Source organism: Rhodococcus sp. T2V (assembly GCF_029269925.1).
GTDB lineage: Bacteria > Actinomycetota > Actinomycetes > Mycobacteriales > Mycobacteriaceae > Rhodococcus_F > Rhodococcus_F koreensis.
Genome location: NZ_JARJBD010000072.1, coordinates 1 through 52,091 on the forward strand (window position 1 = coordinate 1; position 52,091 = coordinate 52,091).

Here is a 52,091-nt window from a genome sequence, read left to right on the forward strand (position 1 = left end):
CCGCTACCGGGCACTTTCGTGACCGCCCATGGGCAGCTTTTCATGTCCGCCGACAGAGATCTACCACTCTGAATTCGCGGGGATCCTGGGGCCGCTCGGATGGGAGCGCATCGAGCCATGCTTTCAGTTCCTCCGCGGGGATGAGGAGTGAGCGGCCGGCGTACCGGCATCCAAGCCGTCCCGCTCGGATCTCTTTGCGAAGGTACTCATCGGACATCCCTACCGCTTGTGCCGCCGTCGCTGTTGTGTACGCCAGGGGCTGAGGCGATTCAGACATCAGCCGGGCGGTCTTCGCGCTCCTCATGTCGCCGGAGCATAGTGGCCGGTCCCTGTGGATACTGTGGAATGCCTGTAACACTCGGGCTGTTGCCGACGAAGATGATTCCGGAAGTTGTCGGTGGCACCACCTATCGTTGGGCCAGCTCAAACAGTCCGATTTCGTAAGGTCCCAGGGGATCACATACATTTGTCGTACAGTCAAGCGAAACGGACACACGGCTGTGCACAAAGTCGTCGGAACTGTGGATCGCGCTGTTGACAACGAACTACTCGGAAGGAGAACAACGATGGCGAATGTGAAAGATGTAGCTGCGTTCATCCTTCGGGAGCACGGCGAGATGACGGCGATGAAACTCCAGAAGCTTGTCTACTACTCGAAGGCGTGGCACCTGGTCTGGGAGGACTCCTCGCTGTTCTCCGAGCGTGTCGAAGCGTGGGCAAACGGCCCAGTTGTACCGGTTCTGTACCAAAAGCACCGCACCAAGTTCATGGTTCGGGCAGAGGACATTCAGGGCGACCCCGATGCCCTTACAACGGAAGAGCGAGATTCCGTCCGTGCCGTGCTTCGACACTATGGCGATATGAAGGCCGCGCAGTTGAGTGACCTGACTCATCGTGAGACGCCGTGGCGTGCAGCTCGTGGCGACGCTCCCGCGGGCGCATTTTGCCAGACGGAGATCACGGAAGTGTCGATGTCGGAGTACTACGCGAGTCTCCTCGGGTAGGAGCCGTGGGTAAGGGCAAGGCTCGGCACAACAAAGAGGTTCCGCCTTCGGCAACGCCGCCCGTCGCGAAGATGCCAGTCGGTACACCCCGCGCATTTGAGAAGCTACCTACCTCTGCGCCGGCCGACGAGGATCAACAGCTTCGATTTCGGTTCGGACTCGTCGACGAGCGGAACTGGCCCTTGTCGAAGATTAGCCGCGAGCACTTCTCCCGGCTGTTGAAGCGGCTGGCGTATTTCGAGAACCTAACCGTCGCGCAGGCGAAGTCCAACAACCTGCTGGCGGACTACGACGTTTCTGTGTGCCCGAACAAATCGGTGCCGAAGATCTTGACGTTGAGCCATGCTGGCCGCGACGATCTTTGCCGGCTCACCGTCGCTCCGAGCGGCGACAACCGATTGTTCGGCTTCCGTGAGGGAAGCGAGTTCCACATCCTTTGGTGGGATCCAAACCACGACGTCTGGCCTGAGGGGAAGATCAAGCGGTAGCCGTGCCCACACTTTGCCCACACTTACCCGCAATTTCGGGTGATATTAGGTGATGCGGTGTGAAGCATTATCGCAGGTAGATGGAGGTTTTGCCCTTCTACCTGTATCTCGTCACGCATTTGCAAGGCAGATGTCAGGAGTTCGAATCTCCTAGGCTCCACAAGTACAGAGAAACAACGGTGTGCCCCGGATTCGGAAGAGTCTGGGGCGCACTGCTGTGTGGACCCCATTACGAGTGAGGTTACCCTTACTTCATGACCGCACTCGATCCCGGAGCCCGTGACCGTCTCGATCCGCGCAGCCGCGTGGCGTCCCACCACCGGACGGGGGAGGGAACCGCGCGCATCGGTTACCCGATCGGAGTCCGCACGGTCACGGTCCGAGCGCGCGAGTACCTCACGCCCCGCATGGTGCGCCTCACGATCGGTGGTCCCGGGCTGGACGGGTTCCACACCTATCAGGCCGACGATCACGTGAAGATCGTGTTCCCCGATGCGGACGGCACCCGCCGCATCCCGGTCGCGAACGACGCGATGATGCTCGACTGGCCGCGACCGCTCCCGACCAGCCGGAAGTACACCGTCCGGCGCTACGACGCCGACGCCCGCGAACTCGACCTGGACTTCGTGCTGCACGAGGGCGGGCTCGCGTCGTCCTGGGCGACGACGGTCGAGGTCGGCGACGACGTGACCATCGCCGGCCCGCCCGGCGCGAAGGCGTTCGCCCACAACTTCGACCACTACGTCTTCGCCGTCGATTCCACCGCGCTTCCCGCGGTCGCGCGGTGGCTCGACGAGTCCCCGGCCGACGTGTCGGCGCACGTCGTGATCGAGACCGACGACGCCGTCGAGCACGGCTACCCGCTGGCCGCGCGCGACGACGTGGACGTGAGGTGGCTCGTTCGCGACGGCAGCGAGTCCACCCTGGCGTCGACGGTGCAGTCGCTCGCGCTGCCCGACGGCCGCACGTTCCTGTTCGCGGCCGGCGAGGCGAACGACATCAAGCCGTTGCGCGCGTGGAGCAAGGACCGGATGGAGTCACTGTTCACGGGCTACTGGAAACGCGGAGTCGCCGGTCTGGACGACTGACCGGCCCTACACTCGCACCATGACGACGGCCCGGCCCGCACTCGCCCGCCGAGCGGTCGTGGCCGCGGCGATACTCGGAATGCTGACGGCGGCCGGTGCCGCGCCGGCGAATGCGCAGACCCGCCCGCTGCAACCGATCGCCCTGGCGGTGTCGCTGCGCCTCGCCACGGCGGACACGGTGGCGGCCGCCAAGTGGGGCACGCCGTCGCCGATCGACGATCCCGCGCGCGAGGCGCAGGTGTTGGGCGCGGTCGCCTCCCAGGCCGCCGACGAGGGCCTCAGCGCGCCGCGGGTGCAGCAGATCTTCCGGGATCAGATCGAGGCCAACAAGGTGGTGCAGCGCGCGCTGTTCTCCTGGTGGAGTGTCGCGCCGGGCGCGGCGCCGACGGTCCGGCCCGACCTGTCGCAGGTCCGCCCGGTCATCGACCGTCAGAATACGGACATCCTGCTGCAGTTGCGTGAGCAGGAGGATCTGCTCGCCGGTCCGGGCTGTGTGCCCGCTCTCGTCGACGCCGCGGTCGCGGTGGCGGCCGAACAGCGCCTCGACGCACTGCATCAGGCGACGCTGGCCCGCGCGCTCGTGTCGATCTGCGGCGCAATCCGCGAATGACTGACCGTTTCGACGTGGTCCGGCAAGATATCGCCAACTAGACTCGGGGCATGATCTCCAAGGTCGCGACACTCCTCCTCGACCGGGTGTCGATGTTCGAGTTCGGTGTGGTCTGCGAGGTCTTCGGAATCGACCGCACCGAACATGGGGTGCCGGCATTCGATTTCCGGATCTGCGGGATCCGCCCCGGCGAACCACTCGCATCGATCACCCCGGGACTGACGCTCTCCGCCGAATACGGGCTGGACTCGCTGCGCGACGCGGATCTTGTCGTGGTCCCGCCGCCGGGCGCGCAGTCCGGCTTCCCGGAGGAGGCGCTCGACGCCGTGCGCGCGGCCGCGGAGGCCGGTGCCACGGTCCTCAGCCTGTGCTCCGGTGCGTTCCTGCTCGGCGAGGCGGGACTGCTGGACGGGCGCAAGTGCACCACCCACTGGGGGTACGTCGAGGAACTGGCCACCCGGTTCCCGACCGCGGTGGTCGACCCCGACGTCCTGTTCGTCGACGAGGGCAACCTCGTCACCAGCGCGGGCACCGCGGCGGGCATCGACGCCTGCCTGCACGTGGTCCGCCGGGAGCTCGGTTCCACGGTGGCCAACACGATCGCCCGCCGGATGGTCGTGCCGCCGCAACGCGACGGCGGGCAGCGGCAGTTCATCGAGCAGCCGGTGGTCGCGTGCACGTCGGACAGCCTGAGCGAGACGATGGCGTGGATGAGCGAGAACCTCGAGGTGCCGCACACGATCGACGAGCTCGCGGCCCGCTCGTCCATGTCGACGCGGACGTTCGCGCGCAAGTTCGCGGCCGAGACGGGCACCACCCCGGTGAAGTGGCTGACGACGCAGCGCGTGCTCTATGCGCGGCAGCTACTCGAGGGCACCGACCTCGGTCTCGAGGCGATCTCGAGACGCACCGGATTCGGTTCCGGTGCGCTGCTGCGCCACCACTTCAACCGGGTGGTCGGCGTCGCGCCCGGCGACTATCGTCGCCGGTTCGGCTGCCACACAGCCGAACTCACGCAATGAACGTTCCGATGGCCGGGTTCGCCTGGCAGATCGGGCTGCTGCCGAAGTTGATCGACCCGAACGCCGTGGCCACCACGTTCCCGACGCCGGTGTTCACCGTCGCGGACAGGAACGGGTAGACGCCGCCGAGGTTCACGATCCCCGAACGCCCGCTGTCGGTGTTGACCCAGGCGACGGTGACCTGCGCGGCCGCCGGGATCGGTGGCGCGGCGGGGTGCGACTCGAACCGGATGTCGCCGTCGGCGATCGGCGGGACCGCCTCCGGCCCGGACTGCCCGGTGAGCGCCGTCAACGACATCAGACTGCCCTGGTTCGGACATCCGATGGTGAGGGCCGGTCCGCCGAAGGGGTGGGGTGGGTCGGCGCCGGCGGGCCCGGCCGTCAGCAGGGCCGCGGCGGCGAGCGGAAACGCGACAACGGCGGTGCGGTGGGCGATACGTGCGGCGGTCATGTCTGCTCCTCGGAACGGATCCTCGCGCTGGTGCGCATCTACCAGCGGGATACCCCTGGTACAAGCCGTGAAACGAAGACATGACCGCATGCCGGACGACACCGCACGAGCGCGCGCCCTGCCGGCCGGGAGTGGCGGATCAGTTGGCGGCGAGGGGCTTCGTCGCCGTCGGCGGCGTGGCCTCCTGCGTGTCCGCGCTGTCGATATCGCGCAGGTTCGGGGGAGCGGACGCCACCCGCGGCTGCTCCCGGCGGCGGCGCTTGAAGAACACCGCGCCCCCGGCGACAGCGGCACCGACCAGCACGACGATCGCGATGCGACGGCCCTTCCGCGACTTCTTCTCCTCGACCGGCGCGACAGCCGACGTGAGGGGACGAATGACGTCCTGGGCGACCTCTTTCACCGGTGCGGTCCGGGCGCGTTCGTAGCCCTTCTTCGCCAGCGACGCCCCCTGCCTGCCGAGGAACACACTGACCTGCCCGGCGCCGCGGGCCGCGGCGAGCGCAGCCGAGCGCGCGCAGCGCAGGGCCTGATCGACAGCCTCGGATTCCTTGACCCGAACAGCCGAATCCTCGACGTGGGCCAGCGCGGTCTCGACTCGTTCGGACACCTGCTCCTGCAGGTGCTCGGCGCGTTCGGTCGGAAGCAGGTTCGTGAGGGACTCCGTCGCTCGTGTCATGACCCCACTTTGTCACAAGAACCGGCAGCACGAACCGATCCGAAGTACTCGAGTCACGGCGGCGGAACCACGCGGAACCACGCAATGGCAACATGGTGGTGTGACTTCACCTCATCAGACCGCAACCGCAACGCTGCACACCAACCGCGGCGACATCAAGATCGCGCTGTTCGGCAACCACGCGCCCAAGACCGTCGAGAACTTCGTCGGCCTGGCCGACGGTTCGAAGGACTACAGCACCGCCAACGCGGGCGGCACCAACTCCGGACCGTTCTACGACGGCGCCATCTTCCACCGCGTCATCGACGGATTCATGATCCAGGGTGGCGACCCCACCGGTACCGGCGCCGGTGGCCCGGGCTACAAGTTCGGCGACGAGTTCCACCCGGAACTGCAGTTCGACCGCGCCTACATCCTGGCCATGGCCAACGCGGGCCCGGGAACCAACGGCTCGCAGTTCTTCATCACCACCGGCCCGACGCCGCACCTCAACCGTCGCCACACCATCTTCGGTGAGGTCGTCGACGAGGAGTCGAAGAAGGTCGTCGACGCCATCTCGACCACGGCCACCGATCGCGCGGACCGTCCGCTCGAGCCGGTCGTGATCAACAGCGTCACCATCGCGTAGGGAACCGCAGCACATGACCAACCCCGGCTGGGGCGGTGCCGCGAACGAGGGCACTCCGCCCCAGCCGCGGTGCGTCCGCCACCCCGATCGCCCCACTGCACTGTCGTGCAATCGGTGCGGTCGCCCCGCGTGTCCCGAATGCCTGCGTGAAGCCGCAGTCGGCTACCAGTGCGTCGACTGTGTCGCCGCCGGGCAGCGTGACGTCCGCGCGGTCCGCAACGTCGCAGGCGCCGTGACCACGCAGCGTGCGGTGCCGCTGGTGACGTACATCCTGATGGCCGCGAACGTCGGCATCTTCCTGATCACCGCGGCGCAGTCCCGCAGCATCATGCAGAACCAGGCGGGATCGGCGCTCTTCGCCGACTGGGCGCTGTTCCCACCCGCTGTCGTGGACGGTCAGTTCGTCCGCGTGATCGGTAGCGGATTCCTGCACTTCGGTCTCATCCACCTGGCCGTCAACATGTTCGCGCTGTGGATCATCGGCCGCGACACCGAACTGGTCCTCGGCCGCGCCCGCTACGCCTTCGTGTACTTCGCGTCGATTCTCGGCGGTTCCGCCGCGGTGATGCTGTTCCAGCTGCACGCGGTCACCGCGGGTGCGTCGGGCGCCGTCTTCGGGCTGATGGGCGCGCAGGCGGTCATCCTCCTGAGGCTGCGGCGCAGTCCGGCACCGGTGATCTCGGTGATCGCCATCAACGTGATCATCAGCATCACCATCCCCGGCATCTCACTGTGGGGGCATCTCGGAGGCCTGGTCGCGGGAGCCGCGTCCACCGCGGCGATCCTCTACGGGCCTCAGCTGCTGGGCGCCGGGAACAACCGGGAGAAGGCCGTCACCGTCGGCTGGGTCTGCCTCGGCGTCGTGGTGCTGGTGCCGCTGGCCGTCATCGCGGTGCGCACCCTGCAGCTCCGCGCGAGCTTCGGCTACTGACCCCGGCCCACCAGACGGTGCACCGCGAGGGCATCGAACACATCCTCCGGATTGGTGCCGAGATCCCAGCGGCCGAAGATCAGGAGGTGTTCGGTGCCGTCCTCGGTGCGGACGTCGATCTCGAGCATCGGCACCCGGCGGCCCAGCCGTGGGTACCGCACCAGACGCGCCCGGTCGATCTGCGAACGGTTGTACCCGTGGCGACCCGTCAGCCGGTGCACCACGATCCCGCCGCCCTCCCTGTCGACGGCGAGGCGCGGGCGCTGCCGGAGCGCCGACGCGGCGGTCAGCAGCAGCCCGAGGGCGGCGACGCACACGAGGGCACGGCCCGCCGGCTCGATCGACACCGAAAGTCCCGCGACCCCCAACGCGAGCCCGCCCGCGGCCAGAGCGATCACCGCACCGAGCGGCGTCGACCACTCCAGCGGTGCCTCGTCAGCAGACATCGGCACTCGACCTGCGGCTATCCACAGGGGTTGTCCACAATGGGGATGAATGACATGCGTGTAATTGTGATCGTCAACGCCAGCGCATCGTCATGATCAGCCCGACCACCATGAAGCCGAATCCGATGAGGAAGTTGTAGGCACCGAGGTTGTTCATCCACTCGAGCTGGTCGGCGGCCAGGTAGTAGACGAGCAGCCACACCAGGCCGACCAGCATGAACCCGAGCATCACCGAGACGTACAGGGTGCTCGAGGGGCCTGCCTTCACCTTCACCGGGGTGCGGCTCGCAGGGTTGATGGTGTAATCGGTCTTCTTTCGGACCTTCGACTTCGGCATGACGTCCTCGTTCGTGCGGCTCTGCGGGAATGTGGGCAGGTAGATTCGGAAATACCTGCGTGTGTACACGCTAACGTAGCCGCGATTCGCGCGGCGAGGACGAGGGGACGGAAACACCGGTGACCAGGTCGATCTTCTGGCGGATCGCGGTGCTGGTGGTGTGTCTCGTGGCCGGCCTGCTGGTGGCCACCACCCGCCAGGTGTCGCACGGCAACGAGATTCGTGCCGGTGATTCCACCCGGTTGTCCGACCTCGTGCGGAACGCGCAGTCCGAGACCGATCAGGTGGCCGAGACCCGCGACAACCTGGCGGCGCAGGTGGAGTCGCTGCAGCAGGACGCGGCGGCGTCCGACAGTGGCGTCGCGCAGGCGCTCGCCGACAGCAAAGCGCTCGCCACCGATGCCGGACTCACTCCGATGACCGGCCCCGGTGTCACCGTCACACTCACCGACGCCCCCCGCGACGCGGACGGCAAGTACCCCGTCGACGCGTCGCCGGACGATCTCGTCGTCCACCAGCAGGACGTCCAGAGTGTGCTGAACGCGCTGTGGGTGGGCGGCGCCGAGGCCGTCGGCATGCAGGACCAGCGGATCGTCAACACGTCCGCGCCGCGCTGCATCGGCAACACACTGCTGTTGCACGGCCGCACCTACAGCCCGCCGTACGTGATGTCGGCGATCGGGGATCCGGCGCGACTGGAGGCGGCACTCGCCAACGAACCCGGAATCCGGGTGTTCAAGCAGTACGCGACGCGATTCGGTCTCGGCTACTCGGAGGCCGCGTCCGGCCAATTGTCCGTGCCCGGGTACGCGGGCCACTGACGGGAACGGTCCCCGGCCGTGCGCGGCTCGGGGCGGGCAGAATACCCTGCTCCCATGAGGATTCTCGTCGTCGACAACTACGACAGCTTCGTGTTCAACCTGGTCCAGTACCTCGGACAGCTGGGAACCCGGGCCGTGGTCTGGCGCAACGACGATCCGAACCTCACCGGGCCCGACGCGATCGCGGCCGCGGCGGCCGAGTTCGACGGCATCCTCCTGAGCCCCGGCCCCGGCACACCGCAGCGCGCCGGAGCGACGATGGACCTGGTCACGGCATGCGCCGCGGCCGGCACGCCGCTACTCGGGGTGTGCCTCGGACACCAGGCGATCGGCGCCGCGTTCGGCGCGACCGTCGACAGGGCGCCCGAACTCCTGCACGGCAAGACCAGCATCGTCCACCACACCGGCGAGGGTGTTCTCGCGGGTCTGCCCGACCCGTTCACCGCCACGCGGTACCACTCGCTGACCGTCCTGGAAGACACCATCCCGGACGAACTCGAGGTCACCGCGCACACCGACAGCGGCATCGTCATGGCGATGCGGCACCGGGAACTACCGATCCACGGCGTCCAGTTCCACCCGGAGTCCGTGCTCACCGAGGGCGGGCACCGGATGCTCGCCAACTGGCTCACCGTCTGCGGCGATGCCCCCAAGGAATCCCTCGTCGCCACCCTCGAAGCCGAGGTCGCGCAGGCATTAGGGGCGTAGCCCCTGTGAGTGGTTGACGAGTCCAGAGACTCGTCAACCACTCACAGGCGGCGGAGCCGCCTACCGCGGGATGCCCAGCGCTCCGACGCCGACCGAGACGACAGCGTTCTTGGTGATTTCCGATCCCGGGGGCTGTTCCTGGCTGATGATCTTGCCGACCATCTCCGGGTCCAGCGTGGACGTCTGCGTCTGATTCAGCGAGGCCGACGACCCGCTCCAGCCGGCGCTCCGCAGCTCTGCGAGCGCCTGCGACACCGTCTTGCCCGTCAGGTCGGGCATCTCGATGTTGTTGCCGTTCGACACCCGGATCTGGATGGTGTCGCCCTTGGCGGCGGTGGAGCCGCCGACCGGATCGGTGGAGACGACCTGGCCCTTGGGGACACCGGAATCGATGTTCTGGATCTGCGCCTTGAAGCCGGCGCCCTCGATGTTCGCCTGCGCGACCTCGACCTTCTGGCCGGTGACGTCGGGGATGCGGATCTGCTCGGGCCCGGTGCCCAGCGTGACGGCGACCTCGGAGTCGAGGGAGATGCTCGCCCCGGAGGACGGGTTCTGCTGGATCACCTTGTCGACGTCGGAGGCGTCGGACGGTGCGCGGGCGACGGCGGTGTCGAGGCGCAGACCGACCGCGTTGAGTTCCTGCTGCGCTTCCTGCTGGGTCAGGCCCGCGAGCCGCGGGACCTTCACCTGTTCGGGGCCCGACGACACCTCGAGGGTGATCGTGCTGCCCTCGTCCACCTGCACGCCGCCGACGGGCCGCGTGGTGATGACGTTGCCCGTCGCCACGACAGCGTCGGGTTTCTGCTGCCGGGAGACGCGGAAGCCGAGGTTCTGCAGCGTGGTCTCGGCGTCGTCCGCAGCCTGGTTCGTGACGTCCGGCATGGTCACCTGATCGGCCTTCGAACCCGGGCCCACGGACCACAGGAACGCGCCGACGATGCCGACGACGATGAGGGCGCCCAGCGCCATCAGCGCCAACCGCATCGGGTTCTTCTTCTTGTCGGGCTCGCCGCCGCCCGTCTTCGACGCCGTCGCCTGGGTGGTGGTCTGCGGGCGCCGGTAGTTTCCGGCGCCGGAGTCGACGGCACCGAGGATCGTGGTGCGGTCCTCGTCGCTCATGACCATCGGCGCGCTGGGGCGCTGCCCACCGAGAACCCGGACCAGGTCGCTGCGCATGTCCGCGGCGGTCTGGTAGCGGTTGGCGGGGTTCTTGCTCATCGCCTTGAGGATCACCGAGTCGAGTTCACGCGGAATGTCCGGGTTGACCACGGATGGCGTCTGCGGGTCCTCCCGCACGTGCTGGTACGCGACCGCGACCGGGGAGTCACCCTTGAACGGGGGTTCGCCGGTGAGGATCTCGAACAGCACGCAACCGAGCGAGTACACGTCCGAGCGGGCGTCGACCTGCTCGCCGCGAGCCTGCTCGGGCGAGAGGTACTGGGCGGTGCCGATGACGGCGGCCGTCTGCGTCATGGGGCTGGACGCGTCGGAGATCGCCCGCGCGATGCCGAAGTCCATCACCTTCACCGCGCCCGCACGGTTGATCATCACGTTGGCGGGCTTCACGTCACGGTGCACGATGCCGTTGCGGTGGCTGAAGTCGAGCGCCGCGCACACGTCCGAGATGACTTCCATCGCCCGGCGCGGCGCCATCGGGCCCTCGCCGCGCACGATGTCCCGCAACGTGTCGCCGTCGACGTACTCCATCACGATGTACGGCAGCGGTCCCGCGTCGGTTTCCGCCTCGCCGGTGTCGTAGACGGCCACGATCGCCGGATGGTTCAGCGCCGCCGCGTTCTGCGCCTCGCGGCGGAACCGCAGGTAGAACGTGGGGTCGCGAGCCAGGTCGGCACGCAGGACCTTGATCGCGACATCGCGGCTGAGTCGGACGTCCCGGGCGAGGTGGACCTCGGACATGCCACCGAAGCCGAGAATCTCACCCAGCTCGTAGCGTGAGGAGAGGTTGCGCGGTGTCGTCATGGCTGTCCTTGTGGGGTCGGAGTAGTTGACTCCTCCGACGTCGTCGTCGTGGTCGTCGTCGTGGGTGCGGTGGTGGTGGTCGTGGTGGTAGTCGTCGTCGGCTCTGTCGTCGTCGTGGTCGTCGGCTGGGTGGTCGTCGTGGTCGGCGGCGGCGGGGTGGTCGTCGTCGTATACGTCGGCTCGGTGGTGTACGTCTCTTCCTCGGTCGTCGTCGTGGTCGTCGGCCGCGGTGTCGTCGTGATCGTCCGCAGCGAGGATGTGATCGCAGGCGACGTCGGTTCCTTCGTGTCACCACCGTCGAACAGGACGAGTGCGAGCGCGATGATCGCCGCCAGCAGGATCAAACCACCTGCACCCCAGGCCACGGCCTTCTGGCCGCTGGTCAACCCGCCTTTCTTGCCGTCACCGTTCGCGTCGTCCGGCGGTACCTGCCCGGTGACCGGTCCCGCGTACGCGGTCTGCGAAGGTGGCATCATCTGGGTCGCACCGGTCATCGGCGGGGGCAGCACCCGCGCCGCCCCCGTGCCCGACACACCCGGCGGCGGAGGCCGCCTGCCGGCCCGGACCGCCGCGACCGCGTCGGCGAACTCCCCGCCACTCGCGTAGCGGGTGCTCGGATCCTTCGCGATCGTGATGTCGATGAGCTCGCGGATGTTCGGCGGCAGGTCGTTCGGCAGCGGCGCCGGCGCCTCCTGCACGTGCTTCATCGCCACCGTGATGGCCCCGTCGCCGATGAACGGGCGCCGTCCCGACAGCGCTTCGTAGCCGACGATGCCGAGAGAGTACACGTCGCTGGCCGCGGTCGCGTCCTGGCCGAGCGCCTGCTCGGGGGCGATGTACTGGGCGGTGCCCATCACCATGCCGGTGCGCGTGACCGGCGAGTTCTCCACGGCCTTGGCGATGCCGAAGTCGGTGATCTTCACCTGACCGGTGGGGGTGATCAGGATGTTGCCCGGTTTCACGTCGCGGTGCACGACTCCGGCGTCGTGCGCCACTTGCAGCGCCCGCCCGGTCTGCTCGAGCATGTCCAGTGCGTGCGGCACCGCGAGACGGCCCACCCGCGCGAGGACGGCGTTCAGCGGCTCACCGTTGACGAGTTCCATCACCAGGTAGGCAGTGGAGTCGCCGGTGGCGTCGCGGACCTCGCCGTAGTCGTAGATCCCGGCGATGCCGGAATGGTTCAGCTGCGCGGTGGTGCGTGCCTCGAAGCGGAACCGTTCGACGAACTCCGGGTCGGACGAGAACTCGGACTTCAGCACCTTCACCGCGACCCGACGGTTGAGCCGGTTGTCGGTCGCTTCCCAGACCTGTCCCATTCCGCCCGTGGCGATGAGCCGGATCAGGCGGTATCGATTGGCGATCAGCGCGCCGTTGTTCAGTGCCACAATCAGCCCCCTTGTAGTCCGGCTGCGATGACGGCACGGCCGATAGGTGCAGCCACCGAGCCGCCGGTTGCGGCCAGTGCACGATCTCCGCCGTCCTCGACGATGACCGCGATGGCCACGGTCGGGTTCTGGGCGGGTGCGAATCCGATGTACCAGGCGTGGGGCGGGGTGTTCCGTGGGTCGGTTCCGTGCTCGGCGGTGCCCGTCTTGGACGCGATCTGGACGCCCGGGATCTTGCCCTCGCCGCTGGTGTTGTTCTCGGAACCGATCATCAGGTCGGTCAGGGTAGCCGCCACCTGCGACGACATCGCCTGGCCTTCGGACACCGGGTTGGTGGTCGCGAGGTTGGACAGGTCCGGGCCCTGCAGTTCCGACACCAGCTGTGGTTGCATGCGCACCCCACCGTTGGCGACGGTAGCCGCGATCATCGCGTTCTGCAGCGGGGTGAGCGCGACGTCACGCTGGCCGATGCTGCTCTGGCCGAGCGCGGCGTCGTCGGGGATCGACCCGATGGTGCTGTCGGCGACGGGGAACGGGACGCCGGCCATCTGCCCACCGATGCCGAGTGCACTGGCCTGATCGCCGACGGCGTCGGCTCCGGTCTTGATGCCGAGTTCGACGAACGCCGTGTTGCAGGACCGCGCGAACGCCTCCCGCAGCGACGCGGTGGGTGCGCCGCCACACGTGGAGCCGTTGTAGTTCTCGAGCGTCGTCGACGTGCCGGGAAGGGTGATCTGCGGGGCCGCGGTCAGCTGGGTGTCGGGGGTGGTTCCGGCGGCGAGCGCGGCGGCGGTGACCACCACCTTGAACGTGGAACCGGGCGGGTACGTCTGCGACACCGCACGGTTGATCAGCGGCTTCTCCGGGTCGGCGTTCAGGGCCTCCCACGCCTGCGTCGTCTCGGTGCCGTCGTGGCTGGCGAGCGAGTTGGGGTCGTAGCTCGGGGTGCTCACCATCGTGAGGATGCGTCCGGTGCTCGGCTCGATCGCCACGACCGAACCGGTGTAGCCCTTCGCCGTCAGTTGGTCGTACGCCACCTGCTGCATCACCGGGTTGATGGTGCTCACCACGTTGCCGCCGCGCGGGTCGCGTCCGGACACGAGGTCGAAGAAGCGACGCCCGAACAGCCGGTTGTCGGAGCCGTTGAGCACCGGGTCCTCGGACCGCTCGAGTCCGGTGCTGCCGTACTGCATGGAGTAGAAACCGGTGACCGGTGCGTTGGCCAGCGGGCTCGACGGCGCCGCCGGGTTCGGCGGGTAGGTGCGCAGGTACTTGTAGCGGTCGTCGGTCGGCACGGATGCCGCGAGCACCTGCCCGGCGGCCGAGATCTGGCCGCGCTGACGCGAGTACTCGTCGAGCAGCACGCGTGAGTTCCGCGGATCGGCCCGCAGGTTGTCCGCCTTGATGACCTGGACGTAGGTGGCGTTGGCGAGGAGGGCGACCACCATCACCATGACGGCGATCGCGACACGACGCAGCGGTGTGTTCATGAGCGCGGCACCATCTCGGTCGGGGCGTCGGCGATGGGTGCGGGGCCCTTCTTCTTCGGGACGGCCGGCTCACGGGCAGCGTCGGAGATCTTGATGAGGATCGCGAGGAGGAGGTAGTTGGCGAGCAGGGACGACCCACCGTACGACATGAACGGCGTGGTCAGACCGGTGAGGGGGATCAGTTTGGTGACGCCGCCGACCACCACGAACACCTGCACCGCGATCGTGAACGACAGACCGGCGGCGAGGAGCTTGCCGAAGCTGTCGCGGACGGCGAGTGCGGTGCGCAGGCCGCGGATGACGAGGATCAGGAACAACATCAGGACGGCGGCGAGACCGATGAGTCCGAGTTCTTCGCCGATCGTCGCGACGATGAAGTCGGTCTTCGCGAACGGCACCTGGGCGGGCCTGCCGCTGCCGAGCCCCGTCCCTGCGACGCCACCGGTCGCGAGCCCGAACAGCGACTGCGAGATCTGGTAGCCGGTGTTGTTGTAGTCGGCCAGCGGGTCGAGCCAGGTGCTGACCCGCACCCGGACGTGGCCGAACAACTGGTACGCGAAGAAGAACCCGATGCCGAGCAGTCCGACGCCGATCAGCAGCCATCCGACGCGTTCGGTGGCGATGTAGAGCATCACGAGCACGGTGCTGAACAGCAGCAGCGACGTGCCGAGGTCCTTCTCCAGCACCAGCACCCCCACCGACACCATCCACGCGACGAGGATGGGCCCGAGGTCGCGGGCGCGGGGAAGGTCGATGCCGAACACGTGCTTGCCCGCGGTGGTGAACAGGTCGCGCTTCGCGACGAGGACGGACGCGAAGAAGATGATCAGCAGGATCTTCGCGAACTCGCCGGGCTGAATGCTGAAGCCGGGGAGGCGGATCCAGATCTTCGCGCCGTTCACCTCGGAGAAGCTCGACGGCAGGATCGCCGGGATGGCGAGGAACACCAGTCCGGCGAGGCCCAGGGTGTAGCTGTAGCGGGCGAGGAGGCGGTAGTCCTTGAGCAGCACCAGCACGGCCACGAAACCGGCGATGGCCAGCGTCGTCCACAGCACCTGCTGGTTGGCGTCCGGCGACGGGACGGGCAGCCCGAAGTAGGCGGCGGACTGTGCGTCGGCGAGGTCGAGTCGGTGGATCAGCACCAGGCCGAGTCCGTTGAGCAGCGCGACGATCGGCAGGATCAGGGGATCGGCGTACGGCGCGAACCGGCGCACCGCGAGATGCGCGATCAGGAACAGCGCCGTGTAGGCGGCGGCGTACTTGGCGAGGTCCCAGGTGATGCTCTGTTCCTGGCTGGCCTCCACCAGCACCAGCGAGATCGTGGTGATCAGGATCGCGAAACCGATCAGGATCAGCTCGGTGCCCCGGCGCGTCGACTGCACGGGGGCTGGCGCGAACCCGCCGGGTGGACTGGGAAACTGCGCCCCCGGTGATGCACTTGCGACCGACATCAGCTAGCCGTCCTGCAGTTCTGACCGGGAACCTGGGTCACGGTCGGCGCCGGGGTGGCGGTCGGGGTCTGGGGCGCAGGCGTCTCCGGGGCAGGCAACGCTGCCGGGGGAGCGGGTGCGGGGGCGGGCGCGGGCGCCGTGGTCTCCGGGACGGGCGCGGGTGCCGGCGTCGGAACGGGACTCGGTGCCGGGGTGGTCGTCGTGGTGGCGGCGGACTCCGACTCGCACACCGGAAGCAGATCGTTCTGCGCGAGCCGCGTCATCTGGTTGCGGGCGTCGTCGAGCTTGCCCGAGGGCAACCCCGCACGCACCTGCTCACGGGCGGACGGCTGAAGGTCGTCGACCTCGAGGATGGTGCACCCGTTCGGCGATTCGGTCGGCGACATCAACGTCAGGTCGCCGGAGTCGCTGACACAGCCGACCAGGTTCGCCTCGTGCAGCGAGTACCCGAGCACCGAACCGGGAACTCCACGCAGCACGGTGACGCGTTCGCCGTCGGCGCCGACGTAGTAGTTGTTGCGGACCAGAGCCCGCCCCACGAAGGCAGCGACGGCGACCACGACGATCAGACCGAGCGCGAGCGCAGCCCACCACATGCGGTGACGCTTCTTCTTCGTCGGCGGTTCCTCGACCTGCGGGACCACCCGCTTCGGCGTGGCACGCGGCGGACGCATCGCCGCCGCACGTCCCGCGGCGGTGTTGGGCGGCGGCGTGTCCTCCTCGTCGTCGGCGGAGGCGGCACCGGCCACGATGGGATGACTCTGTCCGTAGTCGAGGTCGATGACGTCGGCGACGACGACCGTCACGTTGTCCGGGCCGCCGCTGCGCAGGGCGAGTTCGATGAGCCGGTCGGCGCACTCGTCCTGCGAGCCCTCCCGCATCGTGTTCTCGATGGTCTCGTCGCTGACCACGTCCGACAGTCCGTCGGAGCACAGCAGATAACGGTCGCCGGCGCGGGCCTCGCGGACCGTCAGCGTCGGTTCGATCTCGTTGCCGGTGAGGGCGCGCATGATGAGCGAGCGCTGCGGGTGGGTGTGTGCCTGCTCGGCGGTGATCCGGCCCTCGTCGACCAGCGACTGCACGAACGTGTCGTCCCGGGTGATCTGTGCGAGGGAGTCGTCGCGAAGCAGATACGCGCGGGAGTCGCCGATGTGGACCAGCCCGAGCTTGTTGCCGGAGAACAGGATTGCGGTGAGCGTGGTGCCCATGCCGTCGAGTTCGGGGTCTTCCTCGACGTGATCGGCGATGGTGTCGTTGCCCTCGCGGGTAGCGGCCTCCAGCTTGCCGAGCAGGTCCTCGCCCGGCTCGTCGTCGTCGAGATGCGCGAGGGCCGCGATCATCAACTGCGACGCGACCTCACCGGCCGCGTGACCGCCCATGCCGTCCGCGAGCGCCAGCAGGCGGGCCCCGGCGTACACCGAATCTTCGTTGTTGGAACGGACGAGGCCACGATCGCTGCGGGCGGCATAGCGGAGTACGAGGGTCACGGGCGCAACTCGATTACCGTTTTGCCGACCCGTACGGGGGTACCGAGCGGCACGCGGACAGATGTGGTGACCTTGGCGCGATCCAGGTACGTGCCGTTGGTCGAGCCGAGGTCTTCGACGTACCAGTCGGCGCCTCGCGGGGAGAGCCGAGCGTGGCGGGTGGACGCGTAGTCGTCGGTGAGGACGAGCGTGGAGTCGTCGGCCCGGCCGATGAGGACGGGCTGAGTGCCGAGAGTGATGCGCGTGCCGGCGAGGCCGCCCTGCGTCACCACCAGATACTTGGCCGTCTTCGTCTTCCCCAGCGACGGCAGAACATTGCCGCTGCGCGAATATCGGGGCGGCACACGGACGCCGGAGCCGGCGTAGATGTCGCCACGCAACGCCCGCAGGACGGTCCAGACGAACAGCCACAGCAGGAGCAGGAAACCTGCTCGTGTGAGTTGCAGAATCAAACCTTGCACGGCAGTCCACCTCCTTCTGTGGCCGGAACAGTCGAGATTCCGGCGTCTTTTTCTCGCAGCATCATAGGGGCAACCCGCACCCTGCGATCAGGATACGGACAGCCCACAACGATACGGAGTCCCCACCGTGTTACGTCCGACACGGGCTCCGACGCGATGTCGGTCCAGTATCGAAGCCGTCTCGGTTGTGTCTCGGCGAGGGAGTTCGGGTTCGGGTATCGGCGAAGTATCTTCGGGGTCCCAACTCGGTGGAGCCTCAGAGGATTCGGACCAGGATCTCCGAATGACCCGCCCGGATGATGTCTCCGTCGGCCAGCTGCCAGTCCTGCACCGGCGCACCGTTGACGGTGGTGCCGTTGGTCGAGCCCAGGTCGGACAGCATCGCCACCTGACCGTCCCAGCGAATGTCGATGTGGCGGCGCGACACACCGGTGTCGGGCAGGCGGAACTGTGCCTCCTGGCCGCGGCCGATGATGTTGTTGCCCTCCCGCAGCTGGAAGTGGCGTCCACTGCCGTCCTCGAGCTGCAGGGTCGCCGTGAACGTGTGCCCGTCCGGTGCGTACGCCTGCTGGCCGTAGCCGCCCTGGTCGTAGTCGGCGTACCCCTGCTGGTCGTACTGCTGCTGGTCGTAGCCGCCCTGCTGGTAGCCGCCGCGGTCGTAACCCTGGTCGTAGCCCTGCGGCTGCTGGTAGCCGGCGTCGGCGTAGGAGCCGTCCGGGTAGCGCGCGGGAGCCTGCTGGTCGTAGCCGCCCTGGTAGTCCTGCTGGTAGCCGCCCTGCTGGTAGTCGTAACCGGCGTCCGCGGGCTGCTCGTAACCGGGGGCCTGCGCGCCCTGGTCGTATGCCTGACCGTAGGCCTGATCCTGGGGGTACCCGCCGCGCTGGTCGTCGGGGTACTGCTGCTGGTCGTAGCCGCCCTGCTGGTAGCCGCCGCGGTCGTAACCGTTCTGGTAGCCCTGCGGGTACCGCTGGTCCTGACCCGCATGGGCATGACCGTTGCGCGCGTACTGCGGTTCGGGATTGCGGTTGCCCGCTGGTTCGCGGCTGGGGTCGTAGCCTGAGTTCTGCGTCATGGGGCCAGCTCCTGGATTCGACGTGACGGGTACAAACGGTGCCTGTGGTCGCGGTGCGGGACCGCGTGGCGGTTCGGGTCGCCCCGGCGTGGCCGCACCCTGGCGGCCGGCGTCCGGATCCACCGAACCCCGGGTGCGGAACTGCCCGGTGTGCAGTGACGGCGACGGTTCGAACGCGACATGAATGGGACCATACGTCTGCCAGCCCTGGTCGCGAATGAAGTCTTCGAGGTGTCGGGCAAAGGCCTTGACCGTCAACTCGCGGTCGGCGGCAAGCCCTTCGTGGTCCGAGTTGTTGATGGCGATGACATAGCTGTTCGGCGCGAGCAGGTGCCCACCGTCCAGTTGCTGGATCCGGTCGGAGGCTTCCTGCTGAAGCGCGGCCTCCACCTCCTGCGGCACCACACCACCGCCGAAGACCCGGGCGAACGCGTCACCCACGGCTCCCTGGAGCTTCCGCTCGAAACGTTGAACTATCCCCATCGGAACCTCCTCACGGTGCCTGTCGGTCGGGCCTTCTGTCCTCGGTGCGCGGCAGCCGTGACAAGACACGTCCGTGTCGCGCCACTGCCGTGCGTGGATCCCACGGTACTGTCATTGCCTCGAGCCATGACACGGGTCTACGCCCTTGCATGATATCGGTCTTTGCCTGAACGGGTGTTTTTGTCGCCGGTTCGGGTCCTGACCTGTACGAATCGTGATTTCTGGCGACCTCGTGTTAATGTTTCCGGGTCGCTCGGGCGAGTGGCGGAATGGCAGACGCGCTGGCTTCAGGTGCCAGTGTCCTTCGGGACGTGGGGGTTCAAGTCCCCCTTCGCCCACCACAGGCGATTCTTCGGAATCGCGACAACGAGGCCACGAACTCCACGGAGTGCGTGGCCTCGTTTCGTTGGTTGCACCGGTGCCTACTGGGGTCGGATCGGATTGCAGGCGACGCTGACGTACGTGACGATCCCCTCCTGCAGTCCGCAGGTCGTGTGGGCGCCCGTCGAGACGCCGACCTCCCACCACGGGGCGCCGTACCCGGCGACGCACGATCCGGTGGACGGTGTCCCGGCCGGCACCCACACGCCGTCGCGGCGGTAGCCCTGGATTCACGGAATGTGCGACACACCGCCGGGGCCGGGAATCGCCCGCGGCGTCAGGCCGAAGCACTCGACCGTCCCCAGGTGCACGGCGGTCCTGCCTGCGGGCACGTCCTGCGCTGTGTCGGTACGGCGCCGGAATCCGTTAGCCGACGGGCCCGCCGGGGTGGTGTCATCCCCACCCCAGGGTGCCTACCCGCGTGGTCGGCGCAGCCCGACGATGGAGTGGAAGCCACGTCGCGAACTTCCGGCCCTTCCGGCCGGAACCCGTCCCCTCGGCGGTTCGTGACGAATGACTCGAGTGTGAACCTGCCGTCCGGCTTCTTCCGCTCGGTTTCTGCGAACGTCGAGAGTGGGTTGTAGATGAGCATCAGCCAGGTCCGGGCCACCAGCTCGGCGAATGTCGGTGAGTACGTCGGTTCCGTCGCGACGATGGTGGAAGCCCTGTCGGTCGACTGGTGGTTCACGCCGGCGTTCGACGTGGTCGTGACCCTTTCCAGCGAGATCCCCTACTACCGCGGCCGGAAGGCCGTCCTGGCCTGGAACCGTCACTTCGGGTGGTCGCTCGGGGTCCACGGACTGTCCCAGGGCAACGTTCTGGTGGTCGAGGCACTCGGGTTGGGACCGGCCCCGGATCCCGCGCAGTGTTCCGATCGGGTCGCCGAGATGCTCACCGAACTCGCCGGCTGGGCCCCTCAGCGGGCGTCCGGAAAGCCCGCCCCGCGAATCGTGCACGGCCCCGGCGCTCCTCGCGGGTGACCCAGTTCGCGGGAACCCGTGCGGCCCCGGCGTCGACCGGCTTGGATAGCGAATATGGACGGCAGGAGAGCCCCCGATCCGCTGCGCCTCGCGGTCGGCGCCGCCGCGACCGCCGGCGGCGCGTTGCAGCGCGTGATCGGATTCGGCATCGACACGGCGCGACGCCTGCCGGGAGTCGACCCCGTTCTGGTCACCCTCGAGGAACGCGGCACCGAGACACTCCGCGGCGCCGACGAACTCGCGGACCGGGTGCTGCACGCGGTGCTGCGGAAGGTCGTGCGGGTCGCCCTTCAGGAGGTGGACCTCACCGCGATCGTGCGTGATCACGTCGACCTCGACGTCGTCGCCGAGGGCATCGACATCCAGCGGATCATCGACCGGGTGGACGTGGACGCGATCGCCGCCCGGGTCGACATTCCGCAGATACTCGACCGCGTCGACATCGACGCCGTCGCCGCGCGGGTCGACGTGGATGCGATCGTCGACCGCGTCGACGTGGATTCCGTCATCGGGCGCGTCGATCTGGTCGTGCTCGCCGACACCGTGATCGAGGGCGTCGACCTCCCGCGCATCATCCGTGAATCGACCGACTCGATGTCCAACGAGGCGGTCCGCGGGGTGCGCACCCAGGGCATGCAGGCCGACGACGCCGTCGCCGGGTTCGTGGGCAAGCTGTTCGGCCGCGGGCACGAACCGGACGATGCATGAGCGCCCCGGCGCACCGTGCCGCCGGGATCGTCACCCGCGGTCTGGCCTGCGGCATCGACCTGGCGATCGTCATGGCCGTGATGGGCGGAATCTACGTGGGTGCACTGTTCGTGCGGCTGCTGTTCTCCCCGCAGGCGTTCACGTTTCCCGATGCCAGTGCCCTCCTCTCCGTCAGCATGTTCATCGGCGTGGCCGTGCTGTACCTGACCGCGTGCTGGGCGGTGAGCGGCCGCACCGTCGGCGCCGTGATCATGGGGCTGCGGGTGGTCAGCCGCAACGGTGAACTGATCGGCTGGCTCCGCGCACTTCTCCGGGCGGTGCTGTGCGTGATGTTCGGGTTCGGGTTGCTGTGGGCGGCAGTCGACGGCAGGCGCCGGTCGCTGCAGGACATTCTGCTGCGGACCTCCGTCGTCTACGACTGGGAGCCGGATCTGCACGTCGGCGAGCCGGGCGCCTGACCGCGCACCCCGGCAGAGTGTCGTAGTGGCTGCCTAGCATGGGGTCATGTACACGGAGCGGCGGTCGGTGTTCCCCGGCGCCGTCGTGTGGCAGAAGACGGCGGCCGGCGGTGAGGCGGCGATCCTGCCGGACGGCTGCATGGACCTCATCTGGATGAACGGCGACGTCGTCGTGGCCGGCCCGGACTCCCGCCCGTATCTCACTCGCAGCCGAGCGGGTGACCGTTACGTCGGGTTGCGTTGTACCCCGGGCATTCTGCCGGACCTCCTCGGAACCCCGGCCGAGGAGTTGATCAATCAGCGGGTGCCGCTCGCCGACGTGCTGAGCAACCGCGTCACTGCAGAATTCCTCGGGAGGATCGCCGACGCCGCCGACCCCGGCCGGGCACTCGAGGAGTTCGCGCGGTCACGCCGGCTCCTCGGGCCGCCGCCGGACGGCCGAATCTCCGCGGTCGTGCGACTTCTGCAGCAGCAGGTGTCCGTCCGCGACGTCGCGGACGGAATCGGTGTCGGCGAGCGCCAACTGCACCGCCTGTGCCGACGGCAGTTCGGTTACGGGCCGAAAATGCTGGCCCGGATCCTTCGGTTGCAGTCGGCGGTCGGGCTGGCGGGGTCGGCCATTCCCGCTGCGCAGGCGGCCGGCATGGCCGGGTTCGCCGACCAGGCCCACCTGATCCGGGAGGCCCAGGAGTTGACGGGCCGCACGTTCGGTCAGCTCGTCACGGCGTGAGCGGGGCGAAGAGGTCGACGGAGTTGCCGTCGGGGTCGTCGACGGTGGCGTAGCGCTGCCCCCACGGTGCGTCCCACGGCTTCTTCTTGCCGGTGTACCCGGCGCCCGTGATCTCGTCGAAGAGTTTGTCGACGCCGGCAGCGGTCCCGCAGTCGAAGGCGAGCGCGATGCGATGCCCGCCGGCAGGTTCGGTCCAATCGGGGGTGAACGAGCGGATGGTCTCGATCGTGTCCCACAGCAGGCGGACCCCACCCGGAAGTTCGAATTCGACGTGCGGCGCCTGATCGGCGTCGGCCGGAATGTCGAGTCCGAGCCGCCGGTAGAACGCGAGCGACGTGGGCAGGTCGCGGACGACCAGTTCGATGGCACTGAATGTTGCGGTCATGCCCAGAACGCTAACGATCTCGGGCGGACCCGCATTGAAGGTTTCGGACATCGCGCACCCGGGGGTCCGATTTCTTCAATCATCCGGGTCGAGCAGCGGGGATGCTGGGTGTCATGACGACCGAATCAACGCATGTCAGTGTGTTCATCGCCCGGACCGCCGCCGACGTGTACGCGTACGCGAGCGACCCCGCCAACCTCCCCGCCTGGGCGGCCGGCCTCAGCAGCACCATCACCCGCGACGGGGACCGCTGGCTCGCCGACTCCCCGATGGGCCAGGTCGCGGTGACCTTCGCGCCCGCCAACGACTACGGCATCCTCGACCACGACGTCACCCTCCCCGGCGGCGACACCGTCTACAACCCCGTCCGCGTCATCCCCGACGGCGACCACAGCGAAGTCCTCTTCACCATCCGCCGGCGCGACGGCGTGAGCGCCGAAGAATTCGCGCAGGACGCCGCAACCGTCACCGCCGACCTCCAAAAGCTCAAGGAATTGCTGGAGGCGTGACGCGGTCGCGCTGTAGTCGCTTGTTGTCGCGTTTGCACACCGATTAGCCAGAATCTCACGCAATTGCGAGTGCAAATGGCAAATTCGTGTGCAAATGTCGAGCGGCTCCGGTCAGTTCAGTAATAGTCGAACGGCTGTTCCGGTGTGGAAGCGGCACGGTCCGCCCTGTTCGCCGCGGGCGAGCGCGTATCGGGCGTACTCCTGTTCGCTGGTGAACGCACACACCCAGTTGAGCCCGCCGAACGTGCTGGTCAGCAGCCGGTCGCTGTCGGTCAACGGGATGAGGAGCAGCGCCGAACGGAGGGCGTCGGTCAGCTTCGCGGGTTGACCGAAACCCTGACGGAACGCGTCCATTTCGGTGAGCAGCGCGCTGCAGTCGCCGATAGTTTCCCCAAGACAGCCCCCTGCTTGTCGAATGTCCTCCCGGCCCGGAAGGGTACTGGACGTACCGGCTCAGACCCGTTCCTCACGACCTTCGGCCACGGCCGTTGCCGCCGCGGCGACGCGTTGGTACGCCGCCCGGGTTTCGGGCGCGAGTTTGCCGTGTTCGATGACGATTCCCATGCCCAGGTGTTCGTCGTAGGGGATGGTCTCGACGCCCCACACCTGTCCGCCCAGGTATTCGCGGAGGAGGTCGAGATCCACCTGCCAGCCGGTGGCGTCCTGGTTGGACACGGTGACGACGGTGCGGGCGAGTCCGGGTTCGCCGAGCGTGTCACCGATCGACTGCAGTGCGGACCGGAGGCGGTTGAACGCGTCGGCCCGGCACGGGACGACGAGGACGATGGGGGTCGGCGTGGCCAGCAGCGGCGCGAGGTACGCGGCACGCAACCGGTGGCCGAGGTCGTGGACGGCACTGACGCCTCGGGTGCGCAGTGAGCCTGTGAGAGTGTGGAATTCGCGATCTGCCGCGGTCTGGTTGCCGATGCGGTTCAGGATGCGGGTGCCGGCACTGGTGCGGGAGCAGTATCCGTCGAACACGTCGTCCGCCACGGGGCCTGCGGCGGCGGACGCCACCAACTGTTCCAGGCCGCTCACCGACAGCACCGCGTCGGCGCCGCGTTCGGCGACATCGCCGCCCGCGGGAGTCGCGTCGACGGCGACGACCGCACCGCCGCGGGCCGCCTCGGTGTTGGCGAGCCCGAGCGTCGTCGTGGTGGCGCCTGCTCCTCCGCACGCCCCGAGGACCAGGGTCGACACCGGAAGTGCTTGCTGCAGTGGGTCGGTCACTTCGCGTCTCCAATGGATGTGATGTACGTGCGACCGTCGCGGTCCGCGGTGGTGACGACCTGCTCGTACCGTTTCGTCGACCCGTCCGGTCGCAGTTCCGCCAGCGTCACCGCGTAGCGGCCGGGTTCGGTTTCGGTGATGGCGAGGCAGTGCTCGGTGCCTTCGGGCAGCTGCGAATCGATGCCGCCCTGGATGGTCTCGGCGGACCCCAGCGGCGCGTCGGGAGCGACCACCTCGCGGGCCTTCGCGCCGCTTCGTGCGACGTAATAAGCGTGATCGAAGGCCAGGATCGCGGCGACGCCGTCGGAGGTCCCGCCGGGACCGTTGCCGACCACCGTCGCACCGTCGCGGGATGCGGTGCACCATCCTGCGGCGACCGGGTTTCCGCGCGCGTCACCGGAAGTCGAGGCGAACACGGCGACCCCACCGGCGACGACGGCGATCACCGCTGCGGCGGCTCCGGCGACCGCGAGTGTCCGCTTGCCGCGATCGTCCCGGACGGGCGGGGTGGGATCGGGTTCGTCGCCTGGCGTCAGCCATGTCGGCGCGGGGGGAGGGGGCAGCTGTTCGGGTTCGGGCTCCGCGACGGGAACCGTCGGTGCCGCGGCCGAGGGGAAGGGCGGGTACCAGTGCGAGAAGCGATCGAGGGCTGCCCTGTTCGGCGGTTCTGTCACAGTTGAATCCTCCACACCTCATTCCTCCGCGCGGAGCCCACCCCTGACGGCTCCGCGCGGGGGAATCGGATCACACGTGCAGCGTCGCCTGGCTGCGCACGTTCACGCCGCCGATCGTGGTGGTCGCCGGACCGCTGTCGGTCGACTGCAGCTGCGGGAGCTGCGGTGCGGGCAGGGACGCGATCGTCTGCACCAGCTGCCCGAACGCCGGGTACCGGTCGGCGGCGTCCGCGATCACGGCGGCGACTCGAGTGACGTCGACGGGTGCCGACCAGTTCGTCGGGTGCTCGGCGTTGGAGTCGGCCGAGAAGGCGGAGACGGTGGCGGCGGTCGGCGAGGACGGGTCGACGGCGACGCCCGCGGTGCCGGTGGCGTCACCGACGCGCCAGCCGATGGTCCCGACGTACCCCTCGGGGTTGCCGTACTGGCGGCCGTTGACGGCCACCGGCACCGCGCCGACCTGCGTGTCGGCGGCCGCGTTCACCTCGACCACCGGCTTCGGGACGGGAAGGGCGGGGGCGACGGGTGCCTGGTGCGACTTCGGCATGTCGTCGGGGTCGATCCACACGGTCGCGGGCTGGGCGGCCTGCTCGGCGGGCACGGACTGCGCCGCGGGTGCCGGTTCGGCCGGAGCCCCGCCCTGCACCAGGTCGGGTGCTGCGGGGGCGGCCGTCTCGGCGCCCGGGACCGCCAGCGGCGCCTGCGGGGGAGCGGGCGCCGTCGTGGTCGGCACGGCCGGGTCGGTGACGCCCGGCTGGGACGTGCTGGGCGGTGTGGACGGGACCGTCACGCCGGGTTGCGACGTGGTGGGCGGCGTCGCGGGATCGGTGACACCCGGCTGCGACGTCGACGGCGCGGTGGCCGGAGCGGCGTGTGCCGTCGCGGCCCCGAGCAGAGCGGCGGCGGACACCGAGATCGCGGCGGCCAGAGCGTGCATGCGGATTCTCAAGTCTTGACTCCTGAAGTCGAGCGGACATGGCTGATCGAACGGACGGGTGCTGACGAAGCACACGCAAGAGAGATGCAGATCAGAGGCACCGAAAGAGGGAAGCGAGCACAGCAGAATGCCTCCACCGACACGGTGGATGTGTTGTTTCCCCGATGAGATCCGTCCGTGCTGCCGGCGCACTGCCGCAGCCGTCGTTCACCGCCCCCATGACCGCCCCCGGTTCTTTCTCTTCCCCCTACCGCGGCAAAGTACCAGACGGGCAACCGTTCCCGCGCCCCCGGATTCCGGTCAGGCCAGGCCCGCGGCCAGCCTCACCGTCAGATCGCGCAGCGGACGGAGACGGCCGGTCATCGCGACGGCGGACATGGCGCGCGATCCACGCACCAGCCGCCGGGTCGCGGGCCGCCGCGTGCGGTCGTAGCGGCGCAGCGCGGTGTGAATGTCGGTGTCGGCGGTGAGGAATCGGCCGAGCGTGACGGCGTCGACGAGGGCCTCGCACGCACCGCGGCCGAGGTTCGGCGCCATCGCGTGGGCGGCGTCGCCGAGCAGCGCCGTGGTGCCCGATACGTACGACGGGAGGGCAGGCGACTCGTACAGGTCGTGGTGGAGCATCGCGTCGGGGGTGGCCGCATCCAGTACTGCCCGGACGTCGGCGTGCCAGCTCCCGAACCGGGACCGGAGGAAGTCGAGGCCGCCGGGGTGCCCGGCGTCGGTGCGGATGCACGCGAACCAGTTGACCAGTTCGCCGTCGCGCGGGGTGATGCCGAAAAGTGCGTCTGCGTCCCAGGTTTCGCTGACCGTGTCGCGGTGCCCGGGCACCCAGCCGCGCCAGGCGGTGGCTCCTACATATCGTGGCTCGAACTTCTCGCCGAACAGTTGCGTGCGGGTCGGGCTGCGCAGACCGTCCGCGCCGATCACGACGTCGCGGTCCGTCAGCGCGTCGAGGGCGGGAGCGGGAGCGGGGGTGCCGAACGAGATCATGCCGTCGGGCAGCGTCTCGGCGAGCGTGGCCAGCAGGGCGGGCCGCGACAGCAGGTAGGCGGTGCGGTCGCGGTTGTCGATGGTGCCGATCACGGATCCGTCGGGGCGCAGGAGCGACCCGCGGTGCTGCGGCGATCCCAGCGTGCGCACCCGATCGCCCGCGCCGATCGCGTCCAGCGCGTCGAGGGCCTGCGGCCACATGCCGAGCGCGGTGCCCGACGTGGGCAGGGTGTCGGCACGCTCGAACACGTCGACGTGCCAGCCGGCGCGGGACAGGTAGCGGGCGACGGCGAGCCCGCCGATGCCGCCGCCGAGGACTGCTGCGGAGTGCGTCATGACCACCACGCTACTACGGGTGTAGTGAATTTACTACCGTTGTAGTGTCGGTGTCATGGCAGACAAACGGGAGCAGGTGCTCGACGCCGCCATCGCGCTTCTCGGCACGAAGGGGGTCCGCGCCCTCACGCACCGCGGCGTCGACGAACTGGCCGGAATGCCGCAGGGGTCCACGTCCAACTACTTCCGCAGCCGGGGCGCACTGCTCGAAGGGATCGTCACCCGGCTCGTCGAACGGGACCGGGAGGACTGGGAGAAGTTCGCGCATCTCCGCCCCGACAGCACGCATGCGCTGGTCGACGCGCTGGTCGCGTTCGTGAGATTCTCCACCGGTCCGGACCGGGTCCGCACGGGCGCGCGATACGCGCTCTTCGTCGAGGCCTCCGTCACGCCGGGGCTCGACGCGAAGATCGGATCGGCACGGCGCGCCCTCGTGGAATGGGGCGCGGACATGCTGGAACTCGTGGGTTCGAAAAACCCCGCCTCGGACGCCGTCGTGATCACCGACTACCTGGACGGTCTCATCCTTCACCAGCTCACCGTCCCGGATCTCGATTTCGATCCGACTGCGGGAATTACAGCGGTCCTCGGCGCGCTCACTTAACATGTACTCAGTGCAGTCGGACGAGGTCCGCCCTCGACAATGCCCAGTTCAGAGGGTAAATAGGCCAACCTAAGTTGTGTTTCGTCAGGGGTTCTGAATTATCGTTTTCGTTACACGTTGGACCCACGAAAGTCCGACCCGACCGAAAAGCCACGTCGCCTGGTGCGAGGACCACACCCAGCGTGCTGCAAAAGGGCGATAGCCGATCGGTGGTGCCGAGCACGTCGTGACGGCACCTGCATTGCAAGTTGATGGCCATCAGCGCTGCTGGTCGTCGGTGCATCTTTTGGCATACGAAGGCTAGGTATGAAGCAACTTCCAGGCCCCCAGGGGCTGTATCACCCGTCGAACGAGCACGACTCCTGTGGTGTCGCGTTCGTCGTGGACATGAAGGGCCGCCGCAGCAGGGACATCGTCGAAAAGGCGATCACCGCGCTGGTGAACCTCGAGCACCGTGGTGCCGCGGGCTCCGAACCCAACACGGGTGACGGCGCCGGCATCCTCCTCCAGGTCCCGGACAAGTTCTTCCGCGCCGTGGTCGACTTTCCGCTGCCCGCGGAAGGTACGTATGCCACCGGCATCGCATTCCTGCCGCAGAGCAAGGCCGACGCGCAGCGCGCCGCCGAAGCCGTCGAGAAGATCGTCGAGAGCGAGGGCCTGAAGGTTCTCGGCTGGCGCGAGGTCGCGACCGACGACTCGTCGCTCGGCGCCCTGGCCCGCGACGCCATGCCGACGTTCCGGCAGATCTTCATCGGTAGCGAGAACGACGCCCTCACCGGCCTGGACCTCGAGCGCCGCGCCTACGTCGTCCGTAAGCGCACCGAACACGAACTGGGCAGCGAAGGCGCAGGCAAGGACGGCCCCGGTCGCGAGACCGTGTACTTCCCGAGCCTGTCGAGCCAGACGTTCGTCTACAAGGGCATGCTCACCACCCCGCAGCTCAAGGGTTTCTACCTGGACCTGCAGGACGAGCGCCTCGAGTCGGCCCTCGGCCTCGTGCACTCGCGCTTCTCCACCAACACGTTCCCGTCGTGGCCGCTGGCCCACCCGTTCCGGCGCGTGGCCCACAACGGTGAGATCAACACCGTCACCGGCAACGAGAACTGGATGCGTGCCCGTGAGGCGCTCATCGACAGCGACATCTTCGGCGGTCGCGATCAGTTGGAGAAGATTTTCCCGGTCTGCACGAAGGGCGCCAGCGACACCGCGCGGTTCGACGAGGTGCTCGAGATGCTGCACCTCGGTGGCCGCAGCCTGCCGCACGCCGTGCTGATGATGATCCCGGAAGCGTGGGAACGGCACGAGAGCATGGACCCCGCACGCCGGGCGTTCTACCAGTACCACTCGTCGCTCATGGAGCCGTGGGACGGACCGGCCTCGGTGTGCTTCACCGACGGCACCGTCATCGGCGCCGTCCTGGACCGCAACGGCCTGCGTCCGTCCCGCCTCTGGGTGACCGACGACGACCTCGTCGTCATGGCCTCCGAGGTCGGCGTCCTGCCGATCGACCCGGCCACCGTCGTGAAGAAGATCCGGCTGCAGCCCGGCCGCATGTTCCTCGTCGACACCGCCGAGGGTCGCATCATCAGCGACGACGAGATCAAGTCGGAACTGGCCGCCGAGCACCCCTACCAGGAGTGGCTCGACCAGGGTCTGACCCACATGAACGACCTGCCGGACCGCCCGTACACCTACATGTCGCACGAGCGCGTCGTTCTGCGTCAGCAGATGTTCGGGTACACCAACGAAGAGGTCAACCTCCTCGTCAAGCCGATGGCGATCTCCGGTGCCGAGGCTCTCGGTTCCATGGGTACCGACACCCCGATCGCCGTGCTGTCTTCGCGGTCGCGGATGCTGTTCGACTACTTCTCGCAGCTGTTCGCGCAGGTCACGAACCCGCCGCTCGACGCCATCCGCGAGGAGGTCGTCACCAGCCTCGGCGGCACCATCGGCCCCGAGCACGACCTGCTGCACCCCACCGCGGAGTCCTGCCGGCAGATCTTCCTGCCGCAGCCGATCCTGCACAACGACGACCTGTCGAAGCTCATTCACGTCAACGACGACGGCGACTTCCCGAACTTCCGCAGCGTCATCGTCCGCGGCCTGTACCCGGTGGCCGAGGGGGGAGCGGGTCTGCGCAAGGCCCTCGACGACGTCCGCTACCAGGTGTCGGAGGCCATCGCCGGCGGTGCGCGCCTCGTCGTCCTGTCCGACCGTGAGTCGAACGAGACGTACGCGCCCATCCCGTCGCTGCTGCTGACGTCGGCCGTGCACCACCACCTGGTGCGTGAGAAGACCCGCACCAAGGTCGGCCTCATCGTCGAGGCCGGCGACGCCCGCGAGGTGCACCACATGGCGCTCCTCATCGGCTTCGGTGCGGCAGCGGTCAACCCGTACATGGCGTTCGAGACCGTCGACGAGGCGGTGCAGAACAACGAACTGCAGGGTGTCAGCCTCGACAAGGCCATCCAGAACTACATCAAGGCCGCGGGCAAGGGTGTGCTCAAGGTGATGTCCAAGATGGGCATCTCCACCCTGGCGTCCTACACCGGCGCCCAGCTGTTCCAGGTCATCGGCCTGTCGCAGGACCTGGTCGACGAGTACTTCACCGGCTTGCAGTCCAGCCTCGGCGGCATCGGCCTCGACGAGATCGCCGCCGACGTCGCGGTCCGCCACGCCAACGCGTACCTGGATCGTCCCGAGGAGCGCGCGCACCGCGAGCTCGAGGTGGGCGGCGAGTACCAGTGGCGTCGTGAGGGCGAGTACCACCTGTTCAACCCGGACACGGTGTTCAAGCTGCAGCACTCCACGCGCACCGGGCAGTACGAGGTGTTCAAGGAGTACACGAAGCTGGTCGACGACCAGTCCGAGCGCCTCGCAGCGTTGCGCGGCCTCTTCGAGTTCAAGAAGGGCGTGCGCGAGCCCGTCCCGCTGGACGAGGTCGAGCCCGCCACCGAGATCGTCAAGCGCTTCTCGACCGGTGCGATGAGCTACGGCTCCATCTCCGCCGAGGCGCACGAGACGCTCGCGATCGCCATGAACCGCCTCGGCGGTCGTTCCAACTCCGGTGAGGGCGGCGAGAGCCCGGCCCGGTTCACCCCGGACGAGAACGGTGACTGGCGCCGGTCCGCGATCAAGCAGGTCGCGTCGGGACGCTTCGGTGTCACCTCGCACTATCTGACCAACTGCACCGACATCCAGATCAAGATGGCGCAGGGAGCGAAGCCCGGTGAGGGCGGCCAGCTGCCGGCGCACAAGGTGTACCCGTGGGTGGCCGAGGTCCGGCACTCCACGCCCGGCGTCGGACTGATCTCGCCGCCGCCGCACCACGACATCTACTCGATCGAGGATCTCGCGCAGCTGATCCACGACCTGAAGAACGCCAACCCGCAGGCCCGGATCCACGTGAAGCTGGTGTCCGAGGTCGGTGTCGGCACAGTCGCCGCGGGTGTGTCCAAGGCACACGCGGACGTCGTGCTGATCTCCGGTCACGACGGTGGCACCGGCGCCACCCCGCTGACGTCGATGAAGCACGCGGGCGCCCCGTGGGAACTCGGCCTCGCCGAGACCCAGCAGACGCTGCTGCTCAACGGTCTGCGCGACCGCATCGTCGTGCAGGTCGACGGCCAGCTCAAGACGGGCCGCGACGTCATGGTCGCCGCGCTGCTCGGTGGTGAGGAGTTCGGTTTCGCGACCGCCCCGCTGGTGGTGTCGGGTTGCATCATGATGCGGGTCTGCCACCTCGACACCTGCCCCGTGGGTGTCGCGACGCAGAACCCGGTGCTGCGCAAGCGGTTCAACGGCAAGCCGGAGTTCGTGGAGAACTTCTTCCTCTTCATCGCCGAAGAGGTGCGCGAACTGCTGGCGGAGCTCGGCTTCCGCACCCTCGACGAGGCCGTCGGGCAGGTGGACGTCCTCGACACCACGAAGGCGCTCGAGCACTGGAAGGGCAGCAAGGCCGGCAACCTCGACCTGTCGCCGATCCTGCACGAGACCGAGTCGGCGTTCATGGACCAGGACCTGTACTGCACGGGCACCCAGGACCACGGCCTGGACAAGGCGCTCGACCAGCAGCTGATCGTCCAGAGCCGCAACGCTCTCGACAAGGGCGAGAAGGTCACGTTCCAGTCACCGATCACCAACGTCAACCGCACGGTCGGCACCATGCTCGGTCACGAGGTGACGAAGGCGTACGGCGGCGACGGACTGCCGGACAATACGATCGACATCACGTTCACCGGTTCGGCCGGTAACAGCTTCGGTGCGTTCGTCCCCAAGGGCATGACCCTGCGCCTGCACGGCGATGCCAACGACTTCGTCGGCAAGGGACTGTCCGGTGGACGCCTCGTGGTGCGTCCGCCGCTGGAGACCGCGCCCGGGTTCGTCGCCGAGGACAACATCATCGGCGGCAACGTGATCCTGTTCGGTGCCACGAGCGGTGAGGCTCTGCTCCGCGGTGTCGTGGGCGAGCGCTTCGCGGTCCGCAACTCCGGTGCCACCGCCGTCGTCGAAGGTGTCGGCGACCACGGTTGCGAGTACATGACCGGCGGAAAGGTCGTCATCCTCGGTGCGACGGGACGCAACTTCGGTGCCGGCATGTCCGGTGGCGTCGCGTACGTCTACAACCCGGACAAGGCGTTCGAGGACAACCTCAACACCGAACTGGTGGATCTCGAGGACCTGACGGGTGACGACTTCACCTGGCTGAAGTCCGCCATCGAGCGTCACCGCGACGAGACGGGCTCCGAGGTTGCCGCGCGCATCCTCTCCGACTGGTCGCAGCAGGTCAATCATTTCGCGAAGGTCATGCCCCGCGATTACAAGAAGGTGCTCCTGGCCATCGAGGCCGCGAAGAAGGATGGAAAGAACGTGGACGAGGCAGTGATGGAGGCAGCTCGTGGGTGATCCAAGCGGCTTCCTGAAGCACACGTCGCGCGAACTTCCGGTTCGCAGGCCGGTGCCGTTGCGTCTGCTCGACTGGAACGAGGTCTACGAGGAGTTCTCGTCGGACACCCTGAAGACTCAGGCCAGCCGGTGCATGGACTGCGGTATCCCGTTCTGCCACAACGGCTGTCCGCTGGGGAACCTGATTCCCGAGTGGAACGACCTGGTGTACAAGGACCGGTGGCACGACGGCATCGAGCGTCTGCACGCGACCAACAACTTCCCGGAGTTCACCGGGCGGCTGTGCCCCGCACCCTGTGAGGCGTCGTGCGTCCTGGGCATCAACCAGGACCCCGTCACCATCAAGCAGGTCGAGGTCGAGCTCATCGACCGCGCCTTCGACGAGGGCTGGGTCAAGCCGGTGCACCCGACGCGTTCGACGGGCAAGAAGGTCGCCGTCGTCGGTTCCGGTCCCGCGGGTCTCGCTGCAGCGCAGCAGCTGACGCGCGCCGGGCACATGGTCACCGTGTTCGAGCGGGCCGACCGCATCGGCGGGCTCCTGCGGTACGGCATCCCCGAGTTCAAGATGGAGAAGCGGCACATCGACCGCCGTCTCGACCAGATGAACTCCGAGGGCACCGTCTTCAAGACGGGTGTCAACGTGGGTGTCGACATCACCGCGGACGCACTGCGCGCGCAGTTCGACGCCGTGGTCCTGGCCGGCGGTGCCACCGAGGCCCGCGACCTGCCGATCCCCGGCCGTGAGCTGGACGGCATCCACCAGGCGATGGAGTTCCTGCCGATCGCCAACCGCGTGCAGCTCGGCGATCTGGAGCAGCCGACCATCACCGCGGAGGGCAAGAAGGTCGTCATCATCGGCGGCGGCGACACCGGCGCGGACTGCCTGGGCACCTCGCACCGTCAGGGTGCCGAGAGCGTTTACCAGTTCGAGATCATGCCGAGACCGCCCGAGACCCGCGCCGAGCACACCCCGTGGCCGACGTACCCGTTGATGTACCGCGTCGCGTCCGCTCACGAGGAAGGCGGCGAACGCCTCTTCTCCGTGAACACCGAACGGTTCGTCGGTGCCGACGGCAAGGTGACCGCGCTGAAGGCCCACGAGGTCGAGATGAAGTCGGGTCGCTTCGAGAAGGTCGAGGGCTCGGACTTCGAGCTCGAAGCCGACCTCGTCCTGCTGGCGATGGGCTTCGTCGGACCCGAGAAGCCGGGCCTGCTCACCGATCTCGGCGTCGACCTCAACGAGCGCGGCAACGTCGCCCGCTCCGCGAAGTGGGCCACCAACGTCGACGGCGTCTTCGTGGCCGGCGACATGGGACGCGGACAGTCGCTGATCGTGTGGGCCATCGCCGAGGGTCGCTCCGCGGCCGCAGCGGTCGATGCGTACCTCGAAGGCAAGACGGCGCTGCCGTCTCCGATCGAGACCACCACCGCCCCGCAGCGGTAGCTGTAACCGCCAGTACAATCCGCACCCCGGTAGGTTTTCCTACCGGGGTGCCGGTTTATCGTGCGGGGGTCACGTTCGGTCGGTAACGTTCATTTACCGATCGTGCATCTTTAGGTCACGTCGTCCTGGCAGCATCCCGTCTGCTGGACGGCGAAGGGGAGAACAGGTTGATGCCATGGCTATGAGACGGGTTATCGCATTCTTGACCACAGTGGCCGCTGCCGCGGCCATCCCGGTGGCGTCGGGGGTGATGGGTACGAGCGCAGTAGCCAACGCAGACCCCTGCCCGAGCCTGTACGTGGTCGCCATTCCGGGGACGTGGGAAACGTCCACCAAGGCCAATGTCAGGCCGACTCCGGGTCTCCTGTCCGCGGTCACCAACGGCCTGCCGTCGTCGATCCGCACCGACTACGTCACGTACGCCGCCACGGCCTTCCCCTGGGAGTCGGACGTGTACGGGCGCTCGAAGGCGCAGGCGGTCACCAACGCCAAGGGCATGCTGTCGTCGATGGCGCAGCAGTGCCCCGACACCAAGTTGTCGATCATCGGCTACAGCCAGGGCGCCGACGCCGCAGGTGATCTCGCCGCGGAGATCGGCACCGGCCTCGGTGTCGTCCCGGCCGACAAGATCGCGGCCGTCGGACTCGTCTCCGATCCGCGGCGGTCGCCGACCGACGCCCTCGTCGGCCCCGCCGTCGCCGGCAGCGGCGCCGGTGGTCCCCGCATCGGCGGGTTCGGCTGGGTCAGCCAGAACACACGCACCTTCTGCGCGTACGGCGACCTGTACTGCTCGACGCCGAAGGACGACTTCGTGACGCGGCTCGCCGGGTTCCTCGCGCAGACGTCGGATCCGACGCCGAACCTGTTCGGCCGCTACCAGCAGGAAGCGCTCGCGATCTGGAACGACATCCTCGCGGTCGGCGGTGTGCCCGCGCTGATGGCTCAGCTGGACGAGCAGCACAACGAGAAGCGGATCGACGAGCTGGAGCAGTTCTACAAGTCGCAGGCCCACCAGGACTACACCAGCTACGCGGTCGACGGTTCGGGTACGCCGGCCACCACGTGGCTGAGGAACTGGTTGCGCGACATCGCGTGAGTTCCACCGAAGGCGGCAGGGGATGATGTCCATCGTGACCGACTCCCCTGCCGCCGTCGTCGGCTACGACGCCTTCGTGACCGTCCGCTGGTCCGACATGGACGCCTTCCAGCACATCAACCACGCACGGATGGTGACGCTGCTGGAAGAGGCCCGGATCGACTGGCTGCTCAGCGAGGGCAGCGAGAACTCGTCGCTCATAACGAGCGCGTTCATCGCCGACATCCACGTGAAGTACCGGGGACAGTTGCGGCATTCCGACAGTCCGCTGCGGGTCACGATGTGGATCGTGAAGCACCGGGCCGTCGACTTCACCATCGGCTACGAGGTCCGGGGTGCCCGTGCCGCGCTGACCGACCCGCCGGCCGTCACCGCGACCACGCAGATGGCCGTCGCGGATGTCGACGCCCAGCGGCTACGCCGCATCACTCCCACCGAGCGCGAGTACCTGGCCAGCTGGTCCCGCACGTGAGCGGCAAAGTGTGTTCCGGCACGCTTTCTCACTCACGTGCGGAGGGCGTCGGGGGCCGGCCGGGTGCAGGCGCCCACCCCCTGACGTCTCGGATCAGCTTGACGTCTCGGATCAGCCGAGGTCGAGGCGGGCGCCGAGCCGCATGCTGCCCGGGGTGAGGCGGCTCAGCACGCGCCCGAACTTGGCTTCGGGCGTGACGGGGACGACGGCCTTGTTGGACTTGACGGCCTTCACGATCTGGGTCGCCACCCGGTCGGGGGTGAAACCGCGTTTGCGATAGAGCTTGTCGGTCCGGTCGCGCATCTTCGCCTGTTCCTCCGGGGTGGCGCCGGCGAAGTCGGTGGCCTGGATGATGTTGGTGTGGACGAGTCCGGGGCAGATGGCGCTGACGCCGATGCCGTGATTCACCAATTCCGCTCGGAGACAGTCCGACAGCATGAACACCGCGGCCTTGCTCGTCGCGTACGCCGTGAGTCGCTTCTGCGGCGTGAACGCCGCGGCGGACGACAGGTTCACGATGTGCCCGCCCGTTCCGCGTTCGATCATCTGCTCGGCGAACGCGCGGGAACCGTAGACGACTCCCCAGAAGTTCACGTCCATCACCCGTTCGAAGTCCTTCTGCGGCGTCTGCGTGAACGTGCCCGAATATCCGATTCCGGCGTTGTTGATCACGACGTCGGGGGTGCCGTGCTCGGCCTGCACCGTCTCCGCGAAGCGCCGCACCTCGTCCTCCACCGTGACGTCCACCTGATACGCGTGGGAGCCGCCACCGAAGATGGCGACGGCGCCGCCGCCCTTCATCTGGGCGGAGTTGATGAGATCGGAGGTCTGCTGCGCGGATTCGAGATCGCGATCGGCGACCACCACCACGGCACCCTCGGACGCGAACGCCAGCGCGGTCTCGCGCCCGATCCCGCTGCCGCCGCCGGTGACGACGACGAGAGTGCCGTCGAGATCCCGCAGACGGTGATGCTTCCGTGCACCGCTGCGCCAGCCCCTGAATTCGCCGAGAAGACTCATGTGACCATCTTGTCCGAGTACGGTCGTTCGTGTGCTGATCTGGTACGTCAGCTATGGATCGAACATGGCTGCGACGCGTCTGACCTGCTACCTGCGTGGTGGTCGCCCGGCCGGGGGCAGCCTCGTGCACACGGGCGCCCGCGATGCGCGCGCCCCACGCGCGTCGATGCCGGTGGTGATACCCGGCACGGTGTTCTTCGCGGGAGAGTCGCGGATCTGGGGCGGCGGGCGCGCGTTCTACGACCCCGACGCACCCGGCACCGTCGCGGCCCGCGCCTTCCTGGTGACGCGGGAACAGTTCGAGGACATTCACGCGCAGGAACCCGCCTGCTACGACCGCCTGGTCACACTCGGATCCCGCAGCGGCGTTCCCATGTGCACGTTCACCACCCGCGCCCGCGGCGACGTCGTCGCCAGGAACGCGCCGGCGCCCGCCTACCTCGCGACCATCGCGGACGGCCTCCGCGAGGCGCACGGCTGGGACGAACCGAAGGTCGCCGATTATTTGACGCGACTTCGGGTTTCCTAGCCGACCCAACTGTGCTTACGTGAGACGGGCCACACGAGGTGGCGTTCACGAAAGGGAGTCGATGTCCGATCTGCATGTCGTAGCGACCATTCCTGCCAAGCCCGGCTCCGAGGAGATTGTCGGCGGCGGACTGTCCGCGCTGGCCGCGGAGAGCCGCAAGGAAGAGGGCTGCATCTCGTACGAGGTCTTCGAATCAGCCGCGGTGGCGGGAACCTTCGTCACCGTGGAGGTGTGGACCGGCCAGGAGGCGCTCGACGCGCACATGCAGTCGCCGCACTTCCAGGCCGCACTCGGGACGTTCGGTGAGCACCTCGCCGGGGCACCGGGGATCCACCCGCTGAAGCCGGTTTCCTAGAGTCGTATTTCGTGACCACACCACTCACCGTCATCGCCCCCGAAGGTCCGGCCCGCGGCGGCGTCGTCGTCATCCAGGAGGCGTTCGGCGTCACCGAGCACATCGTCGACGTCTGCCGTCGTTTCGCCTCGGCCGGGTATCACGCCGTCGCTCCGCACCTGTTTCACCGGAACGGTGATCCGGTGCTGGCCTACGACGACCTTCAGGCGGCGATGCCGCTGATGGGTGAGCTCACCGCGGCGAACATCGACGAGGACGTCGACGGGGCCGTCGCGGCTCTGTCGGCGGCCTCGATCGACCCGCGGAACACGGCGATCGTCGGGTTCTGCATGGGCGGGACGGTCGCGTTCCACACGGCGACGCGGCTCGAGCTCGGGGCGGCGGTGAGTTTCTACGGCGGTGGCATCGCGAAGGGGCGGTTCGGGTATCCGACGCAACTCGACGCCGCCGGCCTGCTGCGAACGCCGTGGCTGGGCCTGTTCGGTGACCGCGACAAGGGGATCCCGGCCGAGGAGGTCGAGGAGTTGCGCACCGCCGTCGCGCACGCCCCGGTGGACACGGAGATCGTCCGCTACCCCGAGGCCGAGCACGGCTTCCACTGCGACGACCGGCCCGCCGTGTACAACGAGGCGGCCGCCCGGGACGGATGGGCGCGCACGCTGCAGTGGTTCGGCACCCACGTGGACGGCACACGCGCAGCCGGAACCGACTGACCGCGGCCGAATCCCCTCGGGTGGACGGAAATGCGATATTCGTCCACCAACGAGACACGTCACGGCGTGTTGCGTTCACCGCGTTTCGGGCGTTGCATTTCCGCAGGTTTCGACGCCGACGGGTCGCCGGGAATACGATGTGCGTCACAGGAGTACGTCGAAAACCCGCCTGACGTGGCGTCCGGTCTCCTTCCTGCGCGAGACCCGTAACCGAACCGTTATAGTCGGCGGCATGACTTCAGTTCTCGGTGTATCCGTCGGCGCCAGCGCGGTGCGCTTCGCGTGCCACGACGCCGTGAGCCTCGAAACCCCGACCTTCCAATCGCGGTCGGTGACCGCAACACTCGAACGGCCGGCGGAGCTCGCCGCCGAATCCATCGGGACGGTGCTCGCCGAGCGGGACGAGACCGACGAGGTGGAGGCCATCGGCGTCGCGTACCAGGACGATGAGCAGGCCGGTGCCATGCAGGCTGCGATGGCCCGACTGCAGATCGGCAACTTCCAACTGGTCCCCGAAGTCACGGCCGCGCTGCAGATGCTGGAGATGTCCGGGGAACTCGGCGACCACTCGACGCTCGTGTTCTACGACCTCGGCAGTTCGGGTCTCACCGTCACCGTCCTCGACCGCGACACCGGCATGGTGCTCAGCAGAGCGCGCTCGGATCAGATCAGCGGCGACCTCGTCGACCGGCTGATCTGCGACAACCAACTCGAACTGCACCGCTTCGCGCATCCCGCCGACGCTGCGGCCGCCTTCGCGCTCGCCGCGCGGTGCCGCGACGCGAAAGAGCAGCTGTCCACGAACGGCGCGGTGTGCATGCCGGGCGAGGGCGGTCTGCTGCTCCTGTCGCAGGACAGCTTCGATTCGCTCATCGTGGGCCCCGTCGAGACCTCGGCGCGCCTCACCCGCGAGGTCATCCGCCGCTCGGGACGCGCCCCCGACGCCGCGGTGCTGATCGGCGGCGGCGCGCACATTCCGTTGGTCGCGTCGGTGATGGAGTCCTGGCTCGATCTTCCCGTGATCGTCCCCGCGCAGCCCGAATTGGTGGCGGCGGAAGGTGCGGCCCTGCTGGCGCTCCCGACGTTCGACGAGTTCGTGGCACCCCTGCCCCAGCCGGTGCCCGAGCACGAACCCGAGCTGGAGCACGAACCCGAACCGGAAGTGGAACCCGAGACGCAGGCCCTGTGGCACCCGTCTTCGCACTCGTACCCGGACGAGGCGATCGCACCGGCCCGGAGGCGTCGCGGCCTCGTCCTCGCAGGCGTTGCCGTGGTCGCCGCGGTCGGTCTCGGACTCGGCTTCGGCACCGACCTTCTGCAGGGTTCGGAGGAGGACGCTCAGCCGGCCGTCACACAGGCGACGACGGAGGCGCCCGCCGCGCAACAGGCCGCACCGCCGCAGCCCACGACGACCGCGGAAGTGCCCCCGCCGGTGGAGGCGGCTCCGTCGGCCGTCGACGAGCAGCCCGTGATCCCGCCACAGACCGAGGTGCGCACCACGTACCAGCCGCAGGCACGGACCCAGAGTCCGACGCAGGCGCCGGTCGCCCCCGAAACGCAGAGTGTCGCGCCGACCGACACGTCGGCTCCGCCGACGACGGAACCCGCTCCGCTGATCCCGGGTCTGCCGCAGTTCCAGATGCCGACGATTCCGCCGCCCGCTCCGCTGGAATTGCCGCGGATCCCCGGGCTCTGAGTGGAAACAACGACAGCGGACGCAGCGAGGCCCTGACACGCCTGTCGTGACCAAACCGTTATAGTCTTCCCATGGTTTCAGTTCTCGGTGTATCCGTCGGTGCCAGCGCGGTGCGCGTGGCGTACCCGGACGACGAGGGGGCCGTATTCCGGTCATTTCCCGTGGATTCGGCCCACACCCAACCGGAATTGCTGGTTGCCGACTCCATCGAAACGGTGATGGCCGAGCGCTCCGCCGCCGACGACGTGCAGGTCTTCGGTGTTGCGTATCGGGACGAGGCGCAGGCGGCTGCCGTGGAGGCCGCGATCGACTGCCATCTGGTCCCGGAAGTGACTGCGGCGCTCTGGATGCTCGAGGCGTCGGGACAGCTGGGCGACCATTCGACGCTCGTGTTCTACGACCTCGGCAGCTCCGGCCTCACCGTCACCGTGGTCGACCGGTTCACCGGCGCGGTGCTCTCGTCGGCGCGTACCGGCGAGATCAGCGGCGACGGCATCGACCGCTTGATCCGCGACCACCAGCTCGAGCAGGAACGCATTGCCCGCCCGGTCGACGAGGCCGCGGAGTGGGCGCTCACCGAACGCTGCCGGCGGGCGAAGGAGGAACTGTCGACCAACACCGCGGTCTGCGTGCCCGGCGACGGCGGTCTGCTGCTGCTCTCGCAGGACAATCTCGATTCGCTCATCGTCCGCCCGGTCGAGGCGTCGGCGCGCCTGGCCCGCGAGGTGATCGAATCGTCCGGGCGTGGTGCCGACGCGGTGGTTCTGATCGGGGGCGGCGCGCATATCCCGCTGGTCGCGTCCCTGATGGAATCGTGGCTCGCGCTCCCGGTGATCGTGCCGGTGCAGCCCGAACTGGTGGCCGCGGAAGGCGCTGCGCTGCTGGCACAGGACCGCGCGGACTCTTCGGGCCGCGGCGGCGCCGAGAGGTTCGCCAAACCGGTGATCCGCGGTGGTGCGCTGGCCGGCGGTGCGCTGGCCGTCGTCGCCGTGATCGGTCTGGGTCTCGGCTTCGGTAGCCAGAGCTCCGACGGTGACGCACGTCCGGTCGCCACGCAGCCGAGCGCCGAGGAGACCTCACCGTCGCCCGCGCCGTCACCGGCGGCGCCACCGCCGGCCGCGGTGTCGATTCCGGAGCCGGCCCAGCAGGAGGCGAGCGTGCCGGAACCCGCGCCCGCACCGGCCCCCGCGCCGCGGCCCCTCATTCCCGGTCTGCCGCAGATTCAGCTGCCGACCCTCCCGCCGCCCCCGCCGCTTCCTCCGCTGCCCCGGATTCCCGGCCTCTAGCGGATCGGAGCGGGTTCTACCGGCGCAGCATGTCCCGGACGTGGCCGGTCTCGTTGACCGACGCCACCCGTCGCTCACCGCTGCGGGAGACGAGCACCCGTGTCACGGACACGTATTCGATCGGGAACACGAGGGGCCGGTCGAGGCCGAGAAGCTCCTGCAGGAACACGTTGATGACGCCGCCGTGGGCGAACACCGCGACGGTGTCTTCGTGACCGGACTCCTCGACGATGCGGCCGAGGGATTCGAACACCCTGGTGCGGAACGCGTCGGCGTCGACGGACTTCGGGAACTCGCCTGCCCGGATGCGGGCGTAGGCCTCCGGCGCGCGTGCCTCCGCCTCGTGGAACGGGATGTAGTGGTCGAGGTCGTAGTCGTATTCCGCGAGCCCGACGTACTCGGTGACGGGAAGGTTGAGCGCCTCGGCGACCGGCGCCGCCGTCTCGAGTGCGCGGCGTTGCGGGCTGCTCACGATCCGGGCGATGCGGTACGGGGCCAGCGCGGCGGGCAGCCGCTTGGCCTGCGCGTGACCTTCCTCGGTCAGCGCGGGGTCCGCGCGCCCGCCGGACGTGGTGACGAGCTCGGGCAGCGCGTGGCGGATCAATAGCAGTTGCACGCCGCTCAGCTTGCCAGCTCCCGTACCATCGCCGCGATCTGGCCGGGCTGATCGATCATCGCGTGGTGGTGCGCGGGCCGCACGACGCGGAACGCGGCGCCCAGGAATTGCGCGAACTGCCTCTGCGTGCGGATCCACGCCGACCCCCAGGGCGTCCGGCGGCCGGTGTGGGCGGCGGCCACGACGACGGGCGCCGTGATCGTCGTGGTCTCGCGCAGTGCGGCCAGTTCCTGGGCCAGCGCCGGGTACGACGCGTTCTCGACGATCGAGGATTCGAGGTAGGCGGGCTCGCGGTAGATCCGCTCGACCCACTGGCGGGTGTCCGGGGCGAACCCGTCGGGCGGTGTCGAATGGTTCAGGATCCGGCGAACTGTGGGGCCGAGGAGTTTCTGCAGTCCCACCGCGCTGGCCGCCCGAGCCACCCGCCTGCCTGCCGTGACGCGCCACCGCGTCGGGATCACGCGGTGCGGACGGGTGGTGACGGTGGCGTCCAGCAGGATCACGCCGCCGGTTCGCTCGGGATACAGCCGCGCGAACGCCTCGACGTAGATGCCGCCGAGCGAGTGGCCGACGAGCACGGCCGGGGTGGTCACCCGAAGCGCGTCGAGGACGCCGGCGATTCTGTCGGCCTCGCCACGAGCGGACGGCCGATCACCGGAGGGGGGACTGAGTCCGTATCCGGGTCGATCGATCCGTACGACGAGGCAGGTCCCGGACAGCAGTGTCACTACCTCGTCCCAGTCGAACCAGTTCCCGCCGAGGCCGCCGTAGAGGACGACGGGTGGGCCGTCGCCGTCGACGACCACATGCACTCCCACCACCATTTCCCCAGGACGTTTCACGTGGAACCATCCCTTTCCGGGGTGACGTGAATCACGCTGAGCGCCACGAAGATCAGCCAGCCGCAGAACGCGAGCAACTGGACGCGCTGGCCGAGTCCGAGCCAGGCGTCCTGTTGGCCGCGCAACCCGGCGGCCGTCAGCGTCCACACCGTGCCCCCGACGAACACCGTCGCCACGGCCACGCCGGTAATTTTCAACCACGTCGGCCAGCGGTAGCGGAACGCGGCCAACAGGAACGCGAGGCACGACACCACGGCTCCCGTCGACGCGGACGCGCTGGTCATGGCGTGCAGATCGTGGGTGAGCGGCAGGTGTCCACCGGCCTCACGCGCGGCGCAGACGGGGTCGTTGGTGGCCGCGCAACTCATCGGCAGGCGCGAATCGGCGACGGTCGCGAATGCGAACACGATCAGCGCGATCCACCCGACCGCCGTCACCCAGCCCTGCGAGTACCGCGACAGTCCGAGGACCCCGGCCACGGCGACGATGCATCCGGTCAGCAGGTCGCCGGTGCGGAACCAGAATCCGTACGGCTGGTCCGCGGCCGCGAGTTCGCTCGCGAACCCCCGCAGCGGATCGATGCCGGTGTCGAGGACGAATTCGAGCAGCCACGACGCGTAGCCGACAGCGCCGAGGATCAGCAGAGCCGCGACGGCAACCCGGCCACGGGCGGTCATTGCCTCGGCTTGGCCAGGGGGAACGCGAGGGTTTCGCGGATGCTTCCGCCGGTGATGAGCATGACCACCCGGTCGACGCCCATGCCGAGCCCACCGGTCGGCGGCATGGCGTGCTCGAGGGCCTGCAGGAAGTCCTCGTCGAGTTCCATCGCCTCCTCGTCGCCGCCGGCCGCGAGCATCGACTGCTCGGTGAGCCGGTTCCGCTGATCCACCGGGTCGGTGAGTTCGCTGTACGCGGTGCCGAGTTCGATGCCCCATGCGACGAGGTCCCATTTGGCCGCGACTCCCGGGATCGTGGGATGCGGCCGCGTCAGTGGCGACATCGACGTGGGGAAGTTGGTGTAGAACGTGGGGAACTCGGTGTAGTCCTCCACCAGGTGCTCGTACATTTCCTGCGCCACGGCGCCGGCGTCCCACGCCGACTGGTACGGGATCTCGTGTTCGTCGCACAGTCGCTGCAGTTCCGCGAGCGGCGTCTCGGGGGAGACGTCGACGCCGAGTTTCTCGGCGACGGCCTGGTGCATCGTCTTGACGGGCCATTCGCCGGAGATGTCGACCTCCACCAGCGCGCCGTCGGGTCCCGGCCGCATGATGATCTCGCGCCCGTACGCCGCGACCGCCGCCGTCTGGATGAGCTCCCGGCACAGGACCATCATCTTCTCGTAGTCGCTGTGCGCCTCGTACGCCTCGAGGATCGTGAATTCCGGGTTGTGCTTGAAATCGACGCCCTCGTTGCGGAAGACGCGGCCGATCTCGAACACCTTCTCCATGCCCGCGACGCACAGCCGTTTGAGATACAGCTCCGGCGCGATCCGCAGATACAGGTCCAGGTTGTAGGCGTTGATGTGGGTGAGGAACGGGGCCGCGTTGGCTCCGCCGTGCACCTGCTGCAGGATCGGGGTCTCCACCTCGAGGAAGCCGCGGCCGCCGAGCGAATCGCGCAGCGACTTCACGACGGCGCTGCGGGCCTCGAGCAGGCGGCGGGCGTCGGAGTTGATGGCGAGGTCGACGTACCGCTGCCGCACCCGGGTCTCCGGGTCGGACAGGCCCTTCCACTTGTCGGGCAGGGGGTGCAGGCACTTGCCGGTCATGCGCCACTCGTTCGCGAGCAGCGACAGCGCTCCGCGGCGGCTGTATCCGATGACGCCGGCGACCTCGACGAGGTCACCGAGGTCGAATTCGGCGGCGAACGCCCGGATGCGGTCGGTACCCACCCGGGCCTCGTCGACGAGGATCTGGATGTCGCCGGACCAGTCCCGGACCACGGCGAACACGACGCCGCCGTAGTCGCGGATCCGGAGCAGGCGGCCCGCGATGCGGACCGTCGTTCCCTCCGGCGACTCCACGGCCTCGGTCACCGTGTGGGAGGGCGGATACGCGACCGGGTACGGGTCGATGCCCTGTTCCGCGAGGCCGGCCAACTTGTCGAGCCGGACGCGGACCTGCTCGGGACGTTTCGGTCCGGTCGCCGTCGGCGCGAGGCCCTCGCCGGGTGCGCTGCCGTCGGAGTGGAGTCCCTCGGCGGCGACGAGTGCGGCGGGAACCGCGGCGTGGTGGCCGGTGTGCGCGATGGCGTCGTGGGTTCCGGACCGGCCGAACCGGGGCAGCGTCACGAATCCTTCCGCGACGGCCGAGGCGAATCCGACCCGCAGCAATTGCCGGTTGTCCTCGAAGCAGAGGAACCGCGGCACCCACTCCGGCTGGTACTTCACGTTGGACCGGTAGAGCGCCTCGAGCTGCCACCAGCGGGAGAAGAACACGAGGATCGAGCGCCAGATCCGCAGAATGGGTCCGGCCCCGATGCGGGAACCTTCCTCGAAGACCGAGCGGAACACCGCGAAGTTCAGCGACACCCTGGTGATGCCGAATTGGTCGGAGGTGGTGGCCAGTTCGGACACCATCAGCTCGACCACGCCGTTGGGGGAGGTCGGCTTGCGGCGCATCAGGTCGAGGGAGACGCCCGTGGGCCCCCACGGAACCAGCGACAGGATGCCGTCGATTTCGCCGTCCTCGGCGATGGCCTCCACGAGCAGGCAGTCGCCGTCGAGGCGGTCACCGAGCCGGCCGAGAGCCATCGAGAAGCCGCGCTCGGTCTCGGTGTCGCGCCACGCGTCCGCGAGCCGGATGGCCTCGGCCATCTCCTCGGGGGGAACGTCGCGGTGCCTGCGGATCCGGACGGTGACGCCCTGGCGGCGGACCCGGGTGACGGCCTGGCGGACCTGCCGCATGTCGCGTCCGCTGAGGTTGAACTCGCGGGTGCGGAGGATCGCTTCGTCGCCGAGTTGGAGGACGGTGAGACCGGCCTTGTTGTAGGCGGTGGCCCCGGTTTCGCTGGCGCCCATCACGGCGGTGGCCCAACCGTATTGGGACGCGAGCGCCTGCCACGCCTCGATCGCGTGCGGCCACGCCTCCGGGTCGCCGATCGGATCGCCACTGGCCAGGCACACGCCCAGTTCGACACGGTACGTGATGGCCGCTTTCCCGCTGGGGGCGAACACGACGGCCTTGTCGCGGCGGGTGGCGAAGTAGCCGAGGGAGTCGTCGGCGCCGTACTGCAACAGCAGTCCGCGCAGCGCCGATTCGTCGTTGCCGGTGAGCGCGTTGTGGGAGCGCTGGGCCCGGAACAGGGTGATGACGGCGGCCAGCAGGGCGATCGCGCCGAACAGGCCGAGGAGGGTGTTGACGAATCCGTGTGGTCGACCGCTGAACTGTTCGTTGTCGGCGGCGGCGAGCGCGGTCACGCGGTTGAGCGCCCACAGGAAACGCTCGCCCTGCGGCAGCGTGCCGGGGAACAATTCGACGAGTCCCCACCCGACGAGGGTGCCGATGGCGAGACCGACGATGAGCACACCCAGCGCTTTCCAGCCTGCGCCGCGCCGGACCCGGGTGTAGAACTCGGGCCGGGCCGCGATCAGGATTCCGATCAGCACCACCTGGACCACGGCGGCGACCATCGCGTTCACGTTCCGGTCGGTGATGCTCACGATCACGTTGGTGATCAGGATCAGAGTCAGATAGATCGTCAGCAGCCACCAGGCGATGCGCTTGCGGCTCGCCAGCGCCGCAGCGAGCAGCGCGACCACCAGCGCCCACGACAGGCTGGTGTCGGGAGCGTCGAAGTAGTAGGTGTCGATGTACTCCCGCGGCACGTGCACGTAGTAGCGCAGTACCGGCGAGATGCTCCACAGGAATACGAGCACCGAGAAGACGCCCAGGATCAGTCCCGCGATGTGGGGAACCTGGTGCAGGCGCCCGTTCTTCGAGCCGAGTGCGGGTCGGGGCCGTGGTGCGGTGAGGTCGGCCTCGGACGCGTGGTGTGTCTCGGTGCTAGCTGACATCGAGCGTTTCCTTCCCGGCAAGAGATACGTACCGATCACGGGAGACAGATGTTCCAGTGTTCAGTGTGAGCCGTTGGGCCGCGATTTGGGTGAAGAGGGAAGATAGAGGCATGTCCGACATTCACGACGCCGTGCAGATCCGCGACGAATCCATCCGTCTCGGCCAATTCCTGAAGCTCGCCAACCTCATCGAGTCGGGGGCCGAGGCGAAGGAAGTGATCGCCGACGGACTCGTGTCGGTGAACGGTGAGGTCGAGGTGCGGCGGGGTCGGCAGTTGCGGGACGGGGACGTCGTGGAGATCGGTGGGATGGCGGCTCGGGTGAGTTCTCAGTCCTGACGGCCCGCGTCGCGAACCGCTGCAGGAACCGTGCCTCGGCGACGGAACCCGACGCGAGACAGGCACATTCGAGCGCGTCGGGGCCGGTCCGGCACGCCTCGCGGAGGGTCGGTCCCGATGGAGACCGACTCCGCCGCTCGGGTCCCGGCGGGATCAGCGGACGACGACGCCGTCCTGATCGCTGTACACGGTCTCGCCGGGGTTGAACGTCACGCCGCCGATCTCGATCGGGACGTTCTTCTCACCGGAGCCGGTCTGGGTGCTCTTGCGGGGGTTGGTGCCGAGTGCCTTGACGCCGATGTCCAGGGTCTTCAGGATCGCCGAGTCGCGGACCGCGCCGTTGACGATCACGCCGGCCCAGCCGTTGTCGACGCCGCGGCCGGCGATGATGTCGCCGACCAGGGCGGTGTGGATGCTGGCGTCGCCGTCGACCACGAGGACGCCGCCGTTGCCGGGCTCGCTGAGGGTCTGCTTGACCAGCAGGTTGTCCTGGAAGCATTTGATGGTGGTGATGGGGCCGGAGAACACTTCACGGCCGCCGAACTGGATGAACTGCGTGTCGCAGCTCCGGATGTCGGGTCCGATCTCGTCTGCCAGGTCAGCGGTTGCCACGGGTTCAGTCATACGCGCCAGGATAGAGGGCCGGCGCTGGGAGAATTCGGGCCATGACCATCGCAGTGACAGGAGCCACCGGGTCCATCGGCGGCAAGGTGCTCGAGCGGCTCGGCGGCGGCGCCGGTGTGCGGCTGATCGGGCGGAGCGCGCAGCGGCTGGGGCCACTGGCCGAGCATTTCGACTCCGGGTTCGCCGTGGCCACATACGCGGACGGTCCGGCGATGACGGCCGCGCTGGACGGCGTCCGGTTGCTGTTCCTCGTCTCGGGTCACGAGAGCGCGACCCGGCGCGAAGAGCACCGCACCGCCGTGGACGCGGCCCGTGCCGCCGGGGTGGAGCGGATCGTCTACCTGTCGTTTCTGGGTGCGGCGCCCGAGTGCACGTTCACGTTCGGCCGCGACCACTACTTCACGGAGCAGCACATCCGGGAGAGCGGCCTGAAGTTCACGTTCATGCAGGACGGCTGGTATCAGTCGATGATTCCGCTGATGGCCGACGATCAGGGAGTCATCCGGGGACCGGCCGGGGACGGCCGGGTGAGCGCGGTGGCGCCCGACGACGTCGCCGACGCCGTGACGGCCGTCCTCACCACCGGGAACGGCGACCACGACGGCGTCACCTACCGACTGACGGGACCGGACGCGTTCACCCTCACCGAGGCCGCGGAGACGATCACGAGGGTGACCGGACGTTCGGTGCGTTTCGAGAACGAGACCCTGGACGAGGCGTACGCGTCGCGGGCCCACTACGGGGCGCCGGAATTCGAGGTCGCAGGGTGGGTGACCTCGTACGCAGCGATCGCGGCCGGCGAGTTGGCGGTGGTGACGGGCGACGTCGAGGCGCTCACCGGGCGCCCGCCGCAGAGCTTCGCCGACTACCTTTACAGCTACACTTGACCCGTCCTGGCATAGCGAGCGGTAGATAGGTCTTTGATGGTCAGCTCATCCAAGGGTGCGACGCCGCCCGTCGAGGTCGGCAACGCGGCAGACTGGCGCCGCCTCGAACCCACGAAGTTGACGCCGATCCTCAGCGCCTCCCTCGACGCGTTCTACGAACACGGCTTCCACGGCACGTCGGTGCGCGACATCGCCCGCCGAGTCGGTGTCACGGTACCCGCTCTCTATTACCACCACGAGAACAAGGAGGCTGTTCTCCTCGCGCTTCTCGAGCTGTCCACCAGCGACGTCCTCGAGCGGGCCCACGCCGCGAGCGCCGACGGCGGCGACGATCCGGTGCAGCGGCTCGCCAATGTGATCGAGGCGATCGTGCTGCGGATGACCATGCGGTCCCGGCTGGCGGCGCTCGAGAGCGAGGTCCGGTACCTGAGCCCGGAGAATCGGCAGCGGTACCGCACGGTCCGCAAGGGTGTGGAGGAACTGGTCCTCGAGATCGTCAAGGAAGGCAAGAAGCGGGAGCTGTTCGACGTTGCGGATGCCGCGGAGACGACGCGGGCGCTTCTCGGTATGTGCCAGTCGATTCCGCGCTGGTATCACGCCGAGGGCAAGCTGACCCCGGACGCCGTGGCCCGCAAGTATGTCGAGATCGCCATGAAGACGGTCGGCTCCACCGAGCTTCCCGTCAAGCCGAAGAAGAGGCGCACCGCCGACGTCTGACCGGCGATGCGCCCCGGGGCCGTCAGCTCCCCAGTCCCAGCCCGGATCCGACGGCGTCGAACTGCGCCGTCGTCTCGGTCGGCTCGCCGTTCGGTGGGGCGAACGTGAAGACGGCGGTGTAGCGGCCGGCCTCGTGGGTCCGGATCGCGGCGGTCCCGGCGCCCAGGGTCAGGGGGATCGACCGCGCGGTCACGTCGCCGGAGGGGTCGGTGAGTTCCAGCTCGACCGGGGTGGTGCCGTCCGTGCCGGTCGGGGTGGGGGTGACCAGCGCGCCGAGCGTCACCAGATTGTTGGCGCGGACGGTGCCGATCGGCGGAATGACGGTGATCTGGTAGGTGGTGGCGGCGGTTGCCGTGGGGGCCAGAGCGAGTGAGGCCGCTCCTGCCAGTGCGGCAATGGTCAGGGTCCCTCGCGAGAAGTTCACAAAATCCCTTCCTGTCGACGGTCGCTACGCGCAGCCACGTTACGGCAGAACCGGGAGTTACCCATCCCCATTCGCCGTGTGTCCGAGAATAGTTCGAACACACGGCTTTACGTCGATCAGGCGTCCAAAGCGGTTCGGGATGAGGTGTTTTCCGGCGCGACCGTACCGTTGGTGTGCTGCACGGGGCAGGTTCGGGGGAAGGTGCCCAGTTTCTCCACTTCGTACCCGTTCGGGTAGCTGCGAATGTTGGGCAGGTCGCGGGCGAACTTGGGCACGGTGCGCACGGGATAGAACCGGACGAGCCGGGCGCGGGCCTTCAGCGCACCCCGGGACAGCGTCCGCGCGAGGCGGGACGGCCGACGGTAGGCGAACGCGTCGAGAAGCGGATCGTCCATCAGGGCCCAGGAGAACCGTTTGATCAGGGCGGCGGGTGCGAGATTGTTCGGCGGGAACGTGCAGAGGAGGTCGAGTGTGGAGTCGGCGACGGCGCGGCCGCCCGAGTCGAAGAGGAAGTGTTCCCGCTCGTAGTCGTCCAGGAACTTCTCGAACGCCTCGAAGGTCTCGGGAATCTCCTTGATGCCCATGTACTTGCCGAGGGCACGGTAGTAATTGGTGGTACCGACGATCTCGTTGCGGGTGAGCTTCCGCCAGCCGAAGTCCTCGATCCAGCGCTCCGGGATCACCACGAACGTCGACAGGACGTACCGCATGTCGTCGTTGGAGATGTCGTAGGAGCCGTGCATCTGGTTCATCCGTCGGATGCCGGCGCGGCCGGGGTCGCTGGTGAGGCCGTTTTCGAGGACCGCGTCGAGGATCAGGCCGGTGTCGTCGTAGCGTTTCTGCACGCGTTCGGTGAATTCGCCGGTCTCGAACAGCAGCCTGCCGATGGTGGGTACCGCGTATGTCCGGAACAGCGCGAAGCTGAGGGCTTGGTTGATGTCCCAGGGAAATTCCTGCGTTGCGAGAATCCGGGCGATCTCTTCGTACTGCGTCTCGGGGTCGAGGCGGTCGGTCCGGCGACGTAGGTCGAAGCGTTTCATGAGTTTCACTTCCTGCAGCGGCTGTGACAGATGGCCAGGCAATTTAGCGATCGTTCAGATGGCTCGACTGTATCCCCTGTCACAGTGCGACGCCAGAGTGGCATTATGCAAACACATGGCACGAAATTCGCCCCAGACCGACCGCATCGTGATGCTGACGGAACTCCTCGCCGACGAGCCGGAGACGCCCCGGAGCCTCGCCGACATCGCCCGGCACCTCGGCGTCGCGAAGGCCACCTGCTATCCGATGGTCGTCGCCTTGACGGAGGCCGGCTGGCTGATCCGGCACCCCACCCGCAAGACCTACCGTCTCGGTCCCGCGCTGATCCCGGTCGGGCGGGCCGCGGAGACGGCGACGGACGTCGTCGACCTCGCGCGGTCGGTGATGCACGAACTGGCCGACGCGTCCGACATGGCGTCCATCGCGTTCGTGCAATCGGGAAGCGACGTGGTGGTGGCGGAGGTGGTGCAACCGGTCGGCGGGCGCCGGGGAACCCTCGGGTTGCGCCTCGGCGACAAGGTGCTGCTGGTGCCGCCGATCGGTTCGGGGATCGCGGCCTGGTATCCGCAGGAGCAGTGCGACGAGTGGTATGCCCTCGGCGGGCAGAGCCTGGGTGTCGACGTGGACGTGCTGCGCGCGACGTACGAGCCGGCTCTCGCGCTCGTTCGAGAGCGCGGATACGCGATGGAATGCATGCAGCAGCAACAGCATTCGCTGGCAGATGCAGTGTCGGAACTCCGCGGTCGCGGAGTGGGAGGGCACCGCTCGACCGTCGCGCTGCGGGAGGCGCGCAAACTGCTGTCGGCGGATGCGGTGGTCGGTGACATCGACCCGGAGGGCAGCTACCAGCCGCTGTCGATCAACGCGGCGGCGTTCGACCGCGACGGTGAACCTGCGGTCGTGCTGTGCGTCGCCGATGCGTCCCGGCCGATGTCGGGGGTACGCACGGCGGAAATCGGTGAACTGGTCCGCGACGCCGCGGCCCGGGTGACGACCGCCATGCACGGCCGCCACCCGTGAGTACTTGTTAACCGCGGGCGGTTAACAAGTACTCACAAGCTACTTGAGCTCGGCGAGGACGGTGCCCTGGGTGATGGCGGAGCCGGGTTCGACGGCGAGGCCGG

Annotated in this window: 55 protein-coding genes and 1 tRNA gene; 30 read left to right on the forward strand and 26 right to left on the reverse strand. The window is 68.3% G+C overall.

Going from position 1 to position 52,091, the window contains the following annotated elements:
- Positions 1-40: 40 nt before the first annotated feature.
- Complete coding sequence (locus P3H15_RS55565; RefSeq protein WP_346348826.1) at positions 41-598, reverse strand: excisionase family DNA-binding protein; 558 nt, start codon at positions 596-598, stop codon at positions 41-43.
- On the opposite strand from P3H15_RS55565, the gene P3H15_RS38880 reads away from it, so the two are divergent.
- From P3H15_RS38880 to P3H15_RS38900, 5 genes are all read left to right on the forward strand, one after another.
- Positions 567-1,004, forward strand: a complete 438-nt coding sequence (locus P3H15_RS38880) for a Panacea domain-containing protein (protein ID WP_276142124.1) — start codon at positions 567-569, stop codon at positions 1,002-1,004. The two genes, P3H15_RS55565 and P3H15_RS38880, sit on opposite strands and share 32 nt — an antisense overlap.
- Before the next feature lie 5 nt (positions 1,005-1,009).
- Positions 1,010-1,492, forward strand: coding sequence for a hypothetical protein (locus tag P3H15_RS38885; protein WP_276142125.1), 483 nt, complete (start codon positions 1,010-1,012; stop codon positions 1,490-1,492).
- A gap of 254 nt (positions 1,493-1,746) precedes the next feature.
- Positions 1,747-2,580, forward strand: a complete 834-nt coding sequence (locus P3H15_RS38890; protein ID WP_276142126.1) for a siderophore-interacting protein — start codon at positions 1,747-1,749, stop codon at positions 2,578-2,580.
- Positions 2,581-2,599: 19 nt separating this feature from the next.
- Positions 2,600-3,190, forward strand: a complete 591-nt coding sequence (locus tag P3H15_RS38895; protein WP_276142127.1) for a chorismate mutase — start codon at positions 2,600-2,602, stop codon at positions 3,188-3,190.
- Positions 3,191-3,240: 50 nt separating this feature from the next.
- Entirely contained in the window at positions 3,241-4,212 is a 972-nt protein-coding gene (locus P3H15_RS38900) for a helix-turn-helix domain-containing protein (RefSeq protein WP_276142128.1), read from the forward strand.
- Here P3H15_RS38900 and P3H15_RS38905 read toward each other — a convergent pair.
- Together P3H15_RS38905 and P3H15_RS38910 are read right to left on the reverse strand one after the other, a co-directional pair.
- The gene (locus P3H15_RS38905) at positions 4,202-4,663 is read right to left on the reverse strand and encodes a hypothetical protein (protein ID WP_276142129.1); all 462 of its coding nucleotides are present in this window, start codon (positions 4,661-4,663) and stop codon (positions 4,202-4,204) included. The genes P3H15_RS38900 and P3H15_RS38905 overlap by 11 nt on opposite strands.
- 139 nt (positions 4,664-4,802) lie before the next feature.
- Complete coding sequence (locus P3H15_RS38910) at positions 4,803-5,342, reverse strand: hypothetical protein (RefSeq protein ID WP_276142130.1); 540 nt, start codon at positions 5,340-5,342, stop codon at positions 4,803-4,805.
- A 100-nt stretch (positions 5,343-5,442) separates the two neighbouring features.
- Here P3H15_RS38910 and P3H15_RS38915 point away from each other — a divergent pair, with 100 nt between their 5' ends.
- Positions 5,443-5,970, forward strand: a complete 528-nt coding sequence (locus P3H15_RS38915; RefSeq protein WP_276142131.1) for a peptidylprolyl isomerase — start codon at positions 5,443-5,445, stop codon at positions 5,968-5,970.
- 13 nt (positions 5,971-5,983) lie between these two features.
- A complete protein-coding gene (locus P3H15_RS38920) occupies positions 5,984-6,901 on the forward strand; it encodes a rhomboid family intramembrane serine protease (RefSeq protein ID WP_276142132.1) in 918 nt (305 codons plus the stop codon).
- Here the strand turns inward: P3H15_RS38920 and P3H15_RS38925 are convergent.
- Together P3H15_RS38925 and crgA are read right to left on the reverse strand one after the other, a co-directional pair.
- Positions 6,895-7,353, reverse strand: coding sequence for a PH domain-containing protein (locus P3H15_RS38925; protein WP_276142133.1), 459 nt, complete (start codon positions 7,351-7,353; stop codon positions 6,895-6,897). The genes P3H15_RS38920 and P3H15_RS38925 overlap by 7 nt on opposite strands.
- Positions 7,354-7,420: 67 nt before the next feature.
- Positions 7,421-7,684, reverse strand: coding sequence for a cell division protein CrgA (gene crgA / locus P3H15_RS38930; protein WP_005249082.1), 264 nt, complete (start codon positions 7,682-7,684; stop codon positions 7,421-7,423).
- A 119-nt stretch (positions 7,685-7,803) separates the two neighbouring features.
- Here crgA and P3H15_RS38935 point away from each other — a divergent pair, with 119 nt between their 5' ends.
- Positions 7,804-8,505 (forward strand): DUF881 domain-containing protein, encoded by a 702-nt coding sequence (locus P3H15_RS38935; protein ID WP_072942777.1) that lies wholly within the window; start codon positions 7,804-7,806, stop codon positions 8,503-8,505.
- A 54-nt stretch (positions 8,506-8,559) separates the two neighbouring features.
- Positions 8,560-9,213, forward strand: coding sequence for an aminodeoxychorismate/anthranilate synthase component II (locus P3H15_RS38940; protein WP_072942778.1), 654 nt, complete (start codon positions 8,560-8,562; stop codon positions 9,211-9,213).
- Positions 9,214-9,273: 60 nt separating this feature from the next.
- Here the strand turns inward: P3H15_RS38940 and pknB are convergent, their stop codons facing one another.
- The 7 genes from pknB to P3H15_RS38975 form a co-directional block, all read right to left on the reverse strand.
- Positions 9,274-11,193, reverse strand: coding sequence for a Stk1 family PASTA domain-containing Ser/Thr kinase (pknB, locus tag P3H15_RS38945; protein ID WP_276142134.1), 1,920 nt, complete (start codon positions 11,191-11,193; stop codon positions 9,274-9,276).
- Positions 11,190-12,578 carry a serine/threonine-protein kinase gene (locus tag P3H15_RS38950; RefSeq protein WP_276142135.1) on the reverse strand — a complete coding sequence of 463 codons (1,389 nt, stop codon included), beginning with the start codon at positions 12,576-12,578 and terminating at the stop codon, positions 11,190-11,192. The genes pknB and P3H15_RS38950 overlap by 4 nt, the downstream gene beginning before the upstream one ends.
- A 2-nt stretch (positions 12,579-12,580) precedes the next feature.
- Positions 12,581-14,068 (reverse strand): penicillin-binding transpeptidase domain-containing protein, encoded by a 1,488-nt coding sequence (locus P3H15_RS38955; protein ID WP_276142136.1) that lies wholly within the window; start codon positions 14,066-14,068, stop codon positions 12,581-12,583.
- The gene (locus P3H15_RS38960; protein WP_276142137.1) at positions 14,065-15,519 is read right to left on the reverse strand and encodes an FtsW/RodA/SpoVE family cell cycle protein; all 1,455 of its coding nucleotides are present in this window, start codon (positions 15,517-15,519) and stop codon (positions 14,065-14,067) included. The genes P3H15_RS38955 and P3H15_RS38960 overlap by 4 nt, the downstream gene beginning before the upstream one ends.
- On the reverse strand, positions 15,519-17,006 hold the full coding sequence (locus tag P3H15_RS38965; RefSeq protein WP_276142138.1) for a PP2C family serine/threonine-protein phosphatase: 1,488 nt from the start codon (positions 17,004-17,006) through the stop codon (positions 15,519-15,521). The genes P3H15_RS38960 and P3H15_RS38965 overlap by 1 nt, the downstream gene beginning before the upstream one ends.
- Complete coding sequence (locus P3H15_RS38970) at positions 17,003-17,467, reverse strand: FHA domain-containing protein (protein WP_005249074.1); 465 nt, start codon at positions 17,465-17,467, stop codon at positions 17,003-17,005. Before P3H15_RS38970 ends, P3H15_RS38965 begins: the two co-directional genes overlap by 4 nt.
- 256 nt (positions 17,468-17,723) lie before the next feature.
- The gene (locus P3H15_RS38975) at positions 17,724-19,022 is read right to left on the reverse strand and encodes a DUF3662 and FHA domain-containing protein (RefSeq protein WP_276142139.1); all 1,299 of its coding nucleotides are present in this window, start codon (positions 19,020-19,022) and stop codon (positions 17,724-17,726) included.
- 255 nt (positions 19,023-19,277) lie between these two features.
- Between P3H15_RS38975 and P3H15_RS38980 the strand changes: the two genes are divergently transcribed.
- From P3H15_RS38980 to P3H15_RS39005, 6 genes are all read left to right on the forward strand, one after another.
- Positions 19,278-19,363 (forward strand) — tRNA-Leu (locus P3H15_RS38980).
- Positions 19,364-19,484: 121 nt separating this feature from the next.
- Positions 19,485-19,625: a hypothetical protein gene (locus tag P3H15_RS38985; protein ID WP_276142140.1), complete on the forward strand. Its 141-nt coding sequence runs from the start codon at positions 19,485-19,487 to the stop codon at positions 19,623-19,625.
- 362 nt (positions 19,626-19,987) lie between these two features.
- Complete coding sequence (locus tag P3H15_RS38990; protein ID WP_276142141.1) at positions 19,988-20,383, forward strand: DUF6292 family protein; 396 nt, start codon at positions 19,988-19,990, stop codon at positions 20,381-20,383.
- A gap of 54 nt (positions 20,384-20,437) precedes the next feature.
- Positions 20,438-21,091, forward strand: a complete 654-nt coding sequence (locus P3H15_RS38995) for a hypothetical protein (RefSeq protein ID WP_276142142.1) — start codon at positions 20,438-20,440, stop codon at positions 21,089-21,091.
- Positions 21,088-21,549 (forward strand): RDD family protein, encoded by a 462-nt coding sequence (locus P3H15_RS39000; RefSeq protein WP_276142143.1) that lies wholly within the window; start codon positions 21,088-21,090, stop codon positions 21,547-21,549. Before P3H15_RS38995 ends, P3H15_RS39000 begins: the two co-directional genes overlap by 4 nt.
- 46 nt (positions 21,550-21,595) lie before the next feature.
- Entirely contained in the window at positions 21,596-22,279 is a 684-nt protein-coding gene (locus P3H15_RS39005; protein WP_276142144.1) for an AraC family transcriptional regulator, read from the forward strand.
- Here the strand turns inward: P3H15_RS39005 and P3H15_RS39010 are convergent.
- Positions 22,269-22,664: a VOC family protein gene (locus P3H15_RS39010; RefSeq protein ID WP_276142145.1), complete on the reverse strand. Its 396-nt coding sequence runs from the start codon at positions 22,662-22,664 to the stop codon at positions 22,269-22,271. The two genes, P3H15_RS39005 and P3H15_RS39010, sit on opposite strands and share 11 nt — an antisense overlap.
- A gap of 113 nt (positions 22,665-22,777) precedes the next feature.
- On the opposite strand from P3H15_RS39010, the gene P3H15_RS39015 reads away from it, so the two are divergent.
- Positions 22,778-23,173, forward strand: a complete 396-nt coding sequence (locus P3H15_RS39015) for an SRPBCC family protein (RefSeq protein WP_276142146.1) — start codon at positions 22,778-22,780, stop codon at positions 23,171-23,173.
- 111 nt (positions 23,174-23,284) lie between these two features.
- On the opposite strand, the gene P3H15_RS39020 is transcribed toward P3H15_RS39015, so the two are convergent.
- The 5 genes from P3H15_RS39020 to P3H15_RS39040 all read right to left on the reverse strand — a co-directional run bounded on the left by P3H15_RS39020 (position 23,285) and on the right by P3H15_RS39040 (position 27,343).
- Entirely contained in the window at positions 23,285-23,527 is a 243-nt protein-coding gene (locus P3H15_RS39020) for a hypothetical protein (protein ID WP_276142147.1), read from the reverse strand.
- 99 nt (positions 23,528-23,626) lie between these two features.
- Entirely contained in the window at positions 23,627-24,403 is a 777-nt protein-coding gene (locus P3H15_RS39025; protein WP_276142148.1) for a hypothetical protein, read from the reverse strand.
- Positions 24,400-25,077, reverse strand: coding sequence for a hypothetical protein (locus P3H15_RS39030; protein ID WP_276142149.1), 678 nt, complete (start codon positions 25,075-25,077; stop codon positions 24,400-24,402). Before P3H15_RS39030 ends, P3H15_RS39025 begins: the two co-directional genes overlap by 4 nt.
- 70 nt (positions 25,078-25,147) lie before the next feature.
- Positions 25,148-26,014 carry a glycoprotein gene (locus tag P3H15_RS39035; RefSeq protein ID WP_276142171.1) on the reverse strand — a complete coding sequence of 289 codons (867 nt, stop codon included), beginning with the start codon at positions 26,012-26,014 and terminating at the stop codon, positions 25,148-25,150.
- A 300-nt stretch (positions 26,015-26,314) separates the two neighbouring features.
- Positions 26,315-27,343 carry an FAD-dependent oxidoreductase gene (locus tag P3H15_RS39040; RefSeq protein ID WP_276142150.1) on the reverse strand — a complete coding sequence of 343 codons (1,029 nt, stop codon included), beginning with the start codon at positions 27,341-27,343 and terminating at the stop codon, positions 26,315-26,317.
- A 55-nt stretch (positions 27,344-27,398) separates the two neighbouring features.
- Between P3H15_RS39040 and P3H15_RS39045 the strand changes: the two genes are divergently transcribed.
- The 5 genes from P3H15_RS39045 to P3H15_RS39065 all read left to right on the forward strand — a co-directional run bounded on the left by P3H15_RS39045 (position 27,399) and on the right by P3H15_RS39065 (position 35,864).
- Positions 27,399-27,947 (forward strand): TetR/AcrR family transcriptional regulator, encoded by a 549-nt coding sequence (locus P3H15_RS39045; protein ID WP_276142151.1) that lies wholly within the window; start codon positions 27,399-27,401, stop codon positions 27,945-27,947.
- Between the two features lie 306 nt (positions 27,948-28,253).
- Positions 28,254-32,852, forward strand: coding sequence for a glutamate synthase large subunit (gltB, locus tag P3H15_RS39050; protein ID WP_276142152.1), 4,599 nt, complete (start codon positions 28,254-28,256; stop codon positions 32,850-32,852).
- Positions 32,845-34,296, forward strand: a complete 1,452-nt coding sequence (locus tag P3H15_RS39055) for a glutamate synthase subunit beta (protein WP_276142153.1) — start codon at positions 32,845-32,847, stop codon at positions 34,294-34,296. The genes gltB and P3H15_RS39055 overlap by 8 nt, the downstream gene beginning before the upstream one ends.
- Positions 34,297-34,477: 181 nt before the next feature.
- Positions 34,478-35,392 (forward strand): cutinase family protein, encoded by a 915-nt coding sequence (locus P3H15_RS39060; RefSeq protein ID WP_276142172.1) that lies wholly within the window; start codon positions 34,478-34,480, stop codon positions 35,390-35,392.
- A gap of 22 nt (positions 35,393-35,414) precedes the next feature.
- Positions 35,415-35,864, forward strand: coding sequence for a thioesterase family protein (locus tag P3H15_RS39065; RefSeq protein ID WP_276142154.1), 450 nt, complete (start codon positions 35,415-35,417; stop codon positions 35,862-35,864).
- A gap of 111 nt (positions 35,865-35,975) precedes the next feature.
- Here P3H15_RS39065 and P3H15_RS39070 read toward each other — a convergent pair whose 3' ends face one another.
- Positions 35,976-36,884: an SDR family NAD(P)-dependent oxidoreductase gene (locus P3H15_RS39070; RefSeq protein WP_276142155.1), complete on the reverse strand. Its 909-nt coding sequence runs from the start codon at positions 36,882-36,884 to the stop codon at positions 35,976-35,978.
- 31 nt (positions 36,885-36,915) lie between these two features.
- Here P3H15_RS39070 and P3H15_RS39075 point away from each other — a divergent pair, with 31 nt between their 5' ends.
- The 5 genes from P3H15_RS39075 (at position 36,916) to P3H15_RS39095 (ending at position 41,463) form a co-directional block, all read left to right on the forward strand.
- A complete protein-coding gene (locus P3H15_RS39075; RefSeq protein WP_346348827.1) occupies positions 36,916-37,413 on the forward strand; it encodes a hypothetical protein in 498 nt (165 codons plus the stop codon).
- Positions 37,414-37,474: 61 nt separating this feature from the next.
- Positions 37,475-37,768 (forward strand): putative quinol monooxygenase, encoded by a 294-nt coding sequence (locus P3H15_RS39080; RefSeq protein WP_276142157.1) that lies wholly within the window; start codon positions 37,475-37,477, stop codon positions 37,766-37,768.
- A gap of 11 nt (positions 37,769-37,779) precedes the next feature.
- Positions 37,780-38,481, forward strand: coding sequence for a dienelactone hydrolase family protein (locus P3H15_RS39085; RefSeq protein WP_276142158.1), 702 nt, complete (start codon positions 37,780-37,782; stop codon positions 38,479-38,481).
- Positions 38,482-38,713: 232 nt separating this feature from the next.
- Positions 38,714-40,177 carry an Hsp70 family protein gene (locus P3H15_RS39090; protein WP_276142159.1) on the forward strand — a complete coding sequence of 488 codons (1,464 nt, stop codon included), beginning with the start codon at positions 38,714-38,716 and terminating at the stop codon, positions 40,175-40,177.
- 71 nt (positions 40,178-40,248) lie between these two features.
- Entirely contained in the window at positions 40,249-41,463 is a 1,215-nt protein-coding gene (locus P3H15_RS39095) for an Hsp70 family protein (protein WP_276142160.1), read from the forward strand.
- 16 nt (positions 41,464-41,479) lie between these two features.
- Here the strand turns inward: P3H15_RS39095 and P3H15_RS39100 are convergent, their stop codons facing one another.
- From P3H15_RS39100 to lysX, 4 genes are read right to left on the reverse strand one after another with little or no spacing between them, the layout of a single operon-like run.
- Positions 41,480-42,079: a histidine phosphatase family protein gene (locus P3H15_RS39100; protein ID WP_095865482.1), complete on the reverse strand. Its 600-nt coding sequence runs from the start codon at positions 42,077-42,079 to the stop codon at positions 41,480-41,482.
- A gap of 5 nt (positions 42,080-42,084) precedes the next feature.
- Positions 42,085-42,903: an alpha/beta fold hydrolase gene (locus tag P3H15_RS39105; RefSeq protein WP_276142174.1), complete on the reverse strand. Its 819-nt coding sequence runs from the start codon at positions 42,901-42,903 to the stop codon at positions 42,085-42,087.
- 14 nt (positions 42,904-42,917) lie between these two features.
- Entirely contained in the window at positions 42,918-43,598 is a 681-nt protein-coding gene (locus P3H15_RS39110; RefSeq protein WP_072942827.1) for a DUF998 domain-containing protein, read from the reverse strand.
- On the reverse strand, positions 43,595-46,936 hold the full coding sequence (lysX, locus tag P3H15_RS39115; protein ID WP_276142161.1) for a bifunctional lysylphosphatidylglycerol synthetase/lysine--tRNA ligase LysX: 3,342 nt from the start codon (positions 46,934-46,936) through the stop codon (positions 43,595-43,597). Before lysX ends, P3H15_RS39110 begins: the two co-directional genes overlap by 4 nt.
- A gap of 110 nt (positions 46,937-47,046) precedes the next feature.
- Here lysX and P3H15_RS39120 point away from each other — a divergent pair, with 110 nt between their 5' ends.
- On the forward strand, positions 47,047-47,274 hold the full coding sequence (locus P3H15_RS39120; RefSeq protein ID WP_276142162.1) for an RNA-binding S4 domain-containing protein: 228 nt from the start codon (positions 47,047-47,049) through the stop codon (positions 47,272-47,274).
- Positions 47,275-47,427: 153 nt separating this feature from the next.
- On the opposite strand, the gene rraA is transcribed toward P3H15_RS39120, so the two are convergent.
- On the reverse strand, positions 47,428-47,898 hold the full coding sequence (gene rraA / locus P3H15_RS39125; protein WP_276142163.1) for a ribonuclease E activity regulator RraA: 471 nt from the start codon (positions 47,896-47,898) through the stop codon (positions 47,428-47,430).
- Between the two features lie 41 nt (positions 47,899-47,939).
- On the opposite strand from rraA, the gene P3H15_RS39130 reads away from it, so the two are divergent.
- Both P3H15_RS39130 and P3H15_RS39135 read left to right on the forward strand, forming a co-directional pair.
- Positions 47,940-48,785 (forward strand): SDR family oxidoreductase, encoded by an 846-nt coding sequence (locus tag P3H15_RS39130; RefSeq protein WP_276142165.1) that lies wholly within the window; start codon positions 47,940-47,942, stop codon positions 48,783-48,785.
- Positions 48,786-48,821: 36 nt separating this feature from the next.
- The gene (locus P3H15_RS39135; protein ID WP_276142166.1) at positions 48,822-49,502 is read left to right on the forward strand and encodes a TetR/AcrR family transcriptional regulator; all 681 of its coding nucleotides are present in this window, start codon (positions 48,822-48,824) and stop codon (positions 49,500-49,502) included.
- A 22-nt stretch (positions 49,503-49,524) separates the two neighbouring features.
- On the opposite strand, the gene P3H15_RS39140 is transcribed toward P3H15_RS39135, so the two are convergent.
- Together P3H15_RS39140 and P3H15_RS39145 are read right to left on the reverse strand one after the other, a co-directional pair.
- Complete coding sequence (locus P3H15_RS39140; protein WP_276142167.1) at positions 49,525-49,926, reverse strand: hypothetical protein; 402 nt, start codon at positions 49,924-49,926, stop codon at positions 49,525-49,527.
- Between the two features lie 116 nt (positions 49,927-50,042).
- Positions 50,043-50,966 carry an oxygenase MpaB family protein gene (locus P3H15_RS39145; RefSeq protein ID WP_276142168.1) on the reverse strand — a complete coding sequence of 308 codons (924 nt, stop codon included), beginning with the start codon at positions 50,964-50,966 and terminating at the stop codon, positions 50,043-50,045.
- A 115-nt stretch (positions 50,967-51,081) separates the two neighbouring features.
- Between P3H15_RS39145 and P3H15_RS39150 the strand changes: the two genes are divergently transcribed.
- Positions 51,082-51,987, forward strand: a complete 906-nt coding sequence (locus tag P3H15_RS39150) for an IclR family transcriptional regulator (RefSeq protein WP_276142169.1) — start codon at positions 51,082-51,084, stop codon at positions 51,985-51,987.
- Positions 51,988-52,091 lie beyond the last annotated feature (104 nt).

Bases quoted from the DNA above. Each gene is read 5' to 3' on its own strand.
- P3H15_RS38880 (WP_276142124.1), top strand. From the start codon at position 567: ATGGCGAATGTGAAAGATGTAGCTGCGTTCATCCTTCGGGAGCACGGC.
- P3H15_RS55565 (WP_346348826.1), bottom strand. From the start codon at position 598: ATGAACGCAGCTACATCTTTCACATTCGCCATCGTTGTTCTCCTTCCG.
- P3H15_RS38890 (WP_276142126.1), top strand. From the start codon at position 1,747: ATGACCGCACTCGATCCCGGAGCCCGTGACCGTCTCGATCCGCGCAGC.
- P3H15_RS38895 (WP_276142127.1), top strand. From the start codon at position 2,600: ATGACGACGGCCCGGCCCGCACTCGCCCGCCGAGCGGTCGTGGCCGCG.
- P3H15_RS38900 (WP_276142128.1), top strand. From the start codon at position 3,241: ATGATCTCCAAGGTCGCGACACTCCTCCTCGACCGGGTGTCGATGTTC.
- P3H15_RS38905 (WP_276142129.1), bottom strand. From the start codon at position 4,663: ATGACCGCCGCACGTATCGCCCACCGCACCGCCGTTGTCGCGTTTCCG.
- P3H15_RS38910 (WP_276142130.1), bottom strand. From the start codon at position 5,342: ATGACACGAGCGACGGAGTCCCTCACGAACCTGCTTCCGACCGAACGC.
- P3H15_RS38920 (WP_276142132.1), top strand. From the start codon at position 5,984: ATGACCAACCCCGGCTGGGGCGGTGCCGCGAACGAGGGCACTCCGCCC.
- crgA (WP_005249082.1), bottom strand. From the start codon at position 7,684: ATGCCGAAGTCGAAGGTCCGAAAGAAGACCGATTACACCATCAACCCT.
- P3H15_RS38940 (WP_072942778.1), top strand. From the start codon at position 8,560: ATGAGGATTCTCGTCGTCGACAACTACGACAGCTTCGTGTTCAACCTG.
- pknB (WP_276142134.1), bottom strand. From the start codon at position 11,193: ATGACGACACCGCGCAACCTCTCCTCACGCTACGAGCTGGGTGAGATT.
- P3H15_RS38955 (WP_276142136.1), bottom strand. From the start codon at position 14,068: ATGAACACACCGCTGCGTCGTGTCGCGATCGCCGTCATGGTGATGGTG.
- P3H15_RS38960 (WP_276142137.1), bottom strand. From the start codon at position 15,519: ATGTCGGTCGCAAGTGCATCACCGGGGGCGCAGTTTCCCAGTCCACCC.
- P3H15_RS38975 (WP_276142139.1), bottom strand. From the start codon at position 19,022: ATGGGGATAGTTCAACGTTTCGAGCGGAAGCTCCAGGGAGCCGTGGGT.
- P3H15_RS38990 (WP_276142141.1), top strand. From the start codon at position 19,988: ATGAGCATCAGCCAGGTCCGGGCCACCAGCTCGGCGAATGTCGGTGAG.
- P3H15_RS38995 (WP_276142142.1), top strand. From the start codon at position 20,438: ATGGACGGCAGGAGAGCCCCCGATCCGCTGCGCCTCGCGGTCGGCGCC.
- P3H15_RS39000 (WP_276142143.1), top strand. From the start codon at position 21,088: ATGAGCGCCCCGGCGCACCGTGCCGCCGGGATCGTCACCCGCGGTCTG.
- P3H15_RS39005 (WP_276142144.1), top strand. From the start codon at position 21,596: ATGTACACGGAGCGGCGGTCGGTGTTCCCCGGCGCCGTCGTGTGGCAG.
- P3H15_RS39010 (WP_276142145.1), bottom strand. From the start codon at position 22,664: ATGACCGCAACATTCAGTGCCATCGAACTGGTCGTCCGCGACCTGCCC.
- P3H15_RS39015 (WP_276142146.1), top strand. From the start codon at position 22,778: ATGACGACCGAATCAACGCATGTCAGTGTGTTCATCGCCCGGACCGCC.
- P3H15_RS39020 (WP_276142147.1), bottom strand. From the start codon at position 23,527: ATGGACGCGTTCCGTCAGGGTTTCGGTCAACCCGCGAAGCTGACCGAC.
- P3H15_RS39035 (WP_276142171.1), bottom strand. From the start codon at position 26,014: ATGCACGCTCTGGCCGCCGCGATCTCGGTGTCCGCCGCCGCTCTGCTC.
- P3H15_RS39040 (WP_276142150.1), bottom strand. From the start codon at position 27,343: ATGACGCACTCCGCAGCAGTCCTCGGCGGCGGCATCGGCGGGCTCGCC.
- P3H15_RS39045 (WP_276142151.1), top strand. From the start codon at position 27,399: ATGGCAGACAAACGGGAGCAGGTGCTCGACGCCGCCATCGCGCTTCTC.
- gltB (WP_276142152.1), top strand. From the start codon at position 28,254: ATGAAGCAACTTCCAGGCCCCCAGGGGCTGTATCACCCGTCGAACGAG.
- P3H15_RS39060 (WP_276142172.1), top strand. From the start codon at position 34,478: ATGAGACGGGTTATCGCATTCTTGACCACAGTGGCCGCTGCCGCGGCC.
- P3H15_RS39065 (WP_276142154.1), top strand. From the start codon at position 35,415: ATGATGTCCATCGTGACCGACTCCCCTGCCGCCGTCGTCGGCTACGAC.
- P3H15_RS39070 (WP_276142155.1), bottom strand. From the start codon at position 36,884: ATGAGTCTTCTCGGCGAATTCAGGGGCTGGCGCAGCGGTGCACGGAAG.
- P3H15_RS39080 (WP_276142157.1), top strand. From the start codon at position 37,475: ATGTCCGATCTGCATGTCGTAGCGACCATTCCTGCCAAGCCCGGCTCC.
- P3H15_RS39090 (WP_276142159.1), top strand. From the start codon at position 38,714: ATGACTTCAGTTCTCGGTGTATCCGTCGGCGCCAGCGCGGTGCGCTTC.
- P3H15_RS39095 (WP_276142160.1), top strand. From the start codon at position 40,249: ATGGTTTCAGTTCTCGGTGTATCCGTCGGTGCCAGCGCGGTGCGCGTG.
- P3H15_RS39105 (WP_276142174.1), bottom strand. From the start codon at position 42,903: ATGGTGGTGGGAGTGCATGTGGTCGTCGACGGCGACGGCCCACCCGTC.
- P3H15_RS39110 (WP_072942827.1), bottom strand. From the start codon at position 43,598: ATGACCGCCCGTGGCCGGGTTGCCGTCGCGGCTCTGCTGATCCTCGGC.
- lysX (WP_276142161.1), bottom strand. From the start codon at position 46,936: ATGTCAGCTAGCACCGAGACACACCACGCGTCCGAGGCCGACCTCACC.
- P3H15_RS39120 (WP_276142162.1), top strand. From the start codon at position 47,047: ATGTCCGACATTCACGACGCCGTGCAGATCCGCGACGAATCCATCCGT.
- rraA (WP_276142163.1), bottom strand. From the start codon at position 47,898: ATGACTGAACCCGTGGCAACCGCTGACCTGGCAGACGAGATCGGACCC.
- P3H15_RS39130 (WP_276142165.1), top strand. From the start codon at position 47,940: ATGACCATCGCAGTGACAGGAGCCACCGGGTCCATCGGCGGCAAGGTG.
- P3H15_RS39135 (WP_276142166.1), top strand. From the start codon at position 48,822: ATGGTCAGCTCATCCAAGGGTGCGACGCCGCCCGTCGAGGTCGGCAAC.
- P3H15_RS39145 (WP_276142168.1), bottom strand. From the start codon at position 50,966: ATGAAACGCTTCGACCTACGTCGCCGGACCGACCGCCTCGACCCCGAG.
- P3H15_RS39150 (WP_276142169.1), top strand. From the start codon at position 51,082: ATGGCACGAAATTCGCCCCAGACCGACCGCATCGTGATGCTGACGGAA.